Source organism: Halomonas sp. 111, assembly GCF_052379685.1.
GTDB lineage: Bacteria > Pseudomonadota > Gammaproteobacteria > Pseudomonadales > Halomonadaceae > Vreelandella > Vreelandella citrativorans.
In genome coordinates this window covers 1-56403 of the sequence record NZ_JBQSYV010000019.1, presented here as the reverse complement: position 1 = coordinate 56403, position 56403 = coordinate 1, and the positions used below count along the sequence as shown (strand labels likewise).

At 54.7% G+C, this 56403-nt stretch carries 54 protein-coding genes (1 of these 54 only partly in view); 26 read left to right on the top strand and 28 right to left on the bottom strand.

What is annotated here, in order from left to right; genetic code table 11:
- Window positions 1–494 carry the 5' end (the start) of a dicarboxylate/amino acid:cation symporter gene (locus ACT3T7_RS14420; RefSeq protein WP_444631403.1) on the bottom strand. It extends 769 nt beyond the left edge of the window, so the window shows 494 of its 1263 coding nt (coding positions 1–494); its start codon is at window positions 492–494; the stop codon falls past the left edge of the window.
- A gap of 179 nt (window positions 495–673) precedes the next feature.
- Complete coding sequence (locus ACT3T7_RS14415) at window positions 674–1573, bottom strand: NAD(P)/FAD-dependent oxidoreductase (RefSeq protein WP_444631402.1); 900 nt, start codon at window positions 1571–1573, stop codon at window positions 674–676.
- Window positions 1574–1829: 256 nt separating this feature from the next.
- Here ACT3T7_RS14415 and ACT3T7_RS14410 point away from each other — a divergent pair, with 256 nt between their 5' ends.
- Complete coding sequence (locus tag ACT3T7_RS14410; RefSeq protein ID WP_444631401.1) at window positions 1830–3431, top strand: ABC-F family ATP-binding cassette domain-containing protein; 1602 nt, start codon at window positions 1830–1832, stop codon at window positions 3429–3431.
- A gap of 9 nt (window positions 3432–3440) precedes the next feature.
- Here the strand turns inward: ACT3T7_RS14410 and ACT3T7_RS14405 are convergent, their stop codons facing one another.
- Entirely contained in the window at window positions 3441–4328 is an 888-nt protein-coding gene (locus ACT3T7_RS14405; protein ID WP_444631400.1) for a helix-turn-helix transcriptional regulator, read from the bottom strand.
- A gap of 136 nt (window positions 4329–4464) precedes the next feature.
- On the opposite strand from ACT3T7_RS14405, the gene ACT3T7_RS14400 reads away from it, so the two are divergent.
- Together ACT3T7_RS14400 and ACT3T7_RS14395 are read left to right on the top strand one after the other, a co-directional pair.
- Entirely contained in the window at window positions 4465–5628 is a 1164-nt protein-coding gene (locus ACT3T7_RS14400; RefSeq protein ID WP_444631399.1) for an MFS transporter, read from the top strand.
- Window positions 5629–5898: 270 nt separating this feature from the next.
- Window positions 5899–6105 (top strand): cold-shock protein, encoded by a 207-nt coding sequence (locus ACT3T7_RS14395; protein WP_018917934.1) that lies wholly within the window; start codon window positions 5899–5901, stop codon window positions 6103–6105.
- 127 nt (window positions 6106–6232) lie between these two features.
- Here the strand turns inward: ACT3T7_RS14395 and ACT3T7_RS14390 are convergent, their stop codons facing one another.
- Together ACT3T7_RS14390 and ACT3T7_RS14385 are read right to left on the bottom strand one after the other, a co-directional pair.
- Entirely contained in the window at window positions 6233–7117 is an 885-nt protein-coding gene (locus ACT3T7_RS14390; RefSeq protein ID WP_444631398.1) for a putative RNA methyltransferase, read from the bottom strand.
- A gap of 36 nt (window positions 7118–7153) precedes the next feature.
- A complete protein-coding gene (locus ACT3T7_RS14385; protein WP_225733687.1) occupies window positions 7154–7996 on the bottom strand; it encodes a DMT family transporter in 843 nt (280 codons plus the stop codon).
- Window positions 7997–8186: 190 nt separating this feature from the next.
- Between ACT3T7_RS14385 and ACT3T7_RS14380 the strand changes: the two genes are divergently transcribed.
- Window positions 8187–9134 (top strand): LysR substrate-binding domain-containing protein, encoded by a 948-nt coding sequence (locus ACT3T7_RS14380; protein ID WP_444631397.1) that lies wholly within the window; start codon window positions 8187–8189, stop codon window positions 9132–9134.
- On the opposite strand, the gene ACT3T7_RS14375 is transcribed toward ACT3T7_RS14380, so the two are convergent.
- Complete coding sequence (locus ACT3T7_RS14375) at window positions 9131–9877, bottom strand: helix-turn-helix domain-containing protein (RefSeq protein ID WP_444631396.1); 747 nt, start codon at window positions 9875–9877, stop codon at window positions 9131–9133. The two genes, ACT3T7_RS14380 and ACT3T7_RS14375, sit on opposite strands and share 4 nt — an antisense overlap.
- A gap of 140 nt (window positions 9878–10017) precedes the next feature.
- On the opposite strand from ACT3T7_RS14375, the gene ACT3T7_RS14370 reads away from it, so the two are divergent.
- Window positions 10018–13500, top strand: coding sequence for an acyl-[ACP]--phospholipid O-acyltransferase (locus ACT3T7_RS14370; RefSeq protein WP_444631395.1), 3483 nt, complete (start codon window positions 10018–10020; stop codon window positions 13498–13500).
- A gap of 222 nt (window positions 13501–13722) precedes the next feature.
- Window positions 13723–14322: a nitroreductase family protein gene (locus ACT3T7_RS14365; RefSeq protein ID WP_444631394.1), complete on the top strand. Its 600-nt coding sequence runs from the start codon at window positions 13723–13725 to the stop codon at window positions 14320–14322.
- 345 nt (window positions 14323–14667) lie between these two features.
- On the opposite strand, the gene ACT3T7_RS14360 is transcribed toward ACT3T7_RS14365, so the two are convergent.
- Window positions 14668–16425 carry a mechanosensitive ion channel family protein gene (locus tag ACT3T7_RS14360; RefSeq protein ID WP_444631393.1) on the bottom strand — a complete coding sequence of 586 codons (1758 nt, stop codon included), beginning with the start codon at window positions 16423–16425 and terminating at the stop codon, window positions 14668–14670.
- A gap of 401 nt (window positions 16426–16826) precedes the next feature.
- On the opposite strand from ACT3T7_RS14360, the gene ACT3T7_RS14355 reads away from it, so the two are divergent.
- The gene (locus tag ACT3T7_RS14355; RefSeq protein WP_444631392.1) at window positions 16827–17576 is read left to right on the top strand and encodes a hypothetical protein; all 750 of its coding nucleotides are present in this window, start codon (window positions 16827–16829) and stop codon (window positions 17574–17576) included.
- 80 nt (window positions 17577–17656) lie between these two features.
- On the opposite strand, the gene ACT3T7_RS14350 is transcribed toward ACT3T7_RS14355, so the two are convergent.
- Entirely contained in the window at window positions 17657–18235 is a 579-nt protein-coding gene (locus ACT3T7_RS14350; protein WP_444631391.1) for an NAD(P)H-dependent oxidoreductase, read from the bottom strand.
- 180 nt (window positions 18236–18415) lie between these two features.
- Here ACT3T7_RS14350 and ACT3T7_RS14345 point away from each other — a divergent pair, with 180 nt between their 5' ends.
- The gene (locus ACT3T7_RS14345) at window positions 18416–19318 is read left to right on the top strand and encodes a LysR substrate-binding domain-containing protein (RefSeq protein ID WP_444631390.1); all 903 of its coding nucleotides are present in this window, start codon (window positions 18416–18418) and stop codon (window positions 19316–19318) included.
- A gap of 215 nt (window positions 19319–19533) precedes the next feature.
- On the opposite strand, the gene glpK is transcribed toward ACT3T7_RS14345, so the two are convergent.
- Both glpK and ACT3T7_RS14335 read right to left on the bottom strand, forming a co-directional pair.
- A complete protein-coding gene (gene glpK, locus ACT3T7_RS14340) occupies window positions 19534–21039 on the bottom strand; it encodes a glycerol kinase GlpK (protein ID WP_444622392.1) in 1506 nt (501 codons plus the stop codon).
- Between the two features lie 64 nt (window positions 21040–21103).
- Window positions 21104–21826 (bottom strand): MIP/aquaporin family protein, encoded by a 723-nt coding sequence (locus ACT3T7_RS14335; protein WP_444631389.1) that lies wholly within the window; start codon window positions 21824–21826, stop codon window positions 21104–21106.
- Between the two features lie 453 nt (window positions 21827–22279).
- Between ACT3T7_RS14335 and ACT3T7_RS14330 the strand changes: the two genes are divergently transcribed.
- Both ACT3T7_RS14330 and ACT3T7_RS14325 read left to right on the top strand, forming a co-directional pair.
- Window positions 22280–22708, top strand: coding sequence for a DUF2231 domain-containing protein (locus ACT3T7_RS14330; RefSeq protein WP_444631388.1), 429 nt, complete (start codon window positions 22280–22282; stop codon window positions 22706–22708).
- Window positions 22705–24111 (top strand): PQQ-dependent sugar dehydrogenase, encoded by a 1407-nt coding sequence (locus ACT3T7_RS14325; RefSeq protein WP_444631387.1) that lies wholly within the window; start codon window positions 22705–22707, stop codon window positions 24109–24111. Before ACT3T7_RS14330 ends, ACT3T7_RS14325 begins: the two co-directional genes overlap by 4 nt.
- A 68-nt stretch (window positions 24112–24179) precedes the next feature.
- Here ACT3T7_RS14325 and ACT3T7_RS14320 read toward each other — a convergent pair whose 3' ends face one another.
- Window positions 24180–25202 carry an SO_0444 family Cu/Zn efflux transporter gene (locus ACT3T7_RS14320; protein ID WP_444631386.1) on the bottom strand — a complete coding sequence of 341 codons (1023 nt, stop codon included), beginning with the start codon at window positions 25200–25202 and terminating at the stop codon, window positions 24180–24182.
- A gap of 71 nt (window positions 25203–25273) precedes the next feature.
- On the opposite strand from ACT3T7_RS14320, the gene ACT3T7_RS14315 reads away from it, so the two are divergent.
- The 7 genes from ACT3T7_RS14315 (at window position 25274) to ACT3T7_RS14285 (ending at window position 32773) form a co-directional block, all read left to right on the top strand.
- The gene (locus tag ACT3T7_RS14315; RefSeq protein ID WP_172118143.1) at window positions 25274–25705 is read left to right on the top strand and encodes a MerR family transcriptional regulator; all 432 of its coding nucleotides are present in this window, start codon (window positions 25274–25276) and stop codon (window positions 25703–25705) included.
- A 102-nt stretch (window positions 25706–25807) separates the two neighbouring features.
- Window positions 25808–26314: a hypothetical protein gene (locus ACT3T7_RS14310; protein ID WP_444631385.1), complete on the top strand. Its 507-nt coding sequence runs from the start codon at window positions 25808–25810 to the stop codon at window positions 26312–26314.
- Between the two features lie 193 nt (window positions 26315–26507).
- Window positions 26508–28736, top strand: a complete 2229-nt coding sequence (gene fhuE / locus ACT3T7_RS14305) for a ferric-rhodotorulic acid/ferric-coprogen receptor FhuE (protein ID WP_444631384.1) — start codon at window positions 26508–26510, stop codon at window positions 28734–28736.
- A 99-nt stretch (window positions 28737–28835) separates the two neighbouring features.
- Window positions 28836–29828: an iron-siderophore ABC transporter substrate-binding protein gene (locus tag ACT3T7_RS14300; RefSeq protein WP_444631383.1), complete on the top strand. Its 993-nt coding sequence runs from the start codon at window positions 28836–28838 to the stop codon at window positions 29826–29828.
- Window positions 29788–30864, top strand: a complete 1077-nt coding sequence (locus ACT3T7_RS14295) for a FecCD family ABC transporter permease (RefSeq protein ID WP_444631382.1) — start codon at window positions 29788–29790, stop codon at window positions 30862–30864. The genes ACT3T7_RS14300 and ACT3T7_RS14295 overlap by 41 nt, the downstream gene beginning before the upstream one ends.
- Window positions 30861–31934: a FecCD family ABC transporter permease gene (locus tag ACT3T7_RS14290; protein WP_444631381.1), complete on the top strand. Its 1074-nt coding sequence runs from the start codon at window positions 30861–30863 to the stop codon at window positions 31932–31934. Before ACT3T7_RS14295 ends, ACT3T7_RS14290 begins: the two co-directional genes overlap by 4 nt.
- Window positions 31931–32773 carry an ABC transporter ATP-binding protein gene (locus tag ACT3T7_RS14285; RefSeq protein WP_444631380.1) on the top strand — a complete coding sequence of 281 codons (843 nt, stop codon included), beginning with the start codon at window positions 31931–31933 and terminating at the stop codon, window positions 32771–32773. The genes ACT3T7_RS14290 and ACT3T7_RS14285 overlap by 4 nt, the downstream gene beginning before the upstream one ends.
- A gap of 54 nt (window positions 32774–32827) precedes the next feature.
- On the opposite strand, the gene ACT3T7_RS14280 is transcribed toward ACT3T7_RS14285, so the two are convergent.
- From ACT3T7_RS14280 to ACT3T7_RS14270, 3 genes are read right to left on the bottom strand one after another with little or no spacing between them, the layout of a single operon-like run.
- The gene (locus tag ACT3T7_RS14280) at window positions 32828–34141 is read right to left on the bottom strand and encodes an amidase (RefSeq protein ID WP_444631379.1); all 1314 of its coding nucleotides are present in this window, start codon (window positions 34139–34141) and stop codon (window positions 32828–32830) included.
- Window positions 34135–34350 (bottom strand): hypothetical protein, encoded by a 216-nt coding sequence (locus tag ACT3T7_RS14275; RefSeq protein WP_444631378.1) that lies wholly within the window; start codon window positions 34348–34350, stop codon window positions 34135–34137. Before ACT3T7_RS14275 ends, ACT3T7_RS14280 begins: the two co-directional genes overlap by 7 nt.
- A complete protein-coding gene (locus tag ACT3T7_RS14270; protein ID WP_444631377.1) occupies window positions 34347–35576 on the bottom strand; it encodes an MFS transporter in 1230 nt (409 codons plus the stop codon). Before ACT3T7_RS14270 ends, ACT3T7_RS14275 begins: the two co-directional genes overlap by 4 nt.
- 121 nt (window positions 35577–35697) lie before the next feature.
- Here ACT3T7_RS14270 and ACT3T7_RS14265 point away from each other — a divergent pair, with 121 nt between their 5' ends.
- Window positions 35698–36261 (top strand): TetR/AcrR family transcriptional regulator, encoded by a 564-nt coding sequence (locus tag ACT3T7_RS14265; RefSeq protein WP_193055387.1) that lies wholly within the window; start codon window positions 35698–35700, stop codon window positions 36259–36261.
- Between the two features lie 60 nt (window positions 36262–36321).
- Here the strand turns inward: ACT3T7_RS14265 and ACT3T7_RS14260 are convergent, their stop codons facing one another.
- From ACT3T7_RS14260 to ACT3T7_RS14245, 4 genes are all read right to left on the bottom strand, one after another.
- Complete coding sequence (locus tag ACT3T7_RS14260; protein ID WP_441679124.1) at window positions 36322–37518, bottom strand: Bcr/CflA family efflux MFS transporter; 1197 nt, start codon at window positions 37516–37518, stop codon at window positions 36322–36324.
- Between the two features lie 186 nt (window positions 37519–37704).
- A complete protein-coding gene (locus ACT3T7_RS14255; protein ID WP_444631376.1) occupies window positions 37705–38061 on the bottom strand; it encodes an Atu4866 domain-containing protein in 357 nt (118 codons plus the stop codon).
- Window positions 38062–38066: 5 nt separating this feature from the next.
- A complete protein-coding gene (locus ACT3T7_RS14250) occupies window positions 38067–38528 on the bottom strand; it encodes a carboxymuconolactone decarboxylase family protein (protein WP_444631375.1) in 462 nt (153 codons plus the stop codon).
- Window positions 38529–38587: 59 nt separating this feature from the next.
- Complete coding sequence (locus ACT3T7_RS14245; RefSeq protein ID WP_444631374.1) at window positions 38588–39328, bottom strand: SDR family oxidoreductase; 741 nt, start codon at window positions 39326–39328, stop codon at window positions 38588–38590.
- Window positions 39329–39550: 222 nt separating this feature from the next.
- Between ACT3T7_RS14245 and ACT3T7_RS14240 the strand changes: the two genes are divergently transcribed.
- On the top strand, window positions 39551–40495 hold the full coding sequence (locus tag ACT3T7_RS14240; protein WP_444631373.1) for an AraC family transcriptional regulator N-terminal domain-containing protein: 945 nt from the start codon (window positions 39551–39553) through the stop codon (window positions 40493–40495).
- Between the two features lie 94 nt (window positions 40496–40589).
- Here ACT3T7_RS14240 and ACT3T7_RS14235 read toward each other — a convergent pair whose 3' ends face one another.
- The 3 genes from ACT3T7_RS14235 to lldD form a co-directional block, all read right to left on the bottom strand.
- Complete coding sequence (locus ACT3T7_RS14235; protein WP_444631372.1) at window positions 40590–41150, bottom strand: flavin reductase family protein; 561 nt, start codon at window positions 41148–41150, stop codon at window positions 40590–40592.
- A gap of 62 nt (window positions 41151–41212) precedes the next feature.
- Window positions 41213–42067, bottom strand: coding sequence for an SDR family NAD(P)-dependent oxidoreductase (locus ACT3T7_RS14230; protein ID WP_444631371.1), 855 nt, complete (start codon window positions 42065–42067; stop codon window positions 41213–41215).
- A gap of 416 nt (window positions 42068–42483) precedes the next feature.
- A complete protein-coding gene (gene lldD, locus ACT3T7_RS14225) occupies window positions 42484–43644 on the bottom strand; it encodes an FMN-dependent L-lactate dehydrogenase LldD (RefSeq protein ID WP_444631370.1) in 1161 nt (386 codons plus the stop codon).
- 471 nt (window positions 43645–44115) lie between these two features.
- On the opposite strand from lldD, the gene ACT3T7_RS14220 reads away from it, so the two are divergent.
- Genes ACT3T7_RS14220 through ACT3T7_RS14205 form a run of 4 tightly spaced genes read left to right on the top strand, consistent with a single transcriptional unit; the run spans window position 44116 to window position 46324 of the window.
- Window positions 44116–44634, top strand: coding sequence for a cupin domain-containing protein (locus ACT3T7_RS14220; protein ID WP_444631369.1), 519 nt, complete (start codon window positions 44116–44118; stop codon window positions 44632–44634).
- A 53-nt stretch (window positions 44635–44687) separates the two neighbouring features.
- Entirely contained in the window at window positions 44688–45332 is a 645-nt protein-coding gene (locus tag ACT3T7_RS14215; RefSeq protein WP_444631368.1) for a TetR family transcriptional regulator C-terminal domain-containing protein, read from the top strand.
- On the top strand, window positions 45329–46006 hold the full coding sequence (locus ACT3T7_RS14210) for a type 1 glutamine amidotransferase domain-containing protein (RefSeq protein ID WP_444631367.1): 678 nt from the start codon (window positions 45329–45331) through the stop codon (window positions 46004–46006). Before ACT3T7_RS14215 ends, ACT3T7_RS14210 begins: the two co-directional genes overlap by 4 nt.
- Before the next feature lie 21 nt (window positions 46007–46027).
- Complete coding sequence (locus ACT3T7_RS14205) at window positions 46028–46324, top strand: DUF1330 domain-containing protein (RefSeq protein WP_172118158.1); 297 nt, start codon at window positions 46028–46030, stop codon at window positions 46322–46324.
- A 297-nt stretch (window positions 46325–46621) separates the two neighbouring features.
- Here ACT3T7_RS14205 and ACT3T7_RS14200 read toward each other — a convergent pair whose 3' ends face one another.
- Complete coding sequence (locus tag ACT3T7_RS14200) at window positions 46622–47431, bottom strand: sulfite exporter TauE/SafE family protein (RefSeq protein WP_444631366.1); 810 nt, start codon at window positions 47429–47431, stop codon at window positions 46622–46624.
- Window positions 47432–47538: 107 nt separating this feature from the next.
- Between ACT3T7_RS14200 and ACT3T7_RS14195 the strand changes: the two genes are divergently transcribed.
- The gene (locus ACT3T7_RS14195) at window positions 47539–48324 is read left to right on the top strand and encodes an AraC family transcriptional regulator (protein WP_444631365.1); all 786 of its coding nucleotides are present in this window, start codon (window positions 47539–47541) and stop codon (window positions 48322–48324) included.
- Window positions 48325–48532: 208 nt separating this feature from the next.
- Complete coding sequence (locus ACT3T7_RS14190; protein ID WP_444631364.1) at window positions 48533–49303, top strand: metallophosphoesterase; 771 nt, start codon at window positions 48533–48535, stop codon at window positions 49301–49303.
- Between the two features lie 46 nt (window positions 49304–49349).
- Here the strand turns inward: ACT3T7_RS14190 and ACT3T7_RS14185 are convergent, their stop codons facing one another.
- Complete coding sequence (locus tag ACT3T7_RS14185; protein ID WP_444631363.1) at window positions 49350–50372, bottom strand: methionine synthase; 1023 nt, start codon at window positions 50370–50372, stop codon at window positions 49350–49352.
- Between the two features lie 28 nt (window positions 50373–50400).
- The gene (locus ACT3T7_RS14180) at window positions 50401–51384 is read right to left on the bottom strand and encodes a DUF1852 domain-containing protein (RefSeq protein ID WP_172118200.1); all 984 of its coding nucleotides are present in this window, start codon (window positions 51382–51384) and stop codon (window positions 50401–50403) included.
- Window positions 51385–51793: 409 nt separating this feature from the next.
- Here ACT3T7_RS14180 and ACT3T7_RS14175 point away from each other — a divergent pair, with 409 nt between their 5' ends.
- A complete protein-coding gene (locus ACT3T7_RS14175) occupies window positions 51794–52102 on the top strand; it encodes a hypothetical protein (RefSeq protein WP_149573861.1) in 309 nt (102 codons plus the stop codon).
- Between the two features lie 35 nt (window positions 52103–52137).
- Here ACT3T7_RS14175 and ACT3T7_RS14170 read toward each other — a convergent pair whose 3' ends face one another.
- The 4 genes from ACT3T7_RS14170 to ACT3T7_RS14155 form a co-directional block, all read right to left on the bottom strand.
- Window positions 52138–53088: a DUF808 domain-containing protein gene (locus ACT3T7_RS14170; RefSeq protein ID WP_444631362.1), complete on the bottom strand. Its 951-nt coding sequence runs from the start codon at window positions 53086–53088 to the stop codon at window positions 52138–52140.
- 69 nt (window positions 53089–53157) lie between these two features.
- Window positions 53158–54096 carry a nucleotidyl transferase AbiEii/AbiGii toxin family protein gene (locus ACT3T7_RS14165; protein ID WP_444631361.1) on the bottom strand — a complete coding sequence of 313 codons (939 nt, stop codon included), beginning with the start codon at window positions 54094–54096 and terminating at the stop codon, window positions 53158–53160.
- On the bottom strand, window positions 54080–54898 hold the full coding sequence (locus ACT3T7_RS14160) for a type IV toxin-antitoxin system AbiEi family antitoxin domain-containing protein (protein WP_444631360.1): 819 nt from the start codon (window positions 54896–54898) through the stop codon (window positions 54080–54082). The genes ACT3T7_RS14165 and ACT3T7_RS14160 overlap by 17 nt, the downstream gene beginning before the upstream one ends.
- 196 nt (window positions 54899–55094) lie before the next feature.
- Window positions 55095–56228: a Fic family protein gene (locus ACT3T7_RS14155; RefSeq protein ID WP_444631359.1), complete on the bottom strand. Its 1134-nt coding sequence runs from the start codon at window positions 56226–56228 to the stop codon at window positions 55095–55097.
- Between the last annotated feature and the right edge of the window lie 175 nt (window positions 56229–56403).

Here is a 56403-nt window from a genome sequence, read left to right as displayed (position 1 = left end):
TGGCGCACCTTCATCAAAGCGATACCGAATACCAACGCGGTAAAAATGATGCCGAGCAGGTTCTGGTCAGCCAACGCGCCAATAATGTTGTTCGGGACGATATTAAGCAGTACATCAACGAGTCCCGGATTCTCCGGCACAGAGAAGCTCGCACTGTCATCCAGCGTCATGCCACTGCCTGGATTAAGTAGTGAGGCCACCGATAGTCCCACCACAATTGCGAACGCGGAAGAGGCCAGGTAATACAGCAGCACCTTTTGACCAACACGGCCGACGCCACCCACCGTTGACTGGTTGACCCCGACCATCAGCGTAAACAGTACAATAGGTACAATTAGAAACGTCAGCAGACGCAGCAGTAGGTCGCCGACCGGCCCCAGCCAAGTGGTGATGGTTTCTCCACCCAACAACCCCGCCACTACCCCCAACAGCAATGCGATCGTGACACGTAGAATCAACGAAGAGCGCATATACCCTTTCAAAAGCGCCATCATGTTAGTCACCTTTACCCAGAAAGCTTATTAGAGCCCGCCAACTGAAAACGTCACCCTACGGAGCCAGTAAACCTCCAGCTGCTGCCTGATGGTTCAGGCTCGCGATACAAGCACATGTATTGGGGACTGCGCTGATTGGCATTGAAAGAGGCTCCTCTACTGCGCCATTGAAGCCTGATTTATAAATCGAATACCAGCGAATGGTGCGCTGCCTGCCCAGCCAAGGCGCCGTCGCTAACGGCAAGCGAAAGGTTACCCACTGGCCGTGCAATGTCACCACAAGCAAAAACGCCAGGCACGGAGGTTGCCTGGGCAGCACTGGTTTTGATAACACGCCCCAGCGGCGTGGTCTCAATTTCGCACCCAAGGCGCAGCGCCAGCGTGCTGGGGATCGTTTGAGTGACAACAAACAGCCCCTCCAGGGGAAATACCCGGCTATCGGCCATTACTACCTTCACGCCTTCCCCTGCCAGGCGTTCAACAGCGCCATGTTCGATATGCGTACCGCGCTCGTCGAGTTTTTGTAATTGCCACTTATCAGGCGCAAACGCGTCGTTCAAAAATAGCGTTGTTTTGCCCCAGTCGGGCAGCATCAGCGCAAGGTGCATCGCCGCTGCTGAATGGGCCAACACACCAATATGCCCACGGTTTAGATCAAAACCATGACAGTAAGGGCAATGAAAAACATGCGTGCCCCAGCGCTCTTTAAGCCCTGGCAACGCGGGAAGATCATCGTCTACGCCAGCGGCCAGAATAACGCGACGGGCGCGAAATGACGACGCCGTTGCCCGTGGCTCGGCAAGCGTTAGCGTAAAGTCGCCAACTTCGCCGACAATCGTTTCAACCTCCCCTTTGTGCCAGTCAACTGTCGGGTATTGAGCCAGTTCCGCGTAGCCTGCCGCCACAATGTCCTCGGGCGACTTACCATCCTGCGTCAAAAACCCCCGCGACCGAGCGGAAAAGCGGTTACGCGGCTGGTCAGCATCCACCACGACTATATGGCGCCGTGTCTGGGCCAGCTGCAGCCCAGCGGCCATCCCGGCATAGCTGCCGCCTACAATTGCCACGTCGTACATCATGGTTTGCTCTCTTTCCATTGAGTGCCTATTGCGCGTATCTAGCGAGATACAAAATCCTTGTCAGAAAGTGTAGATCAGCAGGCAGATAGCGCGGCAAAGGCCTTGGAAAAGCAACATAAGTTGACTAGGCTAGTGGCCTTCCCTCAGATTAAAGGTATTCGTCCAATGCGCTATTAATGCTGCCGTCCTGTTTCCGACGGCCACGTTCTCCGTCCCTTATTGAAAGGGGAATGTTTGGCATTGATAGGTACATCCCATGACAAAGACGTTTATTTCGCTCGATAGCGTTTCTTATACGCTGCCCAACGGTCACGTTTTGTTCTCCGCGCTAACGGAAACCTTCGATACAACGCCTACTGGCTTGGTGGGGCGCAATGGCGTGGGTAAAACGCTGCTGGCCAGGCTAATGGCTGGCGACATCACACCCTCAACAGGGCGCTGCCTTCGCATAGGTGAAGTGCGCTATTTATCGCAACGCGTTACCCAAGAGGTATCCGGCACGGTAGCCGACCTGGCAGGCTTGGGCACTACGTTAGCGGCACTTGCCCGCATTGAGGCGGGCAGCACGAACACCGAAGACTTTGATGCACTAGGCGATCAATGGGATATCCGCCAGACGCTACAGCGCGAGCTTGAATACAGTGGCCTTGCCCACCTTGAATCGACAACCCCAGCGGCGACATTAAGCGGCGGTGAAGCCATGCGCATTGCCCTGATCGGCGTACTATTATCGAGTGCGGACTTTCTTATTCTGGATGAGCCGAGTAATCACCTGGACGGCCCAAGCCGAAAAGCGCTTATTGAGCAGCTAACCCGCTGGCCCAAGGGGCTGCTGGTTGTTAGCCATGACCGCCAACTGCTCGCCCACCTACCACGTATCGTTGAGCTGTCAACATTGGGGCTACGCAGCTATGGCGGCAATTACACCTTTTACGCCGAACAAAAGGCGAGCGAACAAGCAGCGGCTCAAGCTAGCCTGGAACACCATCAAAAAGAGAAAAAACGTGCAGAGCGCGTGCTGCATCAACAACATGAACGCCAAGCGCAACGTCAGGCACGTGGTAACCGCCAGCGACATGAGGCCAATCAGGCAAAAATCCTGCTGGATCGTCAAAAAGAACGCAGCGAACTTTCTGCTGGGCGCCTTGCCCACCAGCAGGCAGAAACACGCAGCCAGCACCTGAGCGCTATTCAGCAAGCCCGGGAGCAGCTTTCTGAAGATACACATATCGCGCTGCATGACATTGCCGTGCAGCCTGCCCAGCGGATCATTGCTGAGCTCACGGATATCACACTTCCTTACGTTGCCGGAAAGCTTAATTTCAGCCTCACGGGGCAGCAGCGTTTAGGCATTGTTGGCCCCAACGGCTCGGGTAAATCCACCCTGCTTAAACTCCTGGCTGAACAGCGCCCACCCCTAAAGGGTGAACGCCGTGTGCATGTCAGAAGCGCCTATCTCGATCAACACCTGGCTCAGTTGGATAAAACCCGGAGCGCTATAGAGCAGTTAACCGTAGCCAACCGAGCAGCACCGACCAGCCTGCTGCGAACACGGTTAGTACACCTTGGGCTAACGGCTGAGAAAATTAGCGTTGCCTGCGGGAAGCTAAGCGGTGGTGAGCAGCTAAAGGTAGCGCTGGCGTGCGCGCTATATGCCGACCCGCCCGCGCAACTGTTACTGCTGGATGAGCCCAGCAACCATCTCGACCTACCCTCGCTACAGGCATTGGAAAGCATGTTAAGAGGCTACCCAGGTGCGCTGGTAGTGGCCTCTCATGACCAAGACTTCTTGCACAACCTCGCGCTGACCGACTACCTATGCGCTACGCCAGAGGGCTGGGTATTGGAAAAAGCCTAAAACCACTCATTATGAGGCTGGCGTTTGAGCGTCCTGAAGCCAGCGATTAAACGCCTCTTCGTTGCCCATACCATTGCTAGCGGCGTCGTTTTCAGTGGCGCCGTTTTTAATAACGTAATAGACCAGCCGCAGGTGGCGGTCTTCGTCAACCAACAACGAGGTATGCTCAAAATCGAGCGCCCCTAACGGCGCGAAGTGAAAGTGCCGAACGCCGTGGCAAGGCCCGTGGATATCTTGTCCTGCCCACCACGTTTTAAAATCTTTATCCACGTGGATCAGCATTTTGATCAACGCATTGATCGCCGGGTCTTCAGGCGCGCGGGCCACATCGCGTTTAAAACTGGCGAGCATTTGGCGGGCCTGCTCTTCCCAAGGGTCGAAAAGCCCGCGTGTGGCTGCATCGGTAAACAGTAGCCACAGAAGATTGCGCTGCTCCGGTGGGTGTTTAGAGAAGCCAAACAGACGATCACCCGCGTGGTTCCAGGCCAGCACATCCCAGCGCAAATTCAACACGTAGGCAGGCCGAGTGGGTAAATCGTTCATCAGACGATGTATCAAGGGCGGCACTATGCCCCACGTTTTTCCCGGCTCAGCGGGGAGGCGTTGGTGCGCCAGCAAAAACAGATGGCGCCGCTCGGTGGCATCAAACTTAAGCGTACGCGCAAGGCGGTCGAGAAAATCCGCCGAGGCGCGAATATCGCGCCCTTGCTCCAGCCACGTGTACCAGGTCAACCCAACCCCGGCGAGTGCCGCGACTTCCTCGCGGCGTAAGCCAGGCGTGCGCCGCCGCTTACCCACGGGCAAGCCAACCTCTTCAGGTGTTACCTGCTCGCGCCGGCTACGCAGGAATTCCCCAAGCTCGGTTCGGGTGCGGTTTAACGAACGTACTGCCGCCATCTTGTTGCCTTTAGTAATAGTATAAATAGTTAAATTGTACCCCCTTTAAAGCCTCTCCAGAATAGCGCCCTCACCGCTTGGAGCCGTCTGCAAGATACGGATGCCAAGTAATGTATGAGCCTGACTGGAGAGCCTAATGGCACTTTCTTCTCGACTATCGATTTACTTAATTGCCTTGGGCGCCTTTTCTTTGGGGATGGCGTCTTATGTTACTGCTGGCCTTATACCCCTGATTACTCATGCTTTTTTAGTATCAGATGCCATGGCGGCACAACTGGTAACGGCGTTTACACTGGCGTATGGCCTGGTTTCCCCCATCGTGGTCGCGCTCCTGCCGGGTCATCAGCAGCGCACAGGGTTAATCATCGCATTGGCGATGTTCGTTATTGCAAATGTGGCAAGCGCGCTGACCACAAGTTTTGTCATGCTGATGGCCTGGAGAGCACTCGCTGGCGTGGGAGCTGGGGTTTATCTGGCGCTAGGGATTGCAGCCTCGGCGGCACTCGTACCTGAAACGCAGCGCGGCAACGCCATCGCGATGATTATGGGCGGGATGGCGAGCGGCACCGTGCTTGGCGTGCCGCTTAGTCTGTTGCTCGCCGGACAGTTGGGCTGGGCCTCAGCCATGTGGCTGATTGCACTGCTCGGCGCAATTTCCCTGGCAGGCCTGTACTACAAGCTCCCCAATATTCCCGCAGCGCCTTCTATATCGTTGCGGCGCAAACTGGTCATTTTGAAGCACCCCGCGACCATGACCATTCTAGCTGTCTCGCTGTTAGCTGCCGTAGCAAGCCTTGGTATGTACACCTTTATTTCACCGCTTATAGCAGCATCGACGTCTGGCAGCTCTCCCTCTATGGCACTTTATCTATGGGTTTGGGGCGTTGGCGGGATTTTGGGCAGCTTTTTAATTGGTCCGATTGTGGATAAAAGCCAAGGCTCCAGCGTTGTCCTGGCTATTATGCTGGTCTTGGCCGTTTCGCTGATAAGCCTGCTAATTGCTGCAGCTCTGCATCCATGGCTTGCGCTTGTGCCTATCGCCCTATGGGGAGCCGTCGGCTGGGCGTTACAGGTGCCGCAAAATAACGCACTAATGCACGTTCGCAAACCACATGGCGATGGCAATCTCGCCGTAGCCCTGAACGAGTCAGCGCTTTACCTGGGTAGCGCGATTGGGGCGGCGGTAGGCGGGCTTATGCTTGCCAGTACCTTTCCGCTTTGGACGCTTGCGTTAAGTGCCGGTGCGCTTGCTGCAAGCGGTGCGTTATTACAGCTCACCATGCGCAAGCGCAGTCACTAAACAATTAATATTAAGCACTTAGCAATCGCGACATGACCTGTTGCGCGCAGGAGTGAAGTATTGCCTTGGATTAGAAAATAAATACAAAAAACCTTTGACGCGTGCCGCGAAACATGGCAATGTAGCGCCAGTTGGTTAGCAAGCAGCATGGTTTCAGAAGCGTACGATTCTTTCGGCAGCCTGATATTGTATTCCTTGTTTCACCCGCTACTTCAATCTGGGTAATACCAGGAATTTTATTACGGCGCTTATGCGCGAAAGGATTTAATCATGGCAACTGGCACAGTTAAATGGTTCAACGACACTAAAGGCTTCGGTTTCATCGCTCCTTCTGACGGCAGCGACGACCTGTTTGCACACTTCTCCGAAATTCAGTCTGACGGCTTCAAAACCCTTCAAGAAGGCGCTAGCGTTTCTTTTGACGTTACCCAGGGTAAAAAAGGCCTTCAGGCTTCTAACATCAAGCAAACTTCTTAATATTTATTATTAAGTGTTTGTTCAGACCTTAGGGTCTGACTGACAAGGCCCGCTTCGGCGGGCCTTGTTGCGTTTGGGCCTGGCAAAACAAGACAAGCCGCACCCACGACCTATCCGTTTCTCGCTTCTATGTATTTTTAATCCACGTAATAAGCCGCACATCAACGCTCACGGTTAGCGTTTCAAGTGCTGCTGCCCTTTCACGGCCCTCTGCACTTGCTCGGTAAAGATGCGGCGTCATGGCCAAAAGATCCGCAATGCTATCTTTGTCATTCAGTGTCAGCGGATAGCGGATCGTGTCAGTTGCCTGCAGGCTAAACCCTTCTGGCACAGCAGGTTCTGCATTGCGCTCAGGTTTAAGTGTTGGATAAATAATCTCACGCAATTCGCGCAGGTGATTTGATCCTGCCTCTACTTGCAGCAACAAGCCTCCCGGTTTAAGCGCTCTGGCAAACTCGCTCATCACGGGAAAGCCGAACATGCAGAGCAGCCTATCCAGCGTGGCCGACTGCACGGGCAAATTGGCATTACTGCCCACTACCCACGTGGCTGAATGCCGACGGTCCTGTCCTGGCTGATGATCCTGCTCTTGTTGACGACTCTGCTTGGCCGCCGCCATAACCGCCCATTTGGAAATATCCAGGCCGATCAAAGCAAGCGGTATTTGCAGCTCAGTGCTAGCCAATTGACGCAAGTAGTAGCCTTCACCACATCCCGCATCCAGGCAGCTAAGCCATTCGTTTTCCGAGGCATCGCTCAAGGCAGCGTGACGAACAGCTTCGGCAACAGGCTGGTAATACCCGGCATTCAAAAAACGCTGCCGTGCCGCCACCATGGCCTTACTGTCACCGGGGTCGTTTGAGCGCTTGTTCTGAACAGGCAGCAGGTTTACATAACCCTGTTTGGCAATATCAAAACTGTGCCCAACCGTGCAGCGCCATACGCCTTCCGCTTGAGTGAGCGGGCCGCCGTCAAGCGGGCAGGCCAGCGCTTTAAACGCGTTCGATAACATAAAATGAGTTTTTTTCAGCGAAGGATGAGTCAGTAGTTAGCGCACTACCACCACGATACCGAGCATGATAGCCACACCACCGATTAAAAAGTTAAAGCTCAAAGGCTCGTTGAGCAGTAGGGTACCAAAAAGCAGACCAAAAAGCGGTGCTAAAAAAGAGAACACGCCTAACTGCGAGGCACGATAGCTCCGCAATAACGAAAACCACAGTAGTAAAGCGCCAAAGGAAACGATAATTGATTGAAAACCAAGGCTTAAAATGACCGTTGAGGTAAACTGAGCGCTCATTAGCTGCCCCGATATTAACGCAGCTGGCAATAGCAGCAGTGCCGTTACACTTAGTTGATAGCTCAATGTGAGTTCAGCGGGCTGCTCAGAAAGCGAGCTTCTGCGTATCACCACCGTCGTCGCTGCCCAAGATAACCCCGCCACTATTCCCATCATGTCACCGATCAGTATTTCCGTATCCATACTGCCCGCTTGACCGGGCGCTATCGCAATGGCCATTCCTGTAAAAGCCAAGCCAATACCCCACCACTGGCGTTGAGCCAACTGCTCCCCCGGAACCATTAAATGCAGTCCTAACGCCGCAAAAATAGGCGCCGTATAGAGAAAAATAGACATGTGAGAAGCCAGCGTGTAATGAAGCCCCCAAGCCAAAAAGACAAACTCACTCGTGAAACCTAAGCCAACGAGTAACCCCGGCCGCCAATGCGCGCGCACATCTCGCCAACCAATGCCTTGCCAGAGCGCGCAAGGTATTACCAGCATAGCGGCAAGCAAAGAGCGTAAAGCAATTTGAGACAGTGGCGATATTTCCTCAGCCACCCCTTTTATAGCAACCTGCTGAAACCCTAGTATCAGACAGAAGAGAAGCATTAACGATGCCGCTCTTCGCCCTAGGGGTTTTCGCTCAAAGACGACGTCCTTGTGGTAAATCCTTGTTGCTATATCTGGCTCAAGATTGCGCATGTAGACCTCGCTATGCAATAAGACGGCTATTGCATCAGCAGAGGAAACTCTCTACAAACGATTACTTATCCGACCTAGGCTTAGTAAAACTCACGCTATGAAAATTGAAAGACTACCGCTTAATGCACTGCGAGCTTTCTCTGAGGCTGCTCGTGAAAACAGCTTCAAAAAAGCCGCCACTCGGCTCAGCGTTACTCCTGGTGCCGTTAGTCGCCAAGTCAAACAGCTAGAGGCAAGGTTGGGCGTCACCCTTTTCGAGCGACACGCCAATGGCGTGTTAGTCACCGAGGCGGGTAAAATGCTGCTCGACGATGTGCAGGCGGGGTTATCACTTATTGCAAGTGGGGTGGAACATATCACACAGCGCTCTAGCGAAGCTTTTGAGCTGGTTATTAGCGCGCCACCTTCTTTTTTACAGCTTTGGCTACTACCTCGACTTCATCGATTCGAAGCACGTGAACGTGGCATCAATATATCGCTTGATGCCGATGCGAATTTAACGCCACCACTGTGGTTGCCTAACCGTGCCAAGCTATCACTGCGTTATGGCCAAGGTCCGTGGCAAGGCGTCAATAGCATTAGATTATGCGAAGACGTGCTATTTCCTGTGTGCTCGCCTGCGCTGCTTTTCAAAAATAAAATTAGGGTGCCAGAAGACTTGCTGGCACAACCGCTGCTTTCGGTTGAATGGCATCGGCATACTCCGGCCTTCAGTCCTGTACCGAGCTGGAGCGAATGGTTTAATAGCGTCGGTGTAAAAAACCACCACTTACCCACCCCCATGCAATACTCGCTTTATAGTTTGGCGCTAGACCAAGCCATTGCTGGCCAAGGCGTAGTACTGGCAAGCTATCCCTTAATTGCCGACCGGCTGGCTAGTGGTGTGTTAGTACGTCCCTTTAAAGAGAAGTACGCGCTCGTATCACGCTTTGCTTACGATCTTATTCTACCGGCGAGCGGAGGCGCACCCGAAGCGGTCACACACTTTAGCGAATGGATAACCCAAGAGGCGGAGACATTTCAAAATACATCCCCACATCATTAAGAATTATCCAACTGTCGCGTATAGTCCTGAAACAACGCATATTTCCATTGGCGTACCGCTAATACCGATGTAGTGCCAAAGCGCTTATGCAGAGGCAAACTACTTTCTCTTTCGCACAGGCTGTGAAACTCCTTGGCCAGGCGCTGCATTATCTGCTGCCACTCGTCATTGCCTGCTCGGGACAACAGACCATTGAGGACCAGCAGTTGCTCGCTTTCGCCATCAAAGCGTGAGCGAAAAAATTCATTCGCAATATACGTTTGGAAGAACTGCTGAATAGGACCGCCAGAGCGCCAGCGGAAATTGGCGGCTACGCGGCGGCGAATACGATTACCAGGTAGCAACTCAATAAGCTTTAGCCGCTCAAGCTTAAGCAGCTGACGTGTACACTCCGTCTCGCTTAACTGATACTGATGATGAATTTCGTCAAAGCTATAGCCATTAACAACACAGACAGCGACCAGAAATAGCTCACGATCATCAACGATGCTCTGCTCCTGAGCCTGGGTCAATTGCTGGGGCCGTAGCTCTTCTGCCTGCATGGCTTGTACCAGCTCGGCAAATTCGATATTGAGTTGATCACAGATGCACTCTAGCCGCGCTAGGGTAAAGTGCTTTTCAGCAAACAGACGCTTAACGGACGCCTCGCTTAGGCCCAGCCACTGAGCCACATCGGCATAGGTTTTACCCTGAGCACGAAGCTGGCGCTTCAACGTATCAATTAAACACCCCACTTGGGACATAAGCGCCTCCAGACACCTCAACGTAGCAAATAATGATACTTTAAAGCACGTATAACACAACCTGGCCTAACAAGGTTGCACCCAAGGCCTGGTTTGGACAGATTGCTACCATCTAAAGGGGTTTATAAGGCTTAGTGAACATGCAAAGAGTGCTACAGATGAAGGGCGCATGGCCCTACTTCATCGCTATCTTTCTTAATGCTTTTCTCGACTTGGGGCATAAGATCGTTATTCAGAATTCGATCTTCAAAAGTTACGATGGCACCACCCAAATAGTGCTTACTGCGCTGGTAAACGGGTTAATCCTGCTCCCGTTCATTGCGCTGTTTAGCCCATCAGGTCACGCGGCTGATACCTATCCCAAAGTACGTATTCTACGCATTTCGGCGTGGGCAGCGGTCGTGGTATCACTAGGCATTACGGCGGCTTATTATCAAGGCTGGTTTTGGCTGGCTTTTGCGATGACGCTACTGCTGGCGATACAGTCAGCCTTTTACTCGCCTGCCAAATACGGCATGGTCAAGACGCTGTTTGGAAAACCCCGATTGGCCGAAGCGAACGGCATCGTCCAGGCCGTTACCATTGGTGCCATTTTGGCGGGCACCGTGGTATTTACCGCCTTCTTTGAAGCATGGACACCCTTGGCCAACCAACCCCCAGAGCAGTTGCTGCGCCAAATTGCTCCGCTAGGCTGGCTATTAGTGCTCAATAGCATCATTCAGGTGGTGGCGCTTTATCGGCTGCCGCTGGATACCCCACAGCCGCCCAGCACACCGCTGACCTGGAAGCGCTATATAAAAGGCAGCGCGCTTAAAGACAATCTACGCATCGTTGCGCGTCAGCCCGTATTAAGGCTGTCGATTATCGGCCTTGCCACCTTCTGGTCTGTTGGCCAAGTACTGTTAGCCGCCTTCCCTGCCTACGCCAAATCCGCGCTCAGCATTGATAACACGCTGGTGCTGCAAGGTATTCTCGCCGCTAGCGGCATCGGTATTGCGCTGGGTTCGGTGCTGGCCAGTCGTCTTTCACGCAACCGTATTGAAACCGGCTTAATTCCGGTGGGCGCCCTGGGCGTTGCCGTTGGTTTATGGTGCTTACCGCTACTCACAACGCCACTCAGCCAAGCGCTTAATTTTGTGTTTATCGGTTTAATGGGCGGGCTGTTTATTGTGCCGCTCAACGCCCTGATCCAGTTCCACGCTGCGGATAACGAGCTGGGCACGGTGTTGGCAGCCAATAACTGGATTCAAAATATCGCCATGCTGGGCTTTTTGGTGCTCACGGCGCTGTTCGCTTTGGCGGGCGTGGATAGCCACTATTTATTACTTGTGATCGCTAGCGTAGCGATGATAGGGGGTGGCTACACCATTATAAAACTGCCCCAAAGTCTGGTGCGTTTTTTACTGGGCTTTCTGCTAACCCGCCGCTATCGCGTTGATGTTTACGGTTTGGAAAACCTGCCTGCCCAGGGCGGCGTGCTGTTACTGGGCAACCATATCAGCTGGATTGATTGGGCCATGGTACAGATCGCAAGCCCTCGGCCGGTGCGTTTTGTGATGCTTAAAAGCATTTATCAGCGCTGGTATTTGCGCTGGTTTTTTAAAGCACTGGGCTGTATCCCCATTGAGCGCGGCGCTGCCGCCGAGCGGGCACTTAATAGCGTTGCCGAATTGCTCAACGCAGGTGAAGTGGTCTGCCTGTTTCCGGAAGGCGCTATCAGCCGCACCGGGCAGTTGGGCGAATTTCGCCGAGGCTATGAGCGGGCCTGCAAAATGGCCAATCCCGACGTAAAAATCGTTCCGTTTTATCTACGTGGGCTATGGGGCAGCCAGTTCTCGCACTCTTCCAGCAAGCTTAAAGAGCTACGCCATGCACCGCTACACCGCTCTATCGTTGTGGTCTTTGGCCAAGCGCTGCCAAAAGAGACCCCAGCCGATGTACTCAAACGGCGCATCTTTGAGCAGGCTACCCGCTCCTGGCAGCTCTCGATGGAGAACCTGCACACCCTGCCGGATGCCTGGATACGCAGCGTAAAACGCCGCCCAGGAAAGCTGACGCTCACGGACACGATCAGCCGCCCATTAAGTGCCGCTAAAGCCCTCACGGCGAGTATTCTGATGGCCAAGCGCATCCGCAAGCAGAGCAAAGCGCAAAACATCGGCTTGTTACTGCCTACCAGTAGCGCGGGGGTACTCGCCAATATGGCCACGCTGCTGGCGGGAAAAACGGTGGTCAACCTTAACTACACCGCCAGCGGCGATGCGTTGGCTTCGGCCCTCTCGCAAGCCGGGATAGATACCGTTCTCACGTCTACGCGTTTCGTGGAAAAACTTAACGCCCGTGGGCTTGATGTATCGGCGTTACTTGCCAACCAAAACGTTGTTTACCTGGAAACACTACAAGCCTCCATGGGCCGGGCTGAACGCTTAGGCACATGGCTTAGCGTCCGCTTGCTGCCGACCTGGCTGCTGCGCCTCTGCTACTGCCGAGCACATAATGCAGAGGCCACCGCCGCCATCCTGTTTTCCAGCGGCAGCGAAGGGCAGCCAAAAGGCGTGATGTTAAGCCATCGCAACCTAATGGCGAACGTTAAGCAAACATCCGACGCGCTGAATACCGAGCATAACGACGTCATGATGGGCTCGCTTCCGCTGTTTCATGCATTCGGCCTCACGGTTACTCAGTTCTTACCGTTAATTGAGGGCTTACCCCTGGTGTGCCACCCCGACCCGACCGATGCGGCAGGTATTGCAAAAGCGGTTGCCAAGCACCGGGCAACCATTATGTGTGGCACGTCGACGTTCCTGCGCTTGTTCACTCGCAGCTCCAACGTTCATCCGCTCATGCTGGATAGCATCAGAGTGGTGGTCGCCGGGGCGGAAAAGGTCGACGACAGCGTACGCAGCGCGTTCCAGCTTAAATTTCATAAGCTGATTTATGAAGGATACGGCGCAACCGAAACCTCGCCGGTAGCGGCGGTTAATCTTCCCGATACGTTGGATGTAAACTATCTGCAAGTGCAGCGGGGGGCCAAGATAGGCACGGTTGGCATGCCGCTACCCGGCACGAGTTTCAAAATTGCTGACCCGGAGAGTTATGAAGAGCTTTCCACTGACGAAGCAGGCATGATTTTGATTAGCGGGCCGCAGGTCATGCAGGGCTACCTGAACGATGCTGAACGTACCGCCAAGGTGGTGTGCAATCTCGACGACCAGCGCTGGTATATCACCGGAGACAAGGGTTATCTGGATGAAGATGGTTTTCTGACCATTGTGGATCGCTACTCACGCTTCGCTAAAATTGGCGGTGAGATGATTGGCCTCGGCGCGGTGGAGCAGGCTATTAACGCCACGCTTGCCGACCCCGATACCGCCATCATGGCGGTCAACATACCGGATGCTAATAAGGGCGAGCGTATTGTCTTACTCTCGGAAACCCCGCTGGATGCACAGGCTGTCAGAACGGCCCTACGCGGCCAGGGTCTCTCATCGCTAATGATTCCCAGCCACTGGCTCACCGTTGATCAATTACCGCAACTGGGTTCCGGCAAGCCCGATATTGCCGGCGCCAAACACCTGGCGCAGGAACAACTAGCCAAAAACGAGCAGTTCTCACGGCATTAATCCAATAGCGAGTAATGGTCCCTTTACTGGAATAAACCGGCGGTGTCTGGACGAACCGCCTGATTTCAGAGACCCAATTACCCGTGGGGAAAAGCGCTTTTTTATCCGAGCCAGTGATTTTTTACTTATAGCATCCAGAACAAATGTGTATTAAGTTAAGCTAATAGTCCTATGGAATTACTGCTTCGTAAAGGCTCCTACCCACTAAAAGAGGAATGCTTTATGTCCAACCCAGCCATCAATATTTACAAGCAACGTCGTACTCAATACGCTATTGGTAAAAACATTTCCATCGGTCAAACCGACGCCACTTCCCTGATCAAGGAAGCGGTGAAACTGGCCCCCACTGCCTTCAATTCCCAAAGCTCGCGCGCAGTAATTCTGTTCAACGAGCAGCACGACAAGTTCTGGCAACTGGTGATGGATACGCTGCGTGCCATCGTGCCTGCTGAGTCCTTTGCGCCGACTGAGCAAAAGATCAATAGCTTTTCCGCTGGCGCGGGCACCGTACTGTTTTTTGAAGATCAGGACGTTGTCAAAGGATTGCAGGAGAAGTTTCCATCTTACGCCGACAACTTCCCTGCCTGGTCAGAACACGCCACGGGCATCGCCCAGTTTGCCGTTTGGACCGCCCTTGCCGAGGCCGATATCGGCGCCAGCCTGCAGCACTATAACCCGATTATCGACGACGCCGTATTTGAAACCTGGGACCTGCCAGCTTCCTGGAAACTGCGTGCGCAAATGCCCTTCGGCTCTCATGAGGCGCCGTTAGGCGAGAAGACATTTATGGATGACGAAGAACGTTTCCGCATCTTCGCTTAAGTAGCGACACCTTAGGGTTTGTACGAAAAGTCGCTGAGCGAAGGCCAGACAAGGCAAAAATCAGCGAAAAAAACGGACCGAGCTCGCGCACGAGTTTACATGTGTAAATGAGTATTTTGATCGGACTCGCGCACGAGCTGATTTTTAACGCCGTATGGTCGAGCGCAAGCAGTTTTCGTACAAAGCCTAACGTCTCACTGCATAGAAATATGCTAACGCCCGCCCGCTGGTTTACCCAAAACCGCGGGTGGTGGCGTTTTAAAAGCGGGCTTTTTCCGGCGACAAAGACGGTCGGAAAAGGCCCATCTCCTGAAGGTCCATATCTGGCTCCCCATTCTCACAAGGTTACTCTTCCTTACGCAGCTCAGAGTCTGTGGCTGGCTTTTCACTGCTTGTCCCCATAATTGTTTTGTGGGGCTTGGTGCCTTCTGCGCGAGCGACGTCCTGATGGCTAATCACCATAACGTCTCTTGGCCACCAATCGGGATGATCTTCACGTATAAAGGTCAGCAGCTTTTCCCGAATATTCATTTCAGCGGTCCAGCCCGCCATGGGATCAGAAGCCACAAAGTAGCAGGTAATCACCAGCGTTGTCGCCGTTTGCCCCGTCGCGTAGCACAGAAGTTTATGATGCTCGATGACACTATCTTCCATCTCGGCATACTCTAGAAACTTTTTGCGCAATAACGCAATATCGGTGCTTAGATGCAGAATCAGCTCCATACTGCGGTACATTTTCGCGCTCTTGACCGACAGATTCTGGAAAGGCTTGGAGACAAAGTACGTTACCGGAACAACGATTCGCCGGTCGTCCCACACCCGTAGACGAATAAAGGTATAGAAAATACCTTCCACATAGCACCACTCATCTTCAAAAATCACCAAATCGCCGATACGAATCGGCTTGGCAAGCGATAACTGCATCGATGAAAGAATATTGCCCAGCACGGCCTGCCCGGCGATACCCACCAGCACCGCCAACACACTGGCCGAGGCCAGCAATGAAAGACCAAGCGTCTCAAAGAGCTGGATCTGACTTAACACGTAGATGGTCACCGCCGACACCATCACCAATATCACGGCCCGACGCACCGCATAGAGCGTGGTGAGAAGCCTACGTTCATCCTTTGGTTTGGTGTCGTCGATTTCCCCCACTAGCCGCCGGGCCATGCGCAGCATGATTGTGTCCACCAAACGCAGCGCAATCGTGCCGACTCCCCACGCCATAACAGTAATCAACAGAACACGGAATGTGGTCATTGCCACTGCAGAGAAAGAGACGACATACTCAAGCAGCATCTGCGTGACAAGCGACATGGCGATGAGCGACACCGGCCCCTTGATACGCGCGGCAAAAATACTGAGCGCGCCAGAAGGTAGCCATCGGGCCATCAGGCCCACAAAGGTGTAGATGCCCCAGCCTAGCAGTACAATTAATACAAGAAAGGCGGGAACGGCAATCCACTCCCATACCATTAGAAAGCCGAACGTGGTTTTAAATCGGTCGGGTATATACTCCTCCACCATGGAGGGGCCATACTCATCGTAGAGTAAAGGGATTGAGGTAACGCTTCCCGGCATGATCAGCCAGATGGGGTCTTCGTCTTCTACTCGGTATCGCCCCAGGCGAATGTCGTAGGCTTCACCATCGGCTTGCAGTGAGGCCAACTCAATATCCCGTCGCGGATTACCAGCGAGCGGGTTTTCGCCCGTAATGTCTTCAATAACGGCATCCTGGCGGCCTGAAAGGTTCGACGCACTCAGCCACTCGCCGCGCCGGAATACCTCGGCTAACTGCCTGGCCAGCACATGTCCACGCTCCTGCTGCTCTTCTGGTGACAGTTCGGCAAGATTCAGTACGTGGGCGGCCCCCTGATAGTCCTCCTCCTCAGTCAGCTCAAGAAAACTCCGAATCGCCTCCCTCGGCGACATACGGTTAATCTCGTCGGGCGCTTCACCCAGCCCTACATTCAGTTCATCCGTGGTAAACCACTGTGTAGCTTCTTCGCCTTCTTCGCCCTGAATTTGCGCGGCACAGAGGTTAGAAAACGCGAATACAATTACCAGTACCACCCATGTAGGCCACGAGCCATGTGCTTTCATAAGCCCCATATTCACTTGGGAGTCAAAAGTTCTGCACTAACATCCAGCGTTACTGGACTATCCATGTCAGTGAAGGTGAAAAATCAAGTACAGCCTACCTTTAGGTAGGACGCAAGGCGAAGTCATAAACAGCAATATTAATACGGCCCACCGACTCACGCATAAAGAGTCGGCCTGTTATGCCTACGCGTAAGGCCTTACAACAAAGCTGCATAGCGTCGCTTAGGTTGGGTGAAAAGCAGCGTGACCAGCATCATATTAGCGACTTGCAAAGCATCTAACCTCACGATAGCTTAATCTAACGAGGCCGATAAAACGCTTCCCAAAACGGCTTTGGATAAGCAGCGTGTTAATCAAAAAAAGAGCGGAAACCGAATAAAACACAGCAGGGGAACCTTTAGATGCGTCGATTGCGGTCATTTTCAGCCATTATAGGTCTTATCGCAGCAGGCCTTGCCTTGCCCATCAACGCTGATGACATTAATGAGGAGACTTGGCGCTTTCAGCTTACCCCCTATGTCTGGATGGCCGGATTGGCAGGCGATGTGCGCCCGCTTGAAAATGCCCCTACCGTTAGTACTTCACGCTCTTTCAGCAGCATTTTGGATGACCTGGATGGCGCCTTTTTCATGACCGGCACCGCACGCCAGGACCGCTGGGTACTTTTTGGCGATATTTCCTGGGCCTCCCTTAGCCAGGCAAGCACGCTACCCTTCGGCATTGTCGCGAATAGCAAGCTACGCCAGCGCTTTATAACGGCCGCTGCGGGTTATCAAGTGATGACGACCCCGACACAGCAGCTTGACCTACTGGCAGGCGCACGTACCTGGCAAATTGATACTGATATCAATATTCCTGCGCTGGGCATTGATGTAGCCAAAACCAAACAGTGGGTAGACCCTATTGTGGCGGCACGCCTGCGATCACACTGGGCGCCCAACTGGTCCACACTGCTTCATGCGGATATAGGCGGCCTGGAGATGTCTAAAAAGAACACCTGGCAAGTTGTCGCTACACTCAACTACCAGTTCAGCGATACGTTTTATCTTTCAGGCGGCTATCGCCATTTATCGGTTAAACGCGATGAAACAGACTCACTCATCGATATCGAAATGGGCGGACCTCTCGCCGGTATTACGTGGCGCTTTTAGTTAACCCAAGGGCACGATGCTTATGAGGTTACTGGGTAAATTGACTCAAGAAGCACAAGATCGCTAATCCAGCAATGCGCTTAGCCGAACAGGCGCGTCAGGTGCTGGGCATAAGCGGCCATATCACGTGCAACGTCTGGCGCCTTGATTACATCGTTGGCGATAAACGTAGGCAGCGCTTCCAGGCCAATAAATTCCTGAGACTTATGGAACGGGAAGTAAACGCCATCGACACCGCGCCCTTCAAAGAAGTTATCTGCCTCATCAAAGGCGGCCAGCGGCGCATTCCAGGTGAGCGACAGCATATAGCGCCGCCCTTGCAGCAAGCCGCCACTGCCGTACTGCCTGGTGGGGTCCTGGCGCGAGCGGCCGTCGCTGGCATAAAGCGAGCCATGCCCGGCGGTGAAGACTTCATCAATGTAGCGTTTAACGCTCCAGGGCGCGCCCATCCACCAACCCGGCATCTGATAGACGATAATGTCCGCCCAGAGGAATTTTTCCACCTCGGCCTCTGCTTCGTAACCCTGTTCAATTACCGTCTCGCGAACTTCATGGCCTAACTCAGCGAGCGTACGCCATGCGACATCATGCAGCGTATTATTGAGTTCACCGCCAGAATGTGCGAACGGCTTGCCGCCATTGATTAACAGAATCTTCATCGTTAAAACCTCTTGCCCAATAGATAATTGGCCTGCTGATAGGCGACAACCCTACCAACATGGCTTGAATGCCGCTGATTATGAGGTGCTTAAAAGCATGGAAAAACCCGTCCACGGGCAAGAGACTTTTGATATAAAATCAACAACGACATTTAACCTGGACAGGCAAGAGCAACGCTTATGAAAACCACGCTTGAAGAGCAGCAAGCATTTATCACCGTGGTGGACAGCGGTTCGATCACCGGCGCCGCCGAACGGCTGGGCATTACGGTATCGGGCGTCAGCCGAGCGCTTAACCGCTTGGAGCGCAAGCTTGGCGCCACCCTGCTACGCCGAACCACCCGCCGCCTGGAGCTAACGGAAGAGGGAGAAACGTTTTTACAACACTGCCGCCGCATACTAACGGCGGTAGAAGCCGCAGAAGAGTCCGTTCAGAATCACCACGGCCAACCTCAAGGGCGGCTACGGGTGAACGCCGCGCCCAGCTTTATGCAGTTTGTCATTGTGCCGGTACTTGGTGAGTTTCGTGCCCGCTACCCCGGCATTACGCTACAGCTGGATACCCACGACCGTTTTGTTGACCTGCTGGAACAGCGTGTGGACCTCGCCATTCGTATCGGGGAGTTGGACGACTCTTCGTTACATGCCCGGCGCCTGGGTCATAGCCCGCTTCGCCTCTTGGCAAGCCCCGCTTACCTTGAGCGCGCGGGCACTCCTCAAGGTATTGAAGATCTTAAGCACCACAGCCTGCTCGGCTTCAACCAGCTTGAACACCTTAACCACTGGCCGCTGCGCCGTGCCGATGGTAAGTGCTTACACATTACGCCCGCCCTCTCCGCCTCCAGCGGCAGCACGCTGATAGAGCTAGCGCTTAAAGGTGAAGGGATCGTCTGCCTTGCCGACTTCATGACCATCAAGCCCCGCAAGGCGGGCACACTTGTCGATGTGCTCCCCAGTCATACCGAACGTCAAATGCAGGCCGTCAATGCTGTTTACTACCGCCAAGCCACACTTTCACAGCGCGCCCGGCTGTTTATGGACTTTCTGGCTGAACGCCTGCCGGGGGAGTATTTGCAGAGTTAAAGCGGCAAATAGTGAATCAAGGGTTCTGGAACAAGATATTCACTATTCTGAACCTGACGCTCTACACTCTCGTTACGAATGACGTTTATTTTGAAACGCAGCGGCCAAAATGCCGGTGGGCATAGCAATAAGGCCGATACCGGCCACGGCGCCTATAACGCGAAGCCCCGGCCTGTGCCGGGGCTTGTCAAATACCTGCGTTAACGGCGTTACGCTTAGGACTCTACGTGGAATGCCATGGTAGCGTTGACGGCCTTTTTCCAGCCGGCATAAAGTTCATCGCGTTTTTCATCTTTCATCTGCGGCTCAAAGCGCCGTTCCAATGCCCACTGTGCAACGATTTCATCTCGCGACTTCCAGAAGCCAACGGCGAGGCCAGCAAGATACGCCGCGCCAAGTGCAGTGGTTTCGTTTATTTCGCAGCGTAGAACATCCACTCCCAGTATGTCGGCCTGGAACTGAGCAAGGAAATCGTTGGAGATCGCCCCACCGTCGGTGCGAAGCTCGGTTAGCGCAATGTCGGCATCCGCCTGCATGGCTTTGAGAACATCGGTGCTTTGATAGGCAAGTGATTCGACCGCCGCGCGCACAAAGTGCTCTTTTTGAGTCCCCCGGGAGAGCCCAAACATGGCGCCGCGTACGTTAGAGTTCCAGTAAGGCGCACCCAGCCCGGTAAAGGCGGGCACCATATAAACGCCGTCATTATCCTTAGCGCGCGTGGCGTACGCTTCGGAATCAGACGCTTTGCCCAGCATTCTCAGGCCATCACGCAACCACTGAATCACCGAGCCCGCCACAAATACGCTACCTTCAAGGGCGTATTCCAGCGTGCCATCCACTTCCCACGCAACGGTGGTAAGCAGGCCATTTTTAGAAGGCGTGGCTTGGGTGCCCGTGTTCATTAGCGTAAAGCAGCCCGTGCCATAGGTGTTTTTCGCCATACCCGGCTCGAAACAGGCCTGGCCGAACAGCGCGGCGTTCTGGTCGCCAGCGATACCGGCAATCGGCACTTCCTGGCCCATCAGGAATTTAGGCAGCACGTTGCCGTAAACTTCACTGCTGGACTTAACGTCTGGCAGCATCGACTCAGGTACGCCAAACAGTGCCAGTAGCTCCGGGTCCCACTTCCGGTCACGGATGTTAAACAACATCGTGCGTGATGCGTTGCTGACATCGGTCGCATGCACAGCGCCGCCGGTCAGGTTCCACACCAGCCAGGAATCAATGGTGCCGAACAGCAAATCGCCCTTTTCCGCTTTTTCCTTAACGCCCGCCACGTTGTCGAAAATCCACTTCAATTTGGTGGCGGAGAAGTAAGCATCAATGACCAGCCCGGTTTTATCGCGAATCATATCGGCATGGCCCGCTTCGCGCAGCTCATCGCATATCTCGGCGGAATGACGCGACTGCCAGACGATGGCGTTATGTACCGCCTGCCCGGTATTTTTATCCCATACCACGGTGGTTTCACGCTGGTTGGTAATACCGATAGAGGCAACTTCGGAGACATCAACGCCGCTGTTGTTAATCACCTCGGTCAAGGTGGTCAGCACGCTGGTCATGATTTCGCGAGGGCAGTGTTCGACCCAACCCGGGCGCGTAAAAATCTGCTCAAACTCATGCTGGGCTACGCTGACAACCCGGCCTTCATGGTCAAACAGTATCGTCCGCGTGCTGGTGGTGCCTTGGTCAATAGCGAGAACGTAGTTTTTCTGGCTCATGAAATGCCTCTCAAGCGTTGACGTTAAATGATTGTTTTAAAAAGGATCAAGTCAGCAGACTGACTTAATAAACATACGCGGCAAGCCCGGCAAGGACACTGCCGATAAGGGGTCCTAAAATAGGGACCCAAGCGTAAGACCAGTTGTTCGCCCCCTTGTGCTTAATGGGGAGTAATGCGTGGGCAATGCGTGGCCCCAAGTCCCGAGCGGGGTTGATCGCATAGCCTGTAGGCCCACCCAGCGAAGCACCAATGGATACTACCAGCAATGCCACCGCCAACGGGCCAAGCCCAGAAGGCGTATGACCAAACATGATAATGACGAACACCAGCACAAAGGTACCGATGATTTCGGTGACCAGGTTCCACCCGTAGGCAGGAATAGCCGGGCCTGTAGAGAACGTCGCCAGTATGCTTGACGCGTCTTCGGTCGCGTCGTAATGCTTTTTATAGGCCAGATAGCAAACGGTGGCACCCAACCAGGCACCGATGAGTTCAGCCGCAAAGTAGGCCGCAGTGGTCATAGCGTTAATAGGGATGCCGGGGGCGTATTCCGTCGCCGGGCCGACGAGCAATCCAAGCGTAACGGCGGGATTGATATGTGCCCCAGTATCATAGGCGACATAAACCGCGCAAAAGACCGCGAGCCCCCAACCAAAGAAGATAACGATGCCATCGCTGCCATTCCCGTTGGTTTTGTTCAGCAGCACGTTAGCGACTACGCCACACCCCAAGAGCGTCAATATGGCCGTACCCACTATTTCGTATAGAAAAATTGTTTCAAGCATCGTAACCAGCTAGTCCATGTGAACGGTTCGCTCTGTTTAGAGCGATCGAATGTTCTTTTTAGAAAATATCGCTTTCCTTTTTTCATCCTATAGGGGGTATTGAAAAAAACAATACAAAAAAACAACTCTCTTCCGAATATCCAACTATTCTGTTGATTAATATAATTTTTTAAGTCAGTAGACATTAGTTTAACCCCCCTTTCCTTATGATAATTAATCATTTCCTGTTCACAAAAAACATCCTCACGTCAAATAACGAACATGATTTTTTCGATAGTTACCGCAGCGCTCATCCTCTGCGCTTATTTTATTAACCGAAAAACATGGCAATTTTTGGGGTAGCAAAACGTGGCCTATACTCACGTTGTCAGCTATCCAGCTGGCTATCGTAAGCCCGTATAGAGAGCGGGTTTGACCACGTTTTTTGGGGTCACTTATCAAGGAGGGCGTATCATGAGGAGGTCTACAACGACGACCTATCCAGGCGGCATCTATCCGCTTCATGCCGTATTACTGGTGAGCATTTTTCCACTTTTTCTTGGCGCCGCGTTAAGCGATTACGCCTACTCGAAAAGCCTTCATATTCAATGGGGCACATTTTCTTCCTGGTTAATTGCTGGCGGGCTTGTTTTCGCAGGCTTGGCGTTTCTATGCGCAATTATCGGTCTGTTTCGTGCCGAACATCGTCGCGGGCTTGTTCTGGTTTACCCAGCACTCTTGCTGGTCATCTGGATACTTGGCTTTATCAATGCCCTGGTACATGCCCGCGATGTCTGGGCCATGATGCCCACTGGCTTTATTCTTTCGATCATCGTTACCGTATTGAGCGTCGCAGCGATTTGGATCGGTTTTTCTCGGCCCACTGTCGGAGCAACGTCATGAAACATTTCATCCTGCGTTACACAACGCCGCTGGCATTGATACTGGCTGCCAGCGGCGCGAATGCCTTTGATGTAGAACAGCCCTTTGGCCCCAACCCAACACTCCCCGAGCCACAGCGCGGGCTGTTGCCCGACATGACCGTCCCCGAGCCCGCCGAATGGGGCGACCGGCTACCGACGGTACCTGAGGGCTACACCATCACCAGGATTGCTTCTGATCTTAAGGTGCCCCGGCAAACCATCATGCTGCCCAATGGCGATATTCTGGTGGCGGAAGGTAGCGGCGGTAATGCACCGGCATTAAAGCCCAAGGATGTGATCGCTGGGTATATCAAGGACCAAGGCAACACCGCTGTAGAGGGCGGCGACCGCTTAACCCTGCTACGCGATGACAATGGCGACGGCAGCTACGAACAGATGATTTTCGCCCAAGACCTTAACGCGCCTTATGGGCTGGCTCTGATAGGCAACAACCTCTATGTGGCCAACCAGGATGCGCTGGTGCGCTTTGATTATGACGAGGGCCAAACAGAGGCCAGCGGGCCGCCAGAGGTCATTGCGCAACTGCCCTCAGCGATCAATCACCACTGGACCAAGGCGATGACCGCCAGCGCCGATGGGCAGTTTGTTTATGTCGGTATCGGCTCGAACAGCAATATTACCGAGCGGGGCATGGAGGCGGAGGTTAATCGCGCCGAAGTGTGGGAGATCAATGTCGACACGGGCGCGCACCGCCCCTATGCCACCGGCCTGCGCAACCCCTCAGCGCTAGCCACCCAACCCGATACCGGCACGCTTTGGGCAGCGGTTAACGAACGTGACGAACTCGGTCCGGACCTGGTACCTGATTATATTACCTCGGTTCAGGAAGGCGGTTTTTATGGCTGGCCTTACAGCTACTGGGGACAGCATGTTGACCCTCGCGTACGCCCGGAAGATCCTGAAAAAGTGGCATCCGCTATTGCACCGGACTACAGCCTTGGCTCTCACGTAGCCCCGCTTGGCCTGGCTTTTTCTACGCCCGCCATGGGCGAAGAGTACGCCGAGGGCGTTTTTGTAGGTGAGCACGGCAGTTGGAACCGCGCGGACCCGGTTGGCTACAAGGTAAGCTTCATCCCCTTTAGCAACGGCCAACTTGCTGACAGCGACCCGATTGATTTTGCCAGTGGGTTTCTTACCGATGATGGCAGAGCACTTGGCCGCCCGGTCGGTGTCACTATTGATCCGGATGGCGCGCTTATTATTGCCGATGACCTGACCAATGCGATTTGGCGGGTTACGCCGGATAATCCGCCCGCCCCACCGGAGCAGGAGCCTGAAGCAAACGCTTCTGAGCCAGAGGAGCCCGAGCCAACATCCACCGAACCACCCGAGCAGCCATCAACGCCCCAAGAGGCTGACTAACCACCAAGCGACGGGTAGGTACTCCCTGCCCGTCGCTGCTTCATCACGCTGTCTCAAACGGTGAATGTTTAAAACCCCAGCAAGCGCTTACGCACGGGGCGAATAGCCACCAAAGCCAGCACTGCCAGCGCCAACCACTCCAGCCAAACAGGCAGTAGTTCCTGAACCTCGCTTGCCTGATCGACCACGTTCCAGCCCGTCACTCCCAGCACGCTATCTACTGTCCAACCTACGAGCACAGTAACGACAAGCACGCTGGCGAGATAAACCGCCAACGCGGCATTGCCTAGTTCGCGACGCAATATCGCTAACGTCGCCAGACTGGTGATCGGCCCTGCCAGCAGGAAAACCAGCGCCATACCCGGTGAAATCCCCGCTAACAGCAGCCCAGCGGCAACCGGCGTGGCCGCTGCCGCACAAATGTAGAGTGGGATGCCCACCACGGCCATCAGCGCAAGCGCCAGCAGCCCACCTGAGTAATGGGCCAGCGTATCAGGCGGCACCAGCGTTACCAGTACGCCCGCCAGCAACAGCCCGGCAAACACCCACGCGCTGATATCATCCAACAGATCACTAAACGCATAACGCAGCCCGGCCTTCAAACCTCTGGGCTCGTCATCTTTCGCGGTGGGCGTATGACAACCGGATGAAGCGCAGCAGCCGCCAGGCGTGGCAGGGGCGGGAGTTGCAGATTCACGCGTTAATCCGACAAGCAACCCGGTGACAATGGCCGTTACCAAGGCACCGATGACGCGCACGACGGCCATCAACGGGCCAAGCAGTACGCTAGTCAGTAGAATGGAATCAACGCCCACCCCCGGCGTGCTGATTAAAAAAGACGTCGTGGGCCCACGCCCCGCGCCACCACGATGCAAAGCAATAGCGGTAGGAATCGCACCACACGAACACAGTGGCAAGGGCATACCTATGACCGCCGCCCGAACAATACTGCCCACACCACGCCCTCCCATCCAGCGCTGCAGCACGTGCTCCGGCAACCATGCTTTAATTAGCCCAGCAATTACCAACCCCAACAGCAGCCACGGGGCCGCCGTTAACGCAATTTGCAATAGCTCTATAACCAGCGTCATGTCATCACCTGCTTGTCCACAGTGGGAATAGGGGCTAGCCTAAACCCTGTAATCGTTACAGGGTCAAGCCGATGAAAAACACGTATCGCATTGGTGAAGTGGCTACCCGCACAGGCTGCTCACCGGAAAGCATTCGTCATTACGAAAAACTCGGGTTACTGCCACCCGCTAAACGCAGCGAGCAAGGCTACCGGCATTACGATCAAGCAGCGCTTGCGCGTATCGGCTTTATTCGTCACGGCCGCAGCCTCGGTCTCGACCTACATAGCATTCAGGAATTACTGGCACTTTCAGACCACCCGGACACCGACTGTGGCGCGGCTGACGACATCGCCACTCGGCACCTTCAGCATCTGGAAGCGCGCATTGCCAAGTTGCAAGCGCTCGCTACTGAGCTACGCCAGGTAGTACAGCAATGCCGGGGTGGCAAAACCGCCGACTGCCAGATCATCCAAACGCTATACGACCACACGCTTGCCTGCAGCGAACACGGCTGTGGATAAGATAAATAGAGGCGACGATGCGTAGAAGCGTGGCGAGGCGCCCTCTTCCTCAAGTAGCTATCGACTACAATGGTGTTAGCGCATCGTAAAAAGGACTTTTAAATGATCGAATCACGCGAAGAGCTAGAAGCCATCAGAAAAACCTGCCACTCAATGGTGACAAGAAGCTCGGGGCTCTCTGCTGGCACAGCGATCATCCCCATTCCCGGCGTGGATATCGGGTCAGACGTTGCCATATTGCTAAGGCTCATTCCTAAAATAAACGATAAATTCGGCTTAACGCCCGAGCAAATTGAAGGTCTGGATACCGAATCAAAAGTGATGGTGATGACCGCTATTTCCAATGTCGGCAGCAAGATGGCCGGGAAGTACATCACCAAAAAACTGGTGGTATCGCTGCTTCAAAAGATGGGCGTCAAAGTAGCCGCCACCGGTGTGGCTAAATATGTACCCTTTGTCGGCAGCGCCGTGGCGGGGGGCATCAGCTTTACGGCGATGAAGTATATGGGCAATAGCCATGTTGAGGATTGCTATAAAATTGCGCTGGCTGCACTGGAGAATAACCAAACAGACTTACAGCCAGTAACGGGTTCGATAGAACCCAAATAGAGCATACTAGCGAAAGGTGCTGGCTTGCTGCGCTTTGCATTATTGTATCTTCAGCATTGTCTAACAGGTTATCATCTCAAACAATAAACGTTCTCATGATCATTTACATATGAGAACTGTTTTTATATGATCCCTCTGTATTAACTGATAATACTAACGAGCAAGCGCCCATAGGCGCGATGCAAGGGATTATATGAAAACGCCTTTACTCCATGCCTTAAACACGACACGCTTCGCTGGCTCTATCTCCAGGCCCACCCAACTCTTCACTAAAAGCGCACTATCCTTTCGAGGAGCCACCTTTACCACTCTTCTGTCTACATCGCTGCTAGCTTCAACAGGTGTTGTGGCGCAAACCACTGACGCCGCTAGCTCAGAAGCGCTGGAAACCGTGACGGTCACGGGCGAAAATCTTTATGACAACGTTGGCTATACGCGCCGCACCACCAGCGCGGGTACCGGTTTAACACTAAGCCAAAAAGAGCTGCCACAAGCCATCAGCATCGTCACTGAACAACGAATGCAGGACCAAAACCTGGATACCGTCGAGGCGGTATTAAGTAACGTCACGGGTATTTCAACGCGTAATGTCGATAGTGACCGTGTCGGCTTTTCCTCCCGTGGTTTTCGTATTAACAGCTTTCAGTACGACGGCATCCCTACGCTAAACACGGACAACCGTTGGTATTTTGGCGAAGGTCGGCTCAATACGGCTATTTATGACCGCGTTGAAGTAATACGTGGCGCCAACGGGCTGGTTAGTGGATCGGGCAACCCAGGCGCTTCGGTTAATTTTGTGCGCAAGCATGCTGAGAGCCGGGAATTTACTGGCTCCGTTTCTGGCACGCTGGGCAGTTGGGATAAACGCGGTAGCACTGTTGACATAACCACACCGCTAACCGCCTCGGGCAATGTGCGGGCGCGCTTTATCGGCGGTTATGAAGAAGGGGGCGCCCACCTTGACCGTCAGGATAAGCGAAGTACGTTCGGCTACGGCGTTATTGATGCAGACGTAACCGACGCCACCACGCTTTCGTTGGGCTTTGATTACCAGGACAGCCACACCTCTTCACCCACATGGGGCGGTCTACCGCTGTGGTTCAGCGACGGCACGCCAACCAATTACTCACGCTCGTTCAGCGTGGCGCCGGATTGGTCCTACTACGACTTCAAATCTGAAAAAGTCTTCGCGGAAATCAACCATCGGTTTGCTAATGACTGGCAGGCTCGTGTAGTGGGCACCCACGAAAAAACCGATATGGATGGCAAGCTGGCGTATCCCTACGTGGAAGGAATGCTGCCAGACCAAATGGATGGCAGTGGCGTCGGCTTCTATACCGGATGGAACAAGGGGCATCGGAAAGTTAACTCTGTAGATGCCCAGGTCAGCGGGCCATTCGAGCTATTGGGACGCGAACACGAACTGGTCGTAGGCGGTAGCTACAGCGACCAGAAGAACAACTACGAAAACAGCTTCATTGATGGTCTCTTCACGGTTGATGACTTCAACAACTGGGGTGGCTCGGCACCTAACGAGGGCTGGTCCGAATTTACCCCTTCTGAAGCATCAAGCACTCGTCAGAAAGCCGTCTATACCGCTTCACGCTTCTCACTTGCTGATCCGTTAACGCTGATTCTCGGCGCACGCTATACCGAATGGGATGGAATGACGCTATTCCGTAGCCTGGATAGCCAGAGCAAGCACGAAGTAACACCTTACGGTGGAATCGTATACGACCTCAACGATACCTATTCAGCCTTTGCCAGCTACACCGAGATTTTCGAGCCGCAAAACTACCGCGATGCGAGTGGCGCCTACCTGGACCCGGTGGTAGGCAAAAACTATGAGACCGGCCTCAAGGCGGCCTGGCTTAATGGCCTAGTTAACGGCTCTTTCTCAGTCTTCCGAATAGAGCAAGACAACGTTGCCACGGCAGACCCGGGGCTTCCTGGGCAAACCGAGACGTACTACTCCGCCGCTAGCGGCGTAGTGAGTGAGGGCTTTGAAGTGGAACTAAGTGGTGCGGTCACTGATGATCTTGATATGACGATCGGCTACTCCCACTTCACCGCGAAAGCCAAAGAAGGCACGTTCAATACCAATCAGCCACGCTCGCTGTTCAATCTTTTTGCCAGCTATAACGTGCCACAAAAGCGTGAGCTAACGATTGGCGGCGGCGTTAACTGGCAGAGCAGCCTGTTGGCTAGCGACCTCACCACCCCGGCCGGCATACCTACCGAGTATGAGCAAGGCAGCTATACGCTTGCCAATCTTTTTGGCCGCTACCAGTTCAATCAAGACCTATCACTTCAGGTCAACATCAAGAACCTGTTCGACGAAAAGTACTACAGCAATGTCGGTGGCTACGGCGTCTATGGCGAACCAGCCAGCATCTCCTCGACGCTGCGCTATTCGTTCTAATGCATAGGCGTTAGCGATGATGGCGTCGCCTTGATACCACCGCCTCCATTCGGCACTTACCCAAATGGAGGCGATTGCATAATTGAACCGGAGAGCATAATGACCTGGCTACGTAGCAGTAAAGCACTAAGCCTTGCGGCCGTTGCAACGCTTACTTTAGGGTCAACCCTCGCGGGTGCCCAAGAGTACCCGCTAGAAATCGAACACGCCCTTGGCACCACCATCCTTCAGGAAAAACCCAAACGGATCGCCGCCGTGGCGTGGGCGAACCACGAGGTGCCGCTGGCGTTAGGCGTTGTACCGGTCGGCTTTGCTGCCGCCAACTTTGGCGATACCAACGGCAACGGTTTGCTGCCTTGGGTGGAAGCCAGGCTTGAAGAACTTGAAGTAGCGCCCCCCGCCCTGTTCGATGAAGGTGATGGCATTGATTTTGAGGCCGTTGCGGCCAGCCAGCCTGATGTAATCCTTGCGGCCTATTCAGGGCTTAGCCAAGCGGACTACACCACCTTGAGCCAAATTGCCCCCGTCATCGGTTACTCCGAAGGCCCGTGGGCGACAGACTGGCGCGATATGATTCTTCTCAATAGCGCTGGCATGGGCATGACCGACGAAGGCCAGGCACTGATTGAACGCCTTGAACGCCAAATTGCTGAAACTGCCCAGGCGCATGCCGAACTAGAGGGCAAAACAGCCATGTTCGTGACGCACCTCGACCCCACCAACCTGGGGCGCATCTCTTTCTACACCGATAACGATGCGCGAGTGCGATTCTTCCATGACTTGGGGCTGGTCTCGCCAGCGATCGTTCAAGCCAACTCGGCACCGGGCACGTTTTCAGGCGAAATCAGCGCTGAGCTAATCGACCAACTGGCAGACGTGGATATTCTGGTCACCTACGGCGGACAAGCACTGATTGAACAGCTCGAAGCCCATCCGTTGACCTCTCGGCTGCCCGTCGTTGAAAACGGCGCCATTGTGCTGCTCGACAATAGTCCGCTGGGTACGGCGGCCAATCCGACACCCATGTCGATTTCATGGTTATTAGACGATTATGCTGACCTGCTCTCAGAAGCCGCACGCCACGCAGAGTAACGTTGTTACTGCGCCCGCCGCTAGCGTTACCCGGCAGCGTAACAAGCGAGGCACGCGCCTTGCTGGAGGCCTACTGCTGCTGGCGCTGCTTGCGTTGGCGCTAACGCTTTCTGTAGCGTTTGGCGCCCGCACGGTGGGTTGGCCAGAGATAGTGGCGGCGCTAAGCGGGCAGGTAGAAACCATTGGTGATGCCGCCGTGGCGAGTCGCTTGCCGCGTACTCTACTGGCAGTGCTGGCAGGCGCCGCGCTCGCCGTTTCAGGGGGCGTTATGCAGGGGCTTACCCGCAATCCACTTGCCGACCCCGGCCTGTTAGGCGTTAACGCCGGCGCGGCGCTGGCCATTGTCATAGGAATCGCGTGGTTTGGGATGGATGAAACCACGACTTATATCTGGACGGCTATTCTGGGTGCCGGGCTTGCCGCCGTGGCGGTTTACACTATTGCCAGCCTGGCACGCGGGGGCGCTACACCGCTCAGGTTGGCGTTGGCCGGGGCCGCTACGACGGCGGCGCTAAGCTCGCTGGCGACGGCCGTTATACTGCCACGCGGCGATATTGCGGGGCTGGCGCAGTCGTGGCTGGTGGGCGGTATTGGCGGCGCCACGTACGACCAGATCATGCCCGTGCTGCCTTTTCTGCTCGCAGGTTTTGTGATCACTTTACTCGCCGCACGCAAGCTCAACCTGCTGGCACTGGGCGACGATGCCGCTGTGGGCCTGGGCGAAAAAGTCGCCATCGCCAGAGCCATGTCGGCGTTGGGCGCGGTACTGCTATGCGGTCCGATTACGGCTATCTGTGGCCCCATTGGCTTTGTCGGGCTGGTCGTGCCGCATGCCTGCCGCCTACTTGTCGGCGGTGACTACCGCTGGCTATTGCCGTTTTCCGCCCTGGGTGGCGCCGTGCTGTTAACGTTTTCAGATGTGGCGGGGCGGCTGGTAGCGCATCCTGCGGAGCTTGATGCGAGCATCGTTACCGCCTTTATCGGCGCCCCCGTGTTTATCTGGATCGTACGCAACCGCAAAGTAGGCGCGCTATGAACCCGCCCTCTTATAACGCTCCCCCTTCATCCCCCCCTCAACACCATGAACATCATCCTTATGGGCAGATGCGTCGGGCACACGCCAAGCGCCGGGGGCGGATACTTGCGGTATTGGCCGCCTGTTTACTGGCAGGCGTGTTATTAACCCTGATGCTGGGGCAGTCCTTCACGCCACTCACCACGGTGCTGCGCATTCTGGGTGGCGCTGAGGTGCCCGGGGCCAGTTTTACCGTGCGAGAATTACGCTTACCAAGGGCCGCGGTTGCGGTGCTGGCAGGCGCCTGCTTTGGGCTGGGCGGTATCGCCTTTCAAACCCTGCTGCGCAACCCGCTGGCAAGCCCCGATATTATCGGCATCAGCACCGGCGCGAGCACCGGCGCGGTGTTTGCCATTGTAGTGCTATCACTCAGCGGCACGGCGGTTTCAATCATTGCGATTGCGGCGGGGCTAGGCGTGGCGCTGTTAATCTACGGGCTCTCCTGGCAGCAAGGCGTAACCGGCGCTCGATTAATTCTCATCGGCATTGGCCTGGCCGCGATGCTACAGAGCGTTACGGCGTACCTTTTAATGCGTGCGCCCAGTTGGTCACTACAGGAAGCACTGCGCTGGATGGCGGGTAGCCTTAACGGTGTGCAGCTTGACCAGGCACTGCCGCTGTTTATCGCCCTGCTGCTGTTTGGCGGGCTGCTGTTAAGCCGCCACCGTGACTTGGAAACCCTGCGCATGGGGGACGATATAGCGGTGGGGCTAGGTGTTCGTTTAGCCCTCACGCGAATTACTGTGGTGATTACCGCCGTGGCACTTGTCGCCTTTGCCACTGCGGTAACCGGCCCGATTGCGTTTGTGGCGTTTCTTTCCGGCCCCATTGCGGCACGCCTGGTGGGGCGCAACGGCTCGCTGCTGATTCCTTCTGCGTTGGTAGGCGCGCTGCTGGTGCTTTTGGCAGACTACGCGGGCCAGTTTCTGCTACCTGCCCGCTATCCGGTCGGCATTGTGACCGGCGTATTAGGCGCCCCCTATCTCGTTTACCTGATTACTCGCGACAATAAAAGCAGAGGCACCCTATGAGCGCTTCGTCGCTTCTCGCCCAACACCTGACCGCAGGTTACGGCGAACGGACCATTCTTAATGACGTGAGCCTAACCGTTCAAGCGGGGCAAACAACCGCTATTGTGGGCGCTAACGCCTGTGGAAAATCGACGCTGTTGCGCGTGCTTTCGCGGCTCCTGACACCGGAGCAAGGCAACGTGTTGCTGGATGGTAACGCCATTCATAAGCTCCCCGCCCGCCGTCTGGCGCAACAGCTGGGGTTTCTGCCTCAGTCGCCTATCGCGCCGGAAGGCATCACTGTGCTGGAGCTGGTGAGCCGCGGCCGCCACCCGCATCAAGGGCTTTTCCAACGCTGGAGCGCTACCGATGAAGCCGCCGTGGCCGATGCTTTAAGCGCGACTCACATGGCCAACCTGGCCGACAGCGCCGTAGAAGAACTCTCCGGCGGGCAGCGCCAGCGGGCGTGGATCGCCATGGCCCTTGCTCAGCAAACTGATGTGTTGCTGCTGGATGAACCCACCACCTTTCTGGATATCAACCACCAGATCGAAGTGCTCGACCTGCTCACCGACTTAAACCAAACGCGCGGCACCACCATTGTAATGGTGCTTCACGAGCTGAACCTGGCCGCCCGTTACGCCGACAAGCTAGTCGCCATGGCGAACGGCAACATCTACGCCGTTGGCCCATCGGAAGACGTATTTACCGAACAGATGGTACGCGACGTATTTGGCCTGGAAAGCCGGGTCATCGACGACCCGGTCACGGGCAAGCCCATGATGATACCGCTGGGACGGCATGGGACGCGCAAGCGTAAGCACGCACCCACTGCCGATAGAGAGACACAGGCCGGTTAAATGGGGGAAAGAGGCTGCTCAATGGCACGCCCAACCTGTAGCACTTTGGCGTCATCAAGGGCTGCCCATAATCTGGACGCCTACGGGCAGCCCTTGATGATCCTTACCAAATGGCACCGTCAGCGCGGGTAGTCCGGTCACATTGGCGGGTGCGCATAAGCGCACATACGCTTCGGCGACACTCTCTTGACTGCCGTCTTCCCAATCAAACGTTTCCTGCTCCAAGCGTGCTGCTGTCTGAGGCACGGTGGGTGCCAGTAGAACGTCGATGTCTGAAAACAGAGAACTCCAGCGCTTAGCGATGAGGTCTCGGGCACGCTGCGCCTTCAGATAATCGCCTGCTGGCAGCAGTTGTCCGGCTTCGAGCAAGGTTCGTACATCATCACCGTATAGCGATGCTGATTGGCGTATGTCCTTGGCGTGTACGGTTGCTGCTTCGGCCACCATCAGGCCCCACTGAGTCGGAATAAGGTAGTCAGCCAGCGGAATATCCACCTCCACCAGCACGGCGCCCTGTTGTTCCAGATGCGCTGCCGCACGCCTAACAGCCGCGGCGACTGGCTCCGCAACGTGGTCAAAATAGTAGTTGCGTGGAATACCAACACGCAGCCCATGCACATTTGACTGTGCGTTGGTATCGAAAGAGGCAGGAGGAGTACGGCTAGCGGGGTCGCGCGCATCAAAGCCCATCACTGCCTGCAATAACAGGCCAACATCCTCTACCGTGCGTGCCATAGGGCCCGCATGATCGAGCGACCAGGCCAGGGGCATAGTGCCGTGGCGAGAGACCAAGCCATACGTAGGCTTGAACCCGACCAGCCCGCAAAGTGCTGCGGGCACCCGAATCGAGCCACCGGTATCGGTCCCCATGGCTGCCCAGGCGCCGCCGTAAGCAACCGCTGCGGCAGAGCCCCCACTGGAGCCCCCCGACGTGCGCTGTGGATCAAGCGGATTGCGCGTTTGAGGTGTGGTCAGGCCGAAAGCGAACTCATGCAAATGGGTCTTGCCCAAGAGTATGGCGCCGCCACGCAGCAAGGCATCCGTTACCGCGCTGTTGGCCTCGGCCAGGTGTCCGTCCCGAATACGGGAGCTGGCAGTGGTGGGTTGGCCAGCAACATCGAACAGGTCTTTCAGCGCGATAGGAATGCCATGCAGCGGCCCACGGTAACGGCCATGTTGAATGTCTCGCTCGGCCTCAAGTGCCTGCTGACGGGCGGCTTCTTCCCATACAGATACAAAAGCGTTGATCTCTGGCTCTCGCGCACCAATACGCGCCAAGGCCGCATCCAACAATTCTACTGGCGACAGTTCGCGTGCCGCGATGGCGGCACTGGCTTGGGCCAGTGTCAGGTTCAATGGATTTAGCATGGTTGGTTCCCCTGGCTAGCATCAAAGGCAAATGAAGGAGTGCATGATTCATCGATAGGTAATTCGTCAAGCCGGGCAATGACCGTGTGTATGTGATGCAGGACACCCGCCATCAGTGGCGCACGTTCAGAGTTCAGGGGCAGCCCCAGGCTGGTAGCCAGAGCCTGGGCTTCCTCGGCGGACATAGGAGAAACAGTTTGAACAGTCATGCTTGATTTCCTTTCTTCATTGAAGTGCGCGCTTGCATAAGCAGCAGGATAATGGCGAGCAAGGCCAGTGCAGTGATCACCGCACCATAGATATTGACCGCGGCCAGCAAGCCGGCCTTCTGAGCCAGGAAGCCGACAGCCATCGTGGGCACGCTATGGGCCAGATAACTTTCGATATAGAACACGCCCATCAGCGCGGCACGTTCATGGGGCTCAGCCAACGGTAGGACACTGCGTACAGCCCCGAGAAAGCTCGCGCCAAACCCAAACCCCGCAATGACCGACCCGGCCAACAACAAGACAGCGTTTCCCTGGTTAGCCCCGACCAAAATGACAACCAGCCCTGCGACCAAGGCAAGTTCGCCAGACAAGAGGGTTGTAAAAGAGCTCAGCTTGCGAGCCGCCAGAACCGCTGTGGCACCGGTGAGCGTTAGCGCTGCGACGACAAGACCACCCAGCCATGGCGTGCTCACATGCGTAACGTCAACGATCAGCGATGGCATAAGCGATAGATAAAAACCACCTAGCATCCACACTGCCACGTTCGCAGGAGTGACAGATAACAGCGTTTTGCGCGCTTGCCGCGGCACGGTAATGCGTGGTTTCAGGCTTGCCCATGCCCCCGGGCGATATGTCACCGTCTCTGGTGCCAGCCAAATCAAGCCCAGCATCACCAGAAAAATAGCCAGCAGCAACGCGTACACCATGTGCAGCGGATCAGGCGCCAACACAACCAACGAGGTACTGCCTAGCGCGCCGGCTGCCATACCAAGCAGTGGTGAGATGCTGTTAATCACAGCCCCCTTCTCCCGACTAACATCGAGTATCGCCGCGCCAACTGCTGCAGTGGCCATACCCGTGGCAAAGCCTTGCAGAGCGCGCGCACCAATCAGCCAACCCGGCCCGGCCGCACCCAAAAAAACCACCATAGCGATGATCTGTAGCGACAACGCCATGGCAATAACCGGACGTCGACCAATATGATCGGACAGCCTCCCCGTCACCAGCAGTGCCAAAAGCAAAGCCAGCGCGTAAGTGGCAAAAACCACCGTCAGCAGTGTTGCGCTAAAGCTCCACTGCTGCTGATAAAGTTGGTACAGCGGGGTAGGCGCACTCGATGCTGCTAAAAAGGCAATCATTATCGCTGTGTGCAGGAAAACGGTACGGGCGGGAGACAAACTCCAGCTAGAGGAACGGCGGACAGTATCAGAAACGTTGATGGACATGATCTCTCCCAAAAGGCAAAATATTAGCTTTAAAGAGCATAAACTCAATAACCCACTAAAGCAAAATATTTGCGTTAGTGATTTATTGCACCGTGCCGACGAACAGGTACTGAAGGGACACATGACCAACAAACCCACTCCTCGTCCAGGTGGCCGCAGCGCTCGTATTCAGGCTGCCGTTCATCAAGCCGTTCGAGATCTGCAACAAGAACAAGGCCGGGCCGGGCTTACGGTACCCGCCATCGCCACACGCGCTGACGTCACCCCCTCGACGATCTACCGTCGCTGGGGTGACCTTACCCAGTTACTGGCCGACGTTGCCGTCGAGCAACTACAGCCAGAGCAGCCGCCAGCCGATACGGGAAGTGTGCGTAGCGACTTGTTAGCCTGGCTTGTTGAGTACTTTGAGGAGATGTCATCAGCCCCAGGGAGGGCGATGCTCCGCGATGTTCTAGGCACAGAAGGCCATACCAGCGCGGGTAAATGTGATGGCTTCTTGCGTCAGCAGATCGAAGTAATCAACGAACGCGGCCTTGCCAGAGGAGAGCAGCCGATGGATATAGGGCGGGTCACTCAAATAGTGGTAGCGCCTCTGATGTACCGCATCCTGTTTGCCAACGAAACACCGACTACGCAGGCCATAGAAGCACTTTTCGAACAATTAGTAAGCTCAGCAGATGCTTAATAAAAAAGCCCCGTGTTCTGGATAACACGGGGCTTTTGGCAAGGGGCGCTGTTGGGCTTATTACGCCTCGACCGCGGCACGCCCTTTGATCATTGAGCGGGCAAGCAGCAGATACGCGACCGAGCCACAGGCGGCCATGGCCAACACCACCGCTTCAAGCGTATGCGGCAGCATGGCAGACAGGGCACTCAAAATCCCGGCGATACCGAACTGGGCGGCGCCCAAAAGCGCGGCGGCGGTACCACTGCTAGTGGGGAAAAACTCCAAAAAGCAGGCCTGTATATTGGGCGAGATCGCCCCTACTGTGCCGATGGTCAGCATCATGGCGAACAGGAAAGCGTACATTGGCCACTCCATAAAGGCAGCCATCACTAACAATACAATGCCGACCGCTTGGCAGCCCGTTGCCAACTGCAGAATACGCAGCGACGATATTCTGGAAAGCAGTACACGGTTGCAAATATTGAAGAAAAGCATCGCGACGATGTTAGCCGCAAACAGCATCGAAAAGCTTGAGGGCGACTGGCCAAAATGCCCCTGATAGATAAAGGAAGCGTAGGTAATGAACATCATCAGGGTGGAGAAGGAGGCGGCCTGCCAAGCGATAAACGGTAAAGCTGGTTTCGTCGACAGCACCAGCTTGTAACGTGCCAGCAGGCTCATCTTGGGGCTTTTCGATCGCGATACTTTGCCCTTCCCGGAAAAAAGCACCCGCACCAGTAACGGCACCAGCAGCACCGCGTAAACCGCCAAGGCAAAGAAAATATTGTGCCAGGAACCCACCGCCAAAATCGCACTGCCAACGCTCGGGGCGATACCCGGCGCCAGCACCATGATAAAACCCATCATCGAGAACAGCTTCGCGGCATCACGGCCCGCCACCCGGTCGCGCACCAGTGCCGGTACCGACACCAGCGTCAAACCCGCGCCAATGGCTTGAACGGCCCGCCCGCTAAGCAGAGTGTTCAAGGATTCCGCCATGCCGATGACAATGCTTGCGAGCGCAAAAATTGCCAGCCCGCTCATCAATACACGCTGGCGACCGAAGCGGTCCGAAAGCGCACCGCCAATGAGCTGCCCCACTGCCATCGCGAACACATACACCGAAACGCTTAACGATACGGCCTGCTGAGATATCCCCAGCGACTCGCCAATGACCGGAAAGGCCGGCAAGTACGTATCCATGGAAAACGGACCCAGCATCATGGTCAATGCCAGGCTCAGTACCACAATAAAGGGCGTTTTAGATTGGGTCATAGAAGCTCGCGGTAAGATGGCTTAATGATGGCAGCATTCATAATATGATACCGATTGACGCCATCATCAGCCAATATTCGCCAAAGATGGCTGCCAAGCCACCATAATGTGAAGAATCTCATTGAGCCAGTGGTACTAATCCCGGGGAAAGGTCAATCGATAAAGAACAACAGTGTGCGTTGAAGATTACTCTTTGCGATATAGCACCATGCCTGCGTGATAAAGCACTCCCTCAATAAACTCCCCATCAGCAGTGAAGCCGGTGTCGTCCCAATATTCGATATAATTATTCGTCACTTGGTAGCGACCTTGATAAGCATTTTCGCGCTCGCCTCTGGCCTCAGCGTAGCGATTGTTGGGTAAAAGCTCATGGCGAATATGGCCATCTTCCGTTATCCACATGCCAACATAGGGGTGATCTGCCATAGCGTCATATCCTTGGTTGAAGGCTGGTTGCGCTGTAGTGGTCGCCGGTAAAACGGCGATAATGCCAGCGGCGACCAGTGTACGAGTCCAGTAGACAGGAAGTTTTCTCTCTTGCATGACCCTCATTCGTCACGCTCACTAAACAGATCAGACAGAGCTTGGGAAGCGGCAATAGCACGCGGGAAGCCAGCAGGTACTGTGATCATGTAGACCACCTCTTTGAGTTCTTCTTCGCTTACCCCGATGTTCAATGCATAATCAGCATGCACGCGCATCATGCCAACCTCACCCAAGGCGGCCATGGCCGAAACGGCTGCAAGTTGCCGTGTGCGATCATCAAGGCCGGGCCGGCTCCAAACATCGCCAAGAGCGTAAGCTTCGGTCGCTTCGGCAAGGAATGGAAACTCCTCGCGCATGGTTTCCAATATTGGTTGCCCTTCGCCCTGGTTAAGGCTGCGGATTACCTCCGCTCCTCGCTCACTGCGTGCCTCCGTGGTCGTGGCTTGCGCGATAACCGAAAATAAGGCGCTGGTAAGGAACAGGCTTGAGCATAAGACCATTTTTCGTAATAAAAGTAGTTTCATTATTGACTCCATTGAGTAGCTACTAATCCTGAGTAATCGCTAAAGAAATTAGCGCCGTATTAGTTGCTCGCTGTGGGACGTACCACGATATCGCTGGTATCAACATCATCGGGTTGATTGATGGCATGTGCGATGGCCGAGGCAATGGCCTCAGGCTTGAGAGCAATTTGACGGAAAATCTCGATCGCTTTAGCAGATTCAGGATCGGTGATGGTATTCGCCAACTCGGACTCCACCACACCAGGGTAAATACAGGTCACACGTATCTTGTCGGTTTCCTGACGTAACCCATCAGAAATGGCGCGCACCGCATATTTGGTGGCGCAGTAAACGGCAGCAGTTGGCATGACACTGAGACCACCGATAGATGAAATATTGATTACTTGCCCGCTTGCTTGAGCCTGCATAGTCGGTAAAACAGCGGCGATACCATTGAGCACTCCGCGTATATTGACGTCTATCATACGGTTCCACTCATCGACCTTGAGCGCTGCCAGCGGAGACAACGGCATAACCCCCGCGTTGTTGATGATGACATCGATACGGTCATGCATATTGAGAGCAAAAGCCGCGAATGCTTGCATGTCCTCAAGGTCTGTGACATCCAACGCCTGATAATCCATGACGCCCCCTTCGCTACGAATAGAGTGGGTCAATGCTTCCAGCTTGTCGGTACGGCGCGCGCCAACCACCAAGCGATGCCCCTGACCAGCAAGCCAGCGAGCAGTAGCTTCACCGATGCCACTGCTGGCGCCGGTTAACAAAACGACTTTGGATGGGGCGGTATGTAAAGTATTCATATATTAATCCTCTCAATGGTAGGTACCCAGAGAAGATTAGGGGGTCCAGTAGAGTAGCAATAGGATCAATACTATTGCATGCTTGCCTAATCCTATTAAATGAATGAAGAGAGGCGGGATACTAACAAGAAAGATATGTATATTACGCTTATATATTTATTAGCCCTCCTTATCTAATCCGTTATTTTTACTGATTAGCATAAATCGCACAGGCATTTTGACATGACGTTAAATAGCGATGTAGTGATTCATAGCAAAATAGTTAAACGCTTATACCAACTTGCTCCACATGAAGGATACACCCAGTCTTTACTGGATGGTGTGCGTTTTATGCGATCTAACCGCCCGTTAAAAAACACCCCGGTTCTCTATGAGCCGAGTATCGTCATTATCTGCCAAGGCCGTAAGCGTGGTTATTTGGGAGATGAAATATATCTCTACGATGCGCAACATTATCTTGTACTTTCAGTTCCTTTACCCTTTACGTCGGAAACGGAAGCAAGCTTGGAAGAACCGATGTTGGGTATCGCTATCCGTCTTGATGCGATGGTGATCACAGAGCTAGTGACGATGTTAGAGGCGTCTGGCGGTCATACACTGGATGTGCCACGTGGCATGCTGTCTACCCCGCTAGGAGAACCATTGGCAGATGCGATATTACGTTTATTGAATGCCCTATCCATGCCCGCGGACGCGTGCATACTTGGTCCCTCCATCGTAAGAGAGATCTATTATAGAGTATTGGCTGGAGAGCAAGGCGGCAGTGTACGGTCAGCACTCTCACATTATGGTCAATTTGGTAAAATCGCGAAGGCACTACGGCGTATTCACTCAAACTACGCTGATGTATTAGAGGTACAAGGCTTAGCGGGAGAAGCCGGCATGAGTACGCCCGCCTTTCATGTCCACTTCAAGGCAGTAACCCAAACCTCGCCTATCCAATACATAAAATCGACCCGCTTGCATCATGCCCGGCTATTAATGATACGTGATGGATTGACAGCCGCGGCGGCAGCAAGTCGGGTAGGATACGAGAGTCCGTCCCAGTTTAGTCGTGAGTTCAAACGCTTCTTCGGCCGCCCGCCTGCGGAGGAGGTGCGCACCATGAAGGCGAGCCTCAACTTATTGCCACCCACCCATTTGGCAGATATCGCTATGCCACACTAAAGGCACAGTAGGACAGCCATTATTTGAAACCTCAACCAAAACCAGCTTAAAACAGCAAGCCATAATGGCTATAGCCAATTAGCATGCCGAGGATTCACTCGTCCATGAGATGACGCCACTTCACCATACGCTCACCAAGATCAATGCCTTCACCGTCAATACTGAAACGGCCATCTCCTTGATGGTGAAGAAGGCGCTGCTCAGCCCGAGCGGAATCAACCCATATGCGTTGTACTTCCAGCACAAACAGATTGTAGCGCTTCGCCCACCCATCATCGACGACGCGGCACTCCAGATTGGCCCAGCATTCGCGCACCAATGGAGCATTGATAGTGTCGGCAGGTATTGGCGTTAAGCCGAACTGTTCGAACTTATCGACATCATTACCCGAGCAATTACCAATGTCGACGACGGTTTCAGCCAAATCAGCCGTCGGAACCGCTAGCACGCATTCCCCAGTCTGCGTTAACGCTTGATGGCTGTGGTCCCAAGGCCCGATGATGGCGCCTACCAACGGCGGTTCGTGCTGCATCACCATATGGAACCCCATCGTCATCAAATTGGCGCGTTCATTGCGGCCGCGGGTTGACACCAGGACGATGGGACCAGCTTCAAGAATACGATATGCCTTCTTACGCGGCAGGTTATCGAGCATGCATCAACTCCAGAAAATATGCGTTCTGGCCGCCGATGCCAGCGGCCAAACGTACATTGGGATCAATCAGCGAAGTCCGTTGCTTCAGAAACGTCTTTCCAAGCATCCAAATCCTTGCGTACGGATTGCATCTTCTGTGCCGCTAGTTCATTAGCGACCTTACCTGCAAAAAGGTGTAGTGGTGGCTCGGTGACACGGGCAGCCTGCAGGATTAGCAACGCAAGCTTTTCAGGATCTCCCTCTTGATTGCCGTCCAGGTTCTGCAGGTGCAAATCCAGCGATGCCTGTGCCTCGGTATAGTCAGCAATCGAGCGTTTGGCAATTGCCAAGCTATCCCTGGAAAGGAATTCTGTGCGCACCGGTCCCGGATAAACCACCGTGGCATTGATCCCTAATTCGGCGGTTTCTGCCGACAGCGTTTCGGTTAAACCTGCGATCGCAAACTTGCTGGCTACGTAACTGCCCCAGCCAGCGAAGCCCCCCTGAAAACCGACGATAGAGGCCACGTTAAAGATGTGGCCACTGCGCTGGTAGCGCATATGGGGTAAAACGTGGCGCAGTACGTGCAGCGGTGCGAACACATTGACGTCAAAGTTGTGGCGCACTTCCTCATCGCTCAGCGCCTCAACCGTACCTTGCTGCCCATAGCCTGCGTTGTTGACCACGTAGTCAATGCGACCAAACGTGGCGATAGTTTTCTCGATAGCCGCCTGCACGCTGACCTCGCTAATTAGATCGACTTCCAGCAAGAGCAGCTGCGCACTATCTTCGCCCAGTGCGTTGTACAGGCTAGTCAGTGCGCGCGACGTAGCCGCCACGGTATCCCCTTGGGCAATTGCGTGGCGCGCCAGCGATAGTCCGATGCCACGTGCGGCACCAGTGATGAACCACACCTTGGACGTTTGTTGCTGTTGCATATCTCGACACTCCTTACTTAAAGCACATTACGAAAGAGTCATTCTCATGTCTCGAGACCACATCGAAACCATGCTGGACCCATCCAAATCGTTGTAAGGAATGAATGATAGATATACAAACCGATGACGGATATGTGCATTCGTTTAGGCGTATTGCCTATTCCTACTTTAATACATTGCCTATCGCTTTTTTTGGCAAAATAAAAGCCTGCCCCCATTACGGACGTAGAGCCAAGGGGACGATTAGGAATAACAAGCAAAGAAAGGGGCAAAGGCTGCGCTTCCAGGCAACCCAATGATATTAGTCCCCATAAAATGGGCCCCCAGTAAAATGGAGGCCGGGTGTGGCCATTTAACGAACTGATGCATATGGCGAAAGGATCGCAGTAGCGCCGACGCTACCACTATCAGGCGCTCTACTCGCTCATTTTTATCTCTTTAACCACAGCATCCAGGTGGCTTGAGTTGATCTCGGCAGGCGAGTTGGCGCCGATCAACGTCATGGTGACGCGCATATCGGCGGCGATTAGATCCAGCAGGTGGGAAACGCCCTGCTCGCCCCGTGCGGCCAAGGCGTAAACGTAAGCACGGCCCAGTAGAACGCCTTGGGCGCCTAGCGCCAGCATACGCACCACATCAAGCCCAGAGCGCACGCCGGAATCCGCCAGTACCGTCAGCTCATCGCCCACGGCCTCGGCAATATGCGGTAGCGCTTGGGCGGTAGAAATAGCCCCATCTAATTGGCGCCCACCGTGGTTGGACACCACGATACCGTCGGCCCCCATGCGTACCGCATCTCGCGCATCTTCTTTATCCAACAGCCCTTTGATGATCAGCTTGCCCTTCCAGCTCTCACGAATCCACTCAAGCTCGCTCCAGCTAATGGAGGGGTCAAAGTTTTTCGCCAGAAAGCCCATGTAGTCGTCCATGTTCATTTCGCGCCCGGTGTAGGCCTCGATGTTACCGAACGACAGCGGCTTGCCTTTAAGCCCTACATCAAACGCCCACTGCGGGTGGGTGATTGCCTGAGCGTACTGGCGCAGCTTGGCATTGGGGCCTGACATACCCGAGCGACGGTCACGGTAGCGCGAACCCGGCAGCGGCATATCCACGGTAAACACCAGCGTTTTCATGCCCGCTTCCCAGGCGCGCTCTAGGGCATTTTTCATAAAGCCGCGATCTTTCAGCACGTAAAGCTGCGACCACTGCTCGCCGTGGGCATTTTTCGCCACTTCCTCGATCGAGCAAACCGAAACGGTGGAGAGCGTATAGGGAATCCCCGCCTTTTCTGCCGCGCGCGCGGCCTGTACTTCCCCGCGCCGGGCATACATGCCCGTGGCGCCCACCGGTGCCAGCGCAACCGGCATTTTCCACTGGCTGCCTAAAATTTCAGTTTCAAGCGACGGCGTACCGCCCCCCTGCAGCACGCGCTGGCGCAAAGGAATAGCCTGCAACGCCTCCACATTGCTGCGCAGCGTGCTTTCCGTGACCGAGCCGCCATCAAGGTAATCAAACAAAAAACGAGGAACACGCCGCTTGGCGGCTTGCCGGTAATCAGAAGGACTTGAAATGATCATGAATTCGCCTTAACTCGACACGGGAACGGAGAAGTGAGCGTATGTTTGAAATCTTGATACCAATCCCAACTAGCGTACCAAGTTACGCCACTTCTAGAGCGATTCGCAGACCTGAACTTTAGTCTATGAGCGTTTTCGCCCACGCGGAATGCCTCCGCCCCCCATCGAGCCCGACATTGCAGAAACGCCTAAAACGAACAATGCTTGAACAGTGTGTAACAACGGAGTTTTGCAATGGCAGACTTCAAGCAACGCGGGTGGGTGAAATGAAATGGGCTGATCACTGGGCCGCAGGCCAGGTTACCCACAAAGATAGCGAGAAGCCCCACCCTGCGTATCTGATCAAACAAGAGAACGGCAGCACAGTCTTGAAAGCACAGTTTTAAAAACAGAGTCTTGAAAACAGAGCTTTGAAAACAGAATCTTGAAACTTCATACCGATCTCAAAAAGGCATAGGCAAGGAGGTCACGGTGAGCATCCCACAGCCCGAAACACTCACTTTTGATAGCGATGAAACGAGCGGCTATCCCAACTCCCCACTACCCGTACTGATATACAGCAAGGTTCTCGACCTCAGTAGCGCAGAAGCGCGGGCCGATACCTTTGAAAACATGTTCAAACAGCACGGCTGGCCGCCCGCATGGCGTTACTACTTATATGATTTTGACCACTTTCACTCCACCGCCCACGAGGCGCTAGGCATTTTTCAGGGCCAAGCCAGAGCGCGGCTGGGCGGCCCCAATGGCCAAGAAGTGATGCTTTACGCGGGGGATGTACTGGTACTGCCCGCCGGAGTGGGTCATGCCTGCGTAGAGGCGGACGACGATTTTTGCATGGTCGGCGCCTACCCACCGGGGCAAAACCCGGAGAACGAGCGCGGCGACCCGGCCGAGCTTTCGGCAGCACAAGCGCGGGTGGCTTCCGTAACCATGCCGGAGACTGCCCCGGTGGGCGGGCCACTCCAACCACAGTGGAAACCATCGTCATAGAAACGGCGAGACCTAGCTAGACGACTGGTCTAATCAGGCGTAAGCTAGCGGCTATGAACATGACACCCGTCACCGGCGATGTCCGGCAGCGCATTCTTAACACCGGCCAGGTCATCATCGGTGGCAAGGGATTCTCGGCGGTAGGTCTTAACGAGATTCTCAAAGCCGCCGAGGTGCCTAAAGGCTCCTTTTATCACTACTTCAGCTCCAAAGAAGCGTTTGGCGAAGCACTGCTGGAAGACTACTTCAGTGGTTATCTCGCTCAAATTGAAGAACGCCTTACCCAGCCGGGCGCTTCTCACGCTGAGCGTTTTCTCAGCTACTGGGCGCACTGGCGGGATACCCAACACCATTGCGACCCCAGCGGAAAATGCCTGGCGGTGAAGCTTGCCGCCGAAGTCAGCGATCTTTCCGAACGCATGCGCCGCGTGCTGCAACACGGTACTGAGCGCATTATTGCCAGGTTAGCCCAGTCAATCGAAGCCGCCGCTGCCGATGGCTCTCTGCCTCAATCCGTTAGCGCTCAAGGCAGTGCCCTGGAACTAGCCACCACCCTTTACCAGCTATGGCTGGGTGCCAGCCTGCGCGCCAAAATCACCCGCGACCGGGTGCCGCTGGATGCTGCCTTTAAAGCCACCTACGCTTTGTTAAACCTCGACCCCAGCCGCCCTCTCAGCCTGCAAAGGACTCAATCATGAAAATTCTCGTAGTGGTTACCTCGCACGACAAGCTTGGCGATACCGGCAATAAAACCGGCTTCTGGCTCGAAGAGCTGGCCGCGCCTTACTATGCGTTCAAAGATGCAGGCGCCGAGCTGACCTTGGCCTCCCCCGCCGGTGGCCAGCCTCCACTCGACCCCAGCAGCAATGCGCCGGATGCCCAAACTGAGGCCACTAACCGCTTCCAAGTGGACCTCGACGCCCAAGCGGCGCTGGCCAACACCCATCAGCTTGCCGATATCGATATTGCCGAGTTCGACGCCATATTTTACCCCGGCGGCCACGGCCCGCTGTGGGACTTGGCCGAAGACGCCACCTCCATCCGCCTGATCGAAGGCGCGATGGCCGCCAACAAGCCGGTCGCCACGGTATGCCACGCCCCCGGCGTGCTGCGTCATGTGAAAGGCAGCGACGGCAAGCCGCTGGTCGCGGGCCGTAAAGTGACAGGCTTCAGTAACAGCGAAGAAGACGCCGTTGGCCTGACGAATGTGGTACCGTTTTTGGTCGAAGATATGCTCAAAGAGAGCGGCGGTGAGTACAGTAAAGGCGATGACTGGAGTTCTTACGTACTCGTCGACGGCCTGCTGATTACCGGACAAAACCCCGGCTCATCCGAAGCCACCGCTCAAGCGCTGTTAAAGAAGCTTTCCTGATAATTACCCAAGGAGAATGGAATGCCGGCTTATGTTGTACTGACGCGTGAACGCACCCACGACGCGAAAGAAATGGAGCAATATGCCACCAAGGCCAAAGCCGCCCGCGAAGGCCACGACCCGAAGCCGCTCGCCTTTTACGGCGATTTTGAAGTGATGGAAGGCAGCGATATGGAAGGCGCGGTAATTCTGCGCTTCCCCGACATGGCCGCCGCCCGCGCCTGGTACCAAAGCGACGCCTACCAGGAAGCTCGCCAGCATCGTTTCCAGGGTGCCGACTACCGCGTGTTTATTGTGGACGGGGTTGAAGAGACGTAAGCCTTTTTGCAATTACGCGTAGACACACAAAGGGCCGTTCGTGGTTTAACGAACGACCCTTTTATCTTTTCAAAGACCAACATATCTGTGCCTAATGGCTGAAAAGCAATATAGCTCTTGGCTTATTCACCAATGAACTGCTCTAACGGCCAATAGCGGAGTTTTTCCTTTGAGGTGGCGCGACTAAGAGCGCCAGCGCCACTGTTACCATCGGCCTTTAATCACGAAGTAAAGCAGATGCGCTGTCCGAGTCACCACATTGGGATAAAACAGCTCATCGCCACAGCCTGGCTCAATTCAATGCATAAAAACCATCACCACCAGCACCATTGTCAGCAATAGCAGGTACACCCTGGCATGAGTACGGTCAGGGATGCGCCCGATCCAGACTGACGCCAAGCGGATACCGAGCCATGAGCCTACCGCAAGTACCAGCAAGGCACGCAGATCCACATAACCGGCATACCAGTTTCCTAACGCTGAGTGATTTGCCGACAGCAACACATATGTCGCGGTGCCACTCACTGCCATGGGCAACGACAACGGATTGGCCATGGCCGTGGCCGCCGTCATGCTCGCGCCTCTACGACGCATAAGCGGTACGGTCATTACACTGCCACCCACGCCCAGCAAAGCAGCCACCGCACCAATCAGTGTACCCACCATTGCCGTTACCCCACGCCCCATAGGGCGCACATCACTCCCTGACTGACGCAGAAAACCGGGCCGCAGAATAGCATCCGCAATCGTAATACCCAGATAGCCGATAAACGCCCAGCGTACCCACTCCCCGCTCAACGACACGGCAACCGCCGCGCCCAACACAGCGCCCATGGCGATATAACCAACCAGCGGACGCACTAGATGCCACTGCACGGTCTGTCGCCGATGATGACGCCATGTTGCCATTGAAGCCGCGAAGATCATCAGCGCCGTCGAGGTCGCCACCGCGATATGCATAGCCGCCAGACCCGCCGCGCTATCTGGCCCATGGACGGCAATCAGTAAAGTATACAGCAAGGGAACCACTACAAACCCACCACCGAAGCCGAACAACACGGTGGTGACGCCCGCCAAACCGCCACAAAGAAGTAATACACTATACACCGCCACTCTCCTGATGAAACTCAACAGCAGGGAGGATATGCCGACTAGAACTGGCTGACCTTCGACTTTTGGACAATAATCATCGCATTTCGGCCAGAATAACGATTATGCTCAATACTCCTTTATCCGACGTGGATCACGTGGCACGGCCCATGGTGGCCATCGGCACTGACTACAGCCCCGGTACGCTTCTTGACTTTCATGCCCATCGCCGCGCCCAGTTTCTCTATGGCATGACAGGCGTGATGGAAGTCAATACGGATGACGGCACCTGGATGGTGCCGCCCTATAGCGGAGTCTGGCTGCCTGCGGGCAAGCGCCACCAGGTACGTATGAACGGGGTGAGCACCCGAAGCCTGTATATCGAGCCCCGCGTCGCGCCACGCACGACTTGCAGTTGTGAGGTGCTGGTCGTGACGCCTCTGTTGCATCACCTGCTGCTGGCTTCCGCCCATCTACCCGCGCTCTATGATGAAAATGGCCGCGACGGCGCCCTGGCGCAACTACTCCTATACGAACTACAACAGGCTCAGGCCCTGCCGCTATTTGCGCCCCTGCCCCACGACCCTCAACTAGCCAGCCTGTGCCGAGCGTTTCTCGGCCAGCCACATATACACAGCCCTCCCGAAGACTGGGCCCGGCAGATGCATCGCAGCCAGCGCACCTTCAATCGCCTGTTCCGTCAGCAGACCGGCATGTCCTTTGCCGTATGGCGTCAACAGGCCTGCCTGATGGCCGCCCTTCCTAGGCTGCTGTCCGGTAGTTCCGTTACTCGTACCGCGCTGGAACTCGGCTACGACAGCCCAGCCGCTTTCTCCAGCATGTTTCGTAAGGTGCTTGGCCAATCGCCAACCGCTTTCGTTAGGGCGGCGAATCGTCAGCTGGAAGAGTAGAAGGCACCGCTTGCTGTTGAACTTTCGCCGACTCAAACGGAGCAATGGTGATGGCTATTAGCCTAGTCCTGGACATTCGCGGCCCAGTCTATTATTACCAGCCCAACCACGCTATCGGCCTACCAGTTGGAAGTGGTTGACGATCTAGTTTTTGTTATCCGTGTGGAGCACACTGGCACGCATGGGGCACTGCAAAGGGGAACTGACGATGCGCTTGAGGATACTATCGGATCTACATCTGGAAGACTTCGACGAACCGCGCGCGCTGCCGCAGTCCGATGCCGATATTGTCATTCTGGCCGGTGACATTCACGTAGGCGTCCAGGGCCTCAGTTGGGCAGCGGAACATTTTGCCGGTACGCCTATCCTCTACGTCCCCGGCAATCATGAGTTCTACAGCACAGCCATGCCGACTCTGCGGCGGCAACTGGAGGATGAGGCCGCCCGGCTCGGCATCCACCTGCTGGACAATCGCACGCTGACCCTGAACGGTATACGTTTTCATGGCACCACGCTGTGGACTGACTTTGCCCTCTATGCCGGGCAGCCCAACTACGATCCGTCACTCACCGAAGCCAGGGCGCTGGACCTGATGCCCGACTTCCAAATCATCGAGCAGCCGGACGGGGAAATTTTCACCCCGGCGGAAAGTCGACGCTTGCATGCCAAGGCGTTGGCCTGGTTGGAAAGGGAGCTATCACGGCCATTCAGTGGTCCAAGAGTAGTGATAAGCCACCATGCGCCCCTGTCCTCCTGTATCCCATCACGCTACCGCGGTGATGTACTCTCCCCGGCTTTTGCTTCCCATCTTCCGCAGCTGATGGGCCGCATGGATCTTTGGATTCATGGACATGTGCACGAGCCCGTGGACCTCAATGTGAGCGGAACACGTGTCATCGCCAACCCCGCTGGCTATCCCGAAGAGTTCGATCCGCCCTTGTTTTCACCAGACCTGATTGTCGAGGTCAACCACTCTTGATATGAGTGTATCCGCTGATGAGTTCCCTTAGCGCCAAGCACGGGATTCAAAGTTCTTTTCGAACGATCTCCGCTCCAGCACTCAAGGCACTGAGTTTACCTCTGGCGACCGAGCGAGATAGCGGCGCCATGCCACAGTTGGTGCAGGGGTAGAGCTTGTCGGCATCAACGAACTGAAGTGCTTTTCTAAGCGTTGCGGCGACCTCTTCCGGCGTTTCGATGGTGTTGGTGGCGACGTCGATGGCACCCAGCATCACCTTCTTGCCGCGCAGAAGTTCGATCAGCTCGATGGGCACGTGGGAGTTCTGGCACTCCAGCGAAACAATATCGATGTTGGATTTTTGCAGCCGGGGGAAGACTTCTTCATAGTGCCTCCACTCCGATCCCAGCGTCTTTTTCCAATCCGTATTGGCTTTAATGCCGTAGCCATAACAGATATGGACAGCCGTTTCGCATTTGAGCCCTTCAATGGCTCTTTCCAAGGCGGCGATTCCCCAGTCATTCACCTCATCGAAAAACACGTTGAACGCAGGTTCGTCGAACTGAATAATATCGATGCCTGCTGCCTCCAGTTCCCGAGCCTCCTGATTGAGCGCTTTCGCGAACTCCCACGCCAGCTTCTCACGACTTTTATAGTGATCGTCATACAGCGTGTCGATCATGGTCATCGGGCCCGGTAGCGCCCATTTGATGGGTTGGCGGGTTTGCTCGCGCAAAAACCTGGCATCTTCGACGAAAACTGGCTTATGGCGGTTGATCTCGCCCACAACCGTCGGCACGCTCGCATCGTAGCGATTGCGAATTCTCACGGTTTTGCGCTTTTCAAAATCGACGCCGCTAAGATGCTCGATAAAGGTTGTCACGAAATGTTGACGCGTTTGTTCGCCATCGCTGACGATATCGATACCGGCTTGCTGCTGTTCCTGCAGCGACACGCGCAGCGCATCCTGTTTACCTTCAATCAACGCCTCGTCTTGCAATTTCCAGGGCGACCAAAGGGTTTCGGGCTCGGCAAGCCAGGAGGGTTTGGGCAGGCTGCCCGCCGTCGAAGTGGGTAAGCGTTTACTCATGAGTCATCATCCCGTGCATTTGATTAGGTTAAAGCGAGCTGTTGGAAGACCACTGCTCAAGCATCGCCTGATAGGGTTTAATGAAATTCTCTTCAGCAAATTTCCCCTGCTCGGCGGCCAATTGGCTACGTTCTTCTCGGTCGTAAACGATTTGAGTGAGCGAATGATCCGAGTTCTTCAAGTTGGGCTGATAAACATTTCCGGCAACCGCATTGGCGTTGTAGATCTCAGGCCGGTAAATCTTCTGAAAAGACTCCATGGTGCTAATGGTGCCGGCAAGCTCAAGGTTGGTGTAATCGTTGAGCAGGTCACCAGAAAAATAAAACGCCAGCGGGGCAGCACTGTTGGCAGGCATAAAGTAGCGAACCTGAAGCCCCATCTTCTTGAAGTACTGCTCGGTCAGCGAAGACTCGTTCGGCTGATATTCAACCCCCAATACGGGATGCTGATTATCGGTTCGGTGATAGACCTTGTTATCCGATACGCTCAAGCATATGACGGGAGGCTTCCCGAAATGCTCTTTGTAAACGGGTGAATCCACGAAGCTTTTAAACAAGTTGCCGTGCAGAACACCAAAATCATCCGGAATACTGAAAGTCGACTGGTGCTTGTTATGCTCTAAAAGCCGCACGCTAAAGTCGTAATCTCGGACATAGGATGAAAAGTTGTTCCCTACGATACCGTCGATGCGTTTGCCGGTTTGCTTGTCCAGAAAACTGGTTTTGAGTATCTCGATGATTTGAAAAGGCGCTTCATGGCCCCTTGCGCCAACCTCCATACTCACGGAAATGATGTCGAGTTCGACGCAATAACGACGCCCTTCGGGGTTATCCCAATGCACCAGGGCATTGAAACGGTTATTGATCATTTCCAGCGTATTGCGGAGGTTCTCGCGCCGCCTTTCGCCCCGGGCCAAATTGGCAAAGTTGGTCGTGATACGCGTATTGTCCGACGGACGATAATTCTCATCGAAGCCGATACGCTTGATAGTAAATGCGACGTCGTTATTCATCATCTCGCCTCCAATAGTAAAAAATCGAACCGGTTCTTCGCTTCTGCGGAACGGCCCAATATTTATAAACCGGGCAGCTTTACAGCTTTTAAACCTGACAGCCTTATTCATAAGAAGCTGACAGGCTCTATAACGAAGAGCACTAGAGATTTTATACAGGAGTACAAAGATGAATAAAAATGGTCTTATTTCATGGGAAGTTTAGAAAAATTCATAGTGAAAGCCGACTCTTCAACTGAAAAAGATGCTGGCTGCGTTGGGCTTGATGAATTTAGGTAGTCATACGACGCGCTCGACATCCCCGCACTAAAAGTACGGGGTTTTCTGCGCAAATCTGATAAAGTTATTATCCCGCTAAATAGTTTTCTGCAGACTTCATGCACGTTTATATTCTTTCACTGGACACGCTATGCATAACCTATGGATTCCCGTCGTCGCCATTTTCGTCGTGGCGGGCCTGATATTCGGTGGCCAGGCCTATTCCGAGGCCCAGCGTGATGCCCACATCGCCGAGACGATTTCGGAGCGTCTTAATAGCCAAGCACCGGCCGAAATTTCCAACCTAGCGACTGTCAACAAGGGGTATGGGGTGTGCGGCGACTATGCGCTTTCAGGCGCCGAGTCCGGTCGCTTCTACTACAACAGCAACACCAAGCGACTGGCGTTGGGCACCGATGCCCCGCTGTATCGCGACAACTGTGAAAGCGTTTATAACTAAACTCTTGGTTCTCTGGTACGCCCGTCGCGGCCCACCTATGCCGAATGCGCCTTCTTGAAGGGAACGAGGTGCAGCACACCCACCACCACCGAACCCACCAAAAAGCCAATCACCGCAGAGCACAGTGTATTGAAGCTCCAGCCCAGCAGGCCGCCCAAGGCACCGGTTGCCTCGCTAATGCCATGCTCAATGTGGTGTACCCACGCATAGGGGGAATTGAACCAACCCGTTCCATCGGCACCTAGATTGACCATCAGGATATGCCCTCCCACCCAGAGCATGGCGATGGTGCCCACCACTGCGATGGTCGCTAGCACCTTGGGCATGGCCGTCACTAGACCACGGCCCAGTTTCTGCATTCCCGGACTCTCCCGCTGGGCGAGCTTTAGGCCGACATCATCCATCCTGATCAACAGCGCCACCACGCCATACACTAGAACAGTGATGACAAACGCGACCACCACCAGGCTCGCCAGCTGTGACCAGAACCCTTGATGGGAAACAGTAGAAAGCGCGATCACCATGATTTCAGCGGAAAGAATCAGGTCGGTGCGAACGGCACCACTCACGATCTTTTTCTCAGCTTCCGGCCCTTTCTCTACCGCTGGCTTATCGTCGTCATGCTTGCCAGAGAGCTTGTGCCAGACCTTCTCCGCGCCCTCAAAGGCCAAGTAGGTGCCGCCCACCATCAGGATGATCGGCAATAGCGCGGGCAAAAAGTGATTCAACAGCAGCGCCACCGGCAGGATAAAAATCAGCTTGTTGCGGATCGACCCCAATGCGATTTTCTTCACAATCGCCAATTCACGCTCCGCTGCCACTCCTTGCAAATACTGCGGCGTTACCGCCGTATCATCCACCACCACCCCGGCCGCCTTAGCCGTCGCACGCCCGGCGGCAGCACTCACATCGTCCAATGATGCTGCGGACAACTTCGCCAGGGCGGCAATGTCATCCAGCAATCCAATCAAGCCGCCTATGGCCATGGATGCTTCCTCCGTGAATAACAGGTGTAGATAGTAAAGCACATAGCGGGCTGGGCGGAGCGCGTCCCTTCACACATCAGATACTATCCGTGCCAGGGTCTGCTCAAGTTCATGGCGATCCGCCTGGCGCTTGGCTTTCGAGCGGCGAGTAAGGTTTTGCAGCTTTCGCCCTACCCCTGGCAGTGCTGACGCGCCTTCTAAATGGATCAATTCAAAATCAGGCTGCTCATTTTCAATGGACCATAGAAAGTCACATGACGGCTTATCCAGCTTTTTGGATATCCATAGCAGTAACTGTGCTCTGTTCTCCAGCAGTTGCGCCGCCGTCACCGGCTTGGAGGTCATTCCCTTGAAATGGGCATCGAAGATCGTCTCAAAATCCACTGGTTCCCGGGGAGCCAGAAGTTCCCAAGCCGGTTTGGGGCTACATGTTAGGTATACTAGAAAGGTTCGCCACAATGTCGCATCGGCACGTTCATCTTCGAGCAGCAAGCCAATGTCGAACAGGTCCCTGGGATGTTGACGAGACAAGGCCGCCGCCAATTTTCCAGCGTAGAGGTCGGCAAAACCGAGCACCTGTGTTGACGCAAAGCCGAAGGCCTGTTCGACTGCCGGTTGGGCCACCATCGTTCGCACCGAGTGTACTGTGCCACGCATCACTGGGGTTGTTTCAATCTGCACACGCGCCCGGCCACGGCTGCAAATTAATCGTGTGATTCCCCCTGTGTTCGCGCCACCCGATGTCTGTACCTGTAATTGCAAAGGGCGTGCACGCAAGGTCTCCGCCAACTGCTCTAGTGCCGCAGCAATGTCTACCACGCCTGTCTCAAAATTCTGCACAGGCAGCCAGGTCAAGTCGATGTCCACTGACAACCTAGGGAGATCATGCTCAAACAAGTTGATGGCGGTGCCGCCCTTTAGTGCAAACCGAGTTTCCTTTGCCAGCACCGGCAGGATATCTACCAGCAATTGCACACGGTCGCTGTAGCGTTTATCCCAACTGCTCATCAAGGTCTCCCGGCAGGACGATGTGATACGTGGGATGCAGGCGGCCGCCAGGAACAAGCGAACGCTTACCACGACCGAGATTCACACCCTCAATCGACAGGTGCGAAAACCAGGCGTGCCCATGACGCTCGGCCAGCGCGAGAAACAGACGCTTGGCCTTGATGCTATGACAGTGGCGCAACAGCATTTCAAGCCGTCGAGGGCGTAGGGTGGCCATGGCCTGCATTAAAGCGTCCACTTCGTAGACCCCCCCAGCATCAGACGCCTCATCACATAACTCCAGCATGGCGCGCTCCGGGGTCGAAAACATCAGCATCCCGCTGGGTAATGCTTCTCTTTGCTCCAACCCTTGGTCCAGCAATGCCTGCCCCGTCGTTTCATCAGTAAATGGAATATCAGGCAGATCGAAAGGCCCTTTGCCGCAGTATTCAATGCGCTCTACCAACGGCAGCTTGCGTACCCACCCTGGCATACGACCTGGCCCATAGAGCGTGACCACTTCAGCTTCGCCCAAGCGCAAGTAATGCTCATGCCCAAGCCAAGCCAAGGCAAAGCGCCCACCTATATGCAGCGACAGACCTTCCATCTGTTGTAGCGCTCGTACTACCCCTTCCCAATGGAGGGAACCTCCTTTGCGCATGTACACACCACGCGCCGGGGAGACCAGCCAACCGCTGCCGACATAACGGGCCAACAAGCTACTGTAATAGCCATGCGCTCTTAACCACCGGCTGGAAACCACGCCAGTATCGCTTAGCCCAGTCAGCAGGCGGTTTAACTTTCCATCATTTTGATCACTCATAGTGACTAAAATACACTTTTTATAAACCGGCACAATGATCAGGGTTTAATAAATACCAAAAAAAGTCACTCATAGTGACGTTATCAGGAGCTTTATAAACCTCAACAACAAATACCTTATGCATATCCCATGGCATAGCGACCTGCGTACTTTCCACTTCAGTGGCAATCAAGCCTTAAAAGGGCAAAGATCGCCACTACAAGGTGCCATCCACTGTTCGCTCAAGTAACACCGTATAGCGCGTGCTGCGCCCTCCACCGGGCAGCTTGTAAAGGCAGCCTTTTTCAAGCAGCTCTGCCAAATCCCGCGTTGCAGTGGCTTTACTCACCTTGGCCAACGATTGGTACTTACGAGCATTGATGCCCTGCTCAAACTCCTCCCCTGCTGTATCCAATAAGCGATTCAGCACCTTGATTTGCCGTGCGTTCAGCACGGTGGTCGCATGGCGCTGCCAGAAGGTGGCTTTCATTAACACACGGTCGATTCTTAACAGCGCCTGTTCAAGTGCCTCTTTCAGCGTATCCAGAAACCACAACAACCACGGCGTAATATCGAGACTGCCTTTCTGAGCGCTTTCAAGTTGCTCGTAGTAAGCATTGCGGCGCGCCATGATGGCTGCGCTCAAAGAATAGAAGCGAACGGATTGTTGCTCTGCTTGTGCCAGCGCACGATCTGTCACCGCGCGGGTAACGCGCCCATTACCATCATCAAAGGGGTGCAAGGTAATCAACCATAGATGGGTTATGCCAGCGCGAACCAGCCCATCAAGTCCCGGTGGTGGATGGTTGAACCAAGTAATAAATGCATCCAGCTCAGCCTCCAACTGCCCACGGGGCGGTGCTTCAAAATGAACGGTAGGCCGATTAAGCCGCCCCGACACCACTTGCATAGGGTGGTCGCCACGCAGCTCGCCTACACGTACATTGCCAAGCACGCCGGGACCTTGCACAAAAAGCATGGATTGCCAGAGGCACAACTCTTCGCGGGAAAGCGGCACATCCAACTGATGCGTGGATTGCAGCAATAGCTCGACCAGCGCCTCGGATTCAGGTGTTGTTCTGGCAGAGATACCGGCCTGCTCTAAACCCAACTGGCGTGCAACGGAAGACCTCACAGAGCCAACGTCCAGGCGCTCACCTTCGATTTCGCTGGTACGAATAGCATTCTGGATCAGTGCATCCATCTCCACATCCAGATCGGCCTGACCGTAGGCCGCCTCAGTTTTACCCAACACCCTGCCCTGCAGTAACCGCACGGCATCCAGCGTAGGTCGAAGCACGGATTCGTCCCACTCAAAATGAGGCCAATGTCGCTGTTCCCAGATATACATGAGCCGATTGCCCCGCCTATTCAGATCACATTATGAGCCGATTATGGTTTATATTCGGCTCATGGGCCAGTAGCCATAAACAGGCTCAAGCAAGAAAAATTTACCATTAATTTTAGAGTGGCGTGCGACTCCTGGCTGTAACCCAGTGTAAGTACCCTCGCTGAGCTAATGTTTG

What these genes read in the sequence shown, in the direction of transcription:
- ACT3T7_RS14415 (WP_444631402.1), bottom strand. Translation starts at nt 1,573, where the DNA reads ATGATGTACGACGTGGCAATTGTAGGCGGCAGCTATGCCGGGATGGCC.
- ACT3T7_RS14410 (WP_444631401.1), top strand. Translation starts at nt 1,830, where the DNA reads ATGACAAAGACGTTTATTTCGCTCGATAGCGTTTCTTATACGCTGCCC.
- ACT3T7_RS14405 (WP_444631400.1), bottom strand. Translation starts at nt 4,328, where the DNA reads ATGGCGGCAGTACGTTCGTTAAACCGCACCCGAACCGAGCTTGGGGAA.
- ACT3T7_RS14400 (WP_444631399.1), top strand. Translation starts at nt 4,465, where the DNA reads ATGGCACTTTCTTCTCGACTATCGATTTACTTAATTGCCTTGGGCGCC.
- ACT3T7_RS14395 (WP_018917934.1), top strand. Translation starts at nt 5,899, where the DNA reads ATGGCAACTGGCACAGTTAAATGGTTCAACGACACTAAAGGCTTCGGT.
- ACT3T7_RS14390 (WP_444631398.1), bottom strand. Translation starts at nt 7,117, where the DNA reads ATGTTATCGAACGCGTTTAAAGCGCTGGCCTGCCCGCTTGACGGCGGC.
- ACT3T7_RS14385 (WP_225733687.1), bottom strand. Translation starts at nt 7,996, where the DNA reads ATGCTTCTCTTCTGTCTGATACTAGGGTTTCAGCAGGTTGCTATAAAA.
- ACT3T7_RS14380 (WP_444631397.1), top strand. Translation starts at nt 8,187, where the DNA reads ATGAAAATTGAAAGACTACCGCTTAATGCACTGCGAGCTTTCTCTGAG.
- ACT3T7_RS14375 (WP_444631396.1), bottom strand. Translation starts at nt 9,877, where the DNA reads ATGTCCCAAGTGGGGTGTTTAATTGATACGTTGAAGCGCCAGCTTCGT.
- ACT3T7_RS14370 (WP_444631395.1), top strand. Translation starts at nt 10,018, where the DNA reads ATGCAAAGAGTGCTACAGATGAAGGGCGCATGGCCCTACTTCATCGCT.
- ACT3T7_RS14365 (WP_444631394.1), top strand. Translation starts at nt 13,723, where the DNA reads ATGTCCAACCCAGCCATCAATATTTACAAGCAACGTCGTACTCAATAC.
- ACT3T7_RS14360 (WP_444631393.1), bottom strand. Translation starts at nt 16,425, where the DNA reads ATGAAAGCACATGGCTCGTGGCCTACATGGGTGGTACTGGTAATTGTA.
- ACT3T7_RS14355 (WP_444631392.1), top strand. Translation starts at nt 16,827, where the DNA reads ATGCGTCGATTGCGGTCATTTTCAGCCATTATAGGTCTTATCGCAGCA.
- ACT3T7_RS14350 (WP_444631391.1), bottom strand. Translation starts at nt 18,235, where the DNA reads ATGAAGATTCTGTTAATCAATGGCGGCAAGCCGTTCGCACATTCTGGC.
- ACT3T7_RS14345 (WP_444631390.1), top strand. Translation starts at nt 18,416, where the DNA reads ATGAAAACCACGCTTGAAGAGCAGCAAGCATTTATCACCGTGGTGGAC.
- glpK (WP_444622392.1), bottom strand. Translation starts at nt 21,039, where the DNA reads ATGAGCCAGAAAAACTACGTTCTCGCTATTGACCAAGGCACCACCAGC.
- ACT3T7_RS14335 (WP_444631389.1), bottom strand. Translation starts at nt 21,826, where the DNA reads ATGCTTGAAACAATTTTTCTATACGAAATAGTGGGTACGGCCATATTG.
- ACT3T7_RS14330 (WP_444631388.1), top strand. Translation starts at nt 22,280, where the DNA reads ATGAGGAGGTCTACAACGACGACCTATCCAGGCGGCATCTATCCGCTT.
- ACT3T7_RS14325 (WP_444631387.1), top strand. Translation starts at nt 22,705, where the DNA reads ATGAAACATTTCATCCTGCGTTACACAACGCCGCTGGCATTGATACTG.
- ACT3T7_RS14320 (WP_444631386.1), bottom strand. Translation starts at nt 25,202, where the DNA reads ATGACGCTGGTTATAGAGCTATTGCAAATTGCGTTAACGGCGGCCCCG.
- ACT3T7_RS14315 (WP_172118143.1), top strand. Translation starts at nt 25,274, where the DNA reads ATGAAAAACACGTATCGCATTGGTGAAGTGGCTACCCGCACAGGCTGC.
- ACT3T7_RS14310 (WP_444631385.1), top strand. Translation starts at nt 25,808, where the DNA reads ATGATCGAATCACGCGAAGAGCTAGAAGCCATCAGAAAAACCTGCCAC.
- fhuE (WP_444631384.1), top strand. Translation starts at nt 26,508, where the DNA reads ATGAAAACGCCTTTACTCCATGCCTTAAACACGACACGCTTCGCTGGC.
- ACT3T7_RS14300 (WP_444631383.1), top strand. Translation starts at nt 28,836, where the DNA reads ATGACCTGGCTACGTAGCAGTAAAGCACTAAGCCTTGCGGCCGTTGCA.
- ACT3T7_RS14295 (WP_444631382.1), top strand. Translation starts at nt 29,788, where the DNA reads ATGCTGACCTGCTCTCAGAAGCCGCACGCCACGCAGAGTAACGTTGTT.
- ACT3T7_RS14290 (WP_444631381.1), top strand. Translation starts at nt 30,861, where the DNA reads ATGAACCCGCCCTCTTATAACGCTCCCCCTTCATCCCCCCCTCAACAC.
- ACT3T7_RS14285 (WP_444631380.1), top strand. Translation starts at nt 31,931, where the DNA reads ATGAGCGCTTCGTCGCTTCTCGCCCAACACCTGACCGCAGGTTACGGC.
- ACT3T7_RS14280 (WP_444631379.1), bottom strand. Translation starts at nt 34,141, where the DNA reads ATGCTAAATCCATTGAACCTGACACTGGCCCAAGCCAGTGCCGCCATC.
- ACT3T7_RS14275 (WP_444631378.1), bottom strand. Translation starts at nt 34,350, where the DNA reads ATGACTGTTCAAACTGTTTCTCCTATGTCCGCCGAGGAAGCCCAGGCT.
- ACT3T7_RS14270 (WP_444631377.1), bottom strand. Translation starts at nt 35,576, where the DNA reads ATGTCCATCAACGTTTCTGATACTGTCCGCCGTTCCTCTAGCTGGAGT.
- ACT3T7_RS14265 (WP_193055387.1), top strand. Translation starts at nt 35,698, where the DNA reads ATGACCAACAAACCCACTCCTCGTCCAGGTGGCCGCAGCGCTCGTATT.
- ACT3T7_RS14260 (WP_441679124.1), bottom strand. Translation starts at nt 37,518, where the DNA reads ATGACCCAATCTAAAACGCCCTTTATTGTGGTACTGAGCCTGGCATTG.
- ACT3T7_RS14255 (WP_444631376.1), bottom strand. Translation starts at nt 38,061, where the DNA reads ATGCAAGAGAGAAAACTTCCTGTCTACTGGACTCGTACACTGGTCGCC.
- ACT3T7_RS14250 (WP_444631375.1), bottom strand. Translation starts at nt 38,528, where the DNA reads ATGAAACTACTTTTATTACGAAAAATGGTCTTATGCTCAAGCCTGTTC.
- ACT3T7_RS14245 (WP_444631374.1), bottom strand. Translation starts at nt 39,328, where the DNA reads ATGAATACTTTACATACCGCCCCATCCAAAGTCGTTTTGTTAACCGGC.
- ACT3T7_RS14240 (WP_444631373.1), top strand. Translation starts at nt 39,551, where the DNA reads ATGACGTTAAATAGCGATGTAGTGATTCATAGCAAAATAGTTAAACGC.
- ACT3T7_RS14235 (WP_444631372.1), bottom strand. Translation starts at nt 41,150, where the DNA reads ATGCTCGATAACCTGCCGCGTAAGAAGGCATATCGTATTCTTGAAGCT.
- ACT3T7_RS14230 (WP_444631371.1), bottom strand. Translation starts at nt 42,067, where the DNA reads ATGCAACAGCAACAAACGTCCAAGGTGTGGTTCATCACTGGTGCCGCA.
- lldD (WP_444631370.1), bottom strand. Translation starts at nt 43,644, where the DNA reads ATGATCATTTCAAGTCCTTCTGATTACCGGCAAGCCGCCAAGCGGCGT.
- ACT3T7_RS14215 (WP_444631368.1), top strand. Translation starts at nt 44,688, where the DNA reads ATGAACATGACACCCGTCACCGGCGATGTCCGGCAGCGCATTCTTAAC.
- ACT3T7_RS14210 (WP_444631367.1), top strand. Translation starts at nt 45,329, where the DNA reads ATGAAAATTCTCGTAGTGGTTACCTCGCACGACAAGCTTGGCGATACC.
- ACT3T7_RS14205 (WP_172118158.1), top strand. Translation starts at nt 46,028, where the DNA reads ATGCCGGCTTATGTTGTACTGACGCGTGAACGCACCCACGACGCGAAA.
- ACT3T7_RS14195 (WP_444631365.1), top strand. Translation starts at nt 47,539, where the DNA reads ATGCTCAATACTCCTTTATCCGACGTGGATCACGTGGCACGGCCCATG.
- ACT3T7_RS14190 (WP_444631364.1), top strand. Translation starts at nt 48,533, where the DNA reads ATGCGCTTGAGGATACTATCGGATCTACATCTGGAAGACTTCGACGAA.
- ACT3T7_RS14185 (WP_444631363.1), bottom strand. Translation starts at nt 50,372, where the DNA reads ATGAGTAAACGCTTACCCACTTCGACGGCGGGCAGCCTGCCCAAACCC.
- ACT3T7_RS14180 (WP_172118200.1), bottom strand. Translation starts at nt 51,384, where the DNA reads ATGAATAACGACGTCGCATTTACTATCAAGCGTATCGGCTTCGATGAG.
- ACT3T7_RS14175 (WP_149573861.1), top strand. Translation starts at nt 51,794, where the DNA reads ATGCATAACCTATGGATTCCCGTCGTCGCCATTTTCGTCGTGGCGGGC.
- ACT3T7_RS14170 (WP_444631362.1), bottom strand. Translation starts at nt 53,088, where the DNA reads ATGGCCATAGGCGGCTTGATTGGATTGCTGGATGACATTGCCGCCCTG.
- ACT3T7_RS14165 (WP_444631361.1), bottom strand. Translation starts at nt 54,096, where the DNA reads ATGAGCAGTTGGGATAAACGCTACAGCGACCGTGTGCAATTGCTGGTA.
- ACT3T7_RS14160 (WP_444631360.1), bottom strand. Translation starts at nt 54,898, where the DNA reads ATGAGTGATCAAAATGATGGAAAGTTAAACCGCCTGCTGACTGGGCTA.
- ACT3T7_RS14155 (WP_444631359.1), bottom strand. Translation starts at nt 56,228, where the DNA reads ATGTATATCTGGGAACAGCGACATTGGCCTCATTTTGAGTGGGACGAA.